This is a genomic window from Rhizobium sp. BK098, from assembly GCF_014193155.1.
In the GTDB taxonomy this organism is placed as follows: Bacteria; Pseudomonadota; Alphaproteobacteria; order Rhizobiales; family Rhizobiaceae; genus Rhizobium.
This window is the reverse complement of record NZ_JACHYY010000015.1, coordinates 1-57,671: the sequence shown is the minus strand read 5'-3', so window position 1 is coordinate 57,671 and position 57,671 is coordinate 1. Positions and strand designations below refer to the sequence as shown.

Sequence of the window (57,671 nt, the reverse complement as noted above, 5' to 3'; positions counted from 1 at the left end):
TTCTGACGATTGCCCATCGTGGGCTTTGGTCGGCAGCTCCCGAAAATTCATTGGCGGCAATCCGTGCGGCAGCCGAGCTTGGTGTGGAATTCGTCGAAATCGACACGCAGGCGACTGCCGACGGCCATCTCGTCGTCATTCACGACAAGACGCTGGACCGCACCACGTCGGCTAAAGGTGTGGTCGGAGCGAGCAGCTTTGCCACAATCCGCGAGGCCCGACTGCGTGCCGGCGCTGGCGGAGAGATGACGGCGCTGACGGACGAGCGTATTCCCACGCTCGAAGAGGCGCTGGAGGAGGCGCGCGGGCGCGTCTTCGTCAATATCGACACGAAATTTCCGCGTGAATTGCCGCAGGTCATTGCCGCGGTGCGCCGTCTGGGTGCCGAGGATCACGTCATCATCAAGTCGGATGTCGAGCCGCAAAGCGGCTCCTTTCCTGTACTCGATGCCGATTGGTTCGGCTCGATCCCGCATATGCCGATGTTTCGCGTCCGGCCCGGAAAATTTACCGAGGATCTTCGAATGATCGAGCCGCTCAACGCGCCGATGATCGAGGTGAAATTTACCGACATTGCCGATCTCGCAGCCGGGCGCGAGGAACTGGAGCGCCAAAATATCCGGCTCTGGATCAATACGCTTGATGTCTCCTACAATCTCGACTTCAACGATAGCCGGGCGCTTAGCGACCCGGAAGGCGTATGGGGAACACTCGTTGATGCCGGCGTCGGCGCCATTCAGACCGATATGAACGTCGAATTCAAGCGGTGGCTCGCGACCAGACGCAGCAAATAGAGCCCCTTCGGCTTAACGCACAGACAAGAAAGCCCGGGCGGCCTCCCATCGCCCGGGCTTTTGCGTCCTCCCGCGCTGGTAGCAATCTAAAGCGAAGCCTTCGCGCTTGCGAAGAGGGGCGTTTCTCAGGAACAGCCTTACCAATTTTGGTCATCTGAAAGGCAAATGCTGCACCGCAAAGGAAATGATGCGAAAATGAATTAAAACTGATGTGAAAATGAATTTTGAATGTTGACTTAAGGAATCGCTGAACTAGTTCCCGCTCATACGCCGGGGTCCGCCCCATCCATAGCGACCATATAATCCTGCATAATCCTGTGCAGCCGTTCCAGCAGCTAAGTCGCTGTTGCGGCAAGGAATATTCGTGCGGTTACGAGGTCGCGTCATAGCGCAGTGGGACTTCAGTATCGCATGAGCAGCATCACTGGACGGCTCGTCAAAGGAAGCATGTGGCTAAGCCTGTCGCGGACCATCGTGAACGGACTTGCAACGCTCAGCACCTTCGTATTGGCCCGCTATCTCGCGCCCGCCGATTTTGGCGTCGTCGCCCTTGGCATGACGATATTGATGATCGTCACGACCATTACCGAACTTTCCCTCTCGGAGGCGCTGATCCGTCACGCTGCACCGGACGAATCCCATTTCAGTGCCGCCTGGACCCTGAATGCCGCGCGCGGGCTGGCGATCTGCATCCTGTTTGCGATCTTTGCCTATCCGGCGGCGGCCCTTTTCAATGAGCCTAGACTGGCGGGCGTCATGTTCGCTCTCGGCATCAGCATGTTGCTTGGTGGTCTCACGAATCCGCGCCGCATCATGCTGCAGCGCGATCTGATCTTCTGGCAGGAGTTCGTGCTTGCGGTCTCGCAGAAATTCGCCGGCTTCGTCGCCTCCGTTGCAATCGCCATCATCTATCAAAGCTATTGGGCGCTGATCGTCGGCACGCTGATCAGCCAGGCGACGAATGTCATCGTCTCCTATCTCGTGCTGCCCTTCCGCCCCAGGATCACCTTCCAGCACATGCGGGAGTTCTTCTCCTTCTCCGCCTGGCTGACCGCCGGCCAGATCGTCAGCACGCTCAACTGGCGCTTCGACTATCTGCTTGTCGGCAAGATGCTCGGCGGCATCCAGCTCGGCTATTATTCGGTCGGCAGCAACCTCGCCATGATGCCGACGCGGGAGGCGACCGCTCCACTCACGCAGACGATCTATCCGGCTTTTGCCGGTATTCACAACGATCCAGGCAGGCTCGCCGCCGCCTATCAACGCGTGCAGGCACTGGTTGCCGCTGTCGCCCTTCCAGCCGGCATCGGCGTTGCCGTGACCGCCGATCCGTTGGTGAGGCTCGCGCTCGGCGACAAATGGGCGCCTGTCATTTTCATCATCCAGTCGCTGGCCTCTGTCTTTGCGCTGCAGACGCTGGGCTCGCTCGTACAGCCGCTCGGCATGGCAAAGGGCGAGACGCGCGTGCTCTTCGTCCGGGACACGCAGATGTTCTTCCTGCGTGTCCCGATCATGATTGGCGGCCTGATGCTCTATGGCCTTCCGGGGGTCATTGCCGGCCGCGTCTTCACCGGCCTTTTCAGCACGGCCGTCAATATGATGCTCGTGCGACGCTTCACCGGCATCACCGTCGCAAAGCAATTGTCGGTGAACCTTCGGGCACTCGCGAGCGTCGCCATCATGGCGGCGGGCGTCTCTTTTGCCTCGAGCCATCTTGCCTACACGGACGACAAGTTCGTGCTCGTAACGCATCTCGCACTCCTGATCCTGCTTGGCGGCCTGCTCTATTGCGGTTCGACGCTCCTGCTGTGGACGCTGATGAAGCGGCCGGCCGGCCCGGAAACGGAGGTCCGAAACATACTCGGCAAGGTGCTGCCGAGACTTCGGCCTGCCTGAAGCGCGGCCGATACCGGCCGGACTGATTGTCATCTGAATGGGGGAATGGGGAAATGACATTACCAGCAAATCAACAGCTGATCGCCAAACTGGACAACATGATCCACGATTGCCTGAAGGATTACATTAGCAATGATGAACCTCTGGCGATCCTCGACTTTCCCGACATCCGCAACTGCGGCGACTCCGCCATTTGGCTCGGTGAAATGGCTTATCTCAACAGGCGATACGGCAAGCGCCCGGCCTATGTCTCGCGCATCGACGATTTCTCGCCCGAGCAACTCGAGCGCACCATGCCGACCGGCCCGATCTTCATTCATGGCGGCGGCAATTTCGGCGACATATGGGATGCGCATCAGGACTTCCGTGAACGGGTTCTGGAGCGATTTCCCAATCGGCAGGTAATCCAGTTCCCGCAATCCATCCATTACAAATCGCAGGCACGCATAGAGGAAAGCGCCCGCGTCATCGGACGTCACAAGCATTTCGTATTGCTGGTGCGCGACGAGGAATCGAAAGAGTTTGCCCATAAGCACTTCGATTGCGAGGTGCGTCTTTGCCCGGACATGGCCTTCAGCATCGGTCCAATCCGGCCGGAGGCCCCGGAATTTCCCGTGCTTGCCATGTTGAGATCCGATCTTGAGAAGGTGGGCGACGCCAATCTCTCCGCCTATCCCGATATCCCGAAAGAGGACTGGACGACCGAATCCGCCAAGCGTGTGCGCATCTCCAAGGCGATCGGCGCGGCAACGGCTCTCATGGCTCTCAAACCGGCTGAAATAAGACTGCGCAAGCTCGACGCAGCGGCACATAATCGTCTTAGACGCGGCATACGCCAGATTTCCCGCGGCCAGGCGATCGTCACGGACCGTCTGCATGTCCATATCTGCTCGATCCTGCTTGGACGGCCGCATGCGGTGCTGGACAATAGCTATGGCAAGATACGCCGGTTCATGGCGGCATTTTCCGGCGGTACCGATCTTGCATATCGAGCAACCTCGCTCGATGACGGTATCGCCTGGGCGCGCCATCAGGCGACACAGCCATTGGCCGCTGCCTGACAGGCCGTGTCGTAGGCTTACAAAAATAATAAGGCGAAAGCGCTTCAAGTGCCTTCGCCTGATATTGGCTCGATCCAGCCTGGGAGGCAGCCATCCGAGCAGCGCAGACAAACCGCCTGCCCTTTCCCAAAATCGCTCTTAACGGGCGTTGTACTTCGCATCGACCTCGTTGATGGCCTTGACGTTGCCGGCCGAGCGGCCATTCTCGTCAAACGTCTGCGCCAGGAAGGCGTCGGCAATCGCCTTGGCGAGCTCAGTGCCGATGACGCGGGCACCCATGGTGATGATCTGGGCATTGTTCGAGAGCGCCGCGCGTTCCGCCGAATAGGTGTCATGGGTCAGAGCAGCGCGAATACCCGGCACCTTGTTGGCCGAGATGCAGACGCCAATGCCGGTGCCGCAGACGAGGATCGCCTTGTCATAGGTGCCGTCGATGACGCCGGAGGCGACGCGGTCGGCGAGGTTGGCGTAAAACGCATCAGGCCCTTCGTCAGTGCGCGACACTTCGCTCACCTCGAAACGCTCCTTCAGATGATCGGCGAGAACCTTGGCGAGGCCTTCGCCGGCGCTGTCTCCAGCAATAGCAAGCTTCATGATATGTCTCCTCAGAGTTTGGCGGCGCACTTGGCCAAGATGTCGAGATAGCCCTCGACGTTCCAGGCCGAGCGGCCGATGAAGAGCCCGTCTACGTGCGGGCAGGATATGAGTTCTTCGCAGTTTTGCGGATTGACGGATCCCCCGTAGAGACAGGGGATCTTTCGACCGAGTACCTTTTGCGCGACCGCGACGATTTCAGCCTGGCGCGCATCAGCATAGGAAGGCTCTGCAGGGATTCCCTTCTCGCCGATCGCCCAGACCGGCTCATAGGCGAGCAGGATCTCAGCCTGCTTCTGCGCGTCCGGGAGCTTCGACAGAGCGCCAATGACCTGCTCGCTCAGGATCTCCGTTGCACGACCGCTCTCACGATCGGCCAGCGTTTCGCCGATACAAATCAACGGGATCAAGCCATGACGAACGGCCGCCTCCGTTTTGAGGCCGACGGTTTCGTTGGTCTCGCCAAAATACTCGCGACGCTCCGAATGGCCGAGCTCGACGATATCGAGATTGCAATCCTTCAACATCAACGGCGAGATTTCCCCCGTCCACGCACCCTGGTCGGCCCAATGCATGTTCTGGGCGCCCACCTTGACGGAGCTTTCCGAGAGGATCGATTTGACTTCCCGCACGGCCGTGAAGGGTGGAATGACAAAGCGCTGGATGCGAGGATCCCGAAAAGCATCGGCGGCACGCAAGGCCTCAGCGAAGGCGCGGGCCTCGGCAAGCGTCTTGTTCATCTTCCAGCTCGTGCCGATCCAATAGCGAGGCTTCTCTGTCATGTCATATCCTGGTTCGAGGCGATGGTAAGTGTGATGCCGTCGCGGCGAAATTGCTCGACAATGGCAGCGTCAGGCGCGTGATCGGTAATCACGGCGTCGAAATCGGACAGATCGGCCATGACGTGCAGCGCCGTATGGCCGATGCGCTGATGACTGACGAGCAGGCAGCTTTTAGCAGCCGATGCGATCATTGCCCGCTTGGTGCGCACGACGTTGTCGTCCATATGATAGGCAAGCTTACCGGAAACGGCCGGCGTCGACAGGAAGGCGATGTCGGCCCGCAGCCGTGACAATGCCTCCTCGGTAACGACGCCCAAAAACGCGTTGAACTTTGCGGAATAGATGCCGCCGAGCGCTATCAAGGTGATGCCGCTTTCGTTCTTCATCCGATCGATGATTGCGGCATTGTTGGTGATCAGCGTCAACGGCCGCTTCTGCAGCAGCATCTCACCCAAAACGGCTGCCATCGACCCATCGTTGATCATGACGGTCATGCCGGGCTCTACCAGTTCCACCGCCGTGCGCGCCATGGCGAGCTTCTCGTCATGACCCTGGCGCTCGCGGAACCGGAAATCACTTTCGAACTGGGTGCCGGCATCGATCGTCGCGCCGCCTCGGACCTTGCGCAGCACGCCAGCCTGTTCGAGATCATCGAGATCGCGGTGGATCGTCATCTTGGACACGACAAAGCGGTCAGCGAGATCGTCGAGATCGACGGTCTTGTGCTCGACGAGCAGATTGATGATCGATTGCTGGCGCTCTTCGCGTTTCACTTTGCACTCCGGCCTTTGGCCCGAAATGGATCTTAAAGGAGATATAACATCAAAATCTCACAAATCAACATTTCTGCTGTTATGTTGAGATGAATTCCTGTTTTATGGCGCAGCATCACACCTCATCCTTCAGGAGCGCCCGCGCCGTTTTCTCATCCGTTATCAGACCATAGAGACAGCGGCTCTTGAGGACGGCAAGGATGGCTTCGACCTTCGGCAATCCGCCCGAAAGCGCGACCAGCCGTTCGCCCTTCATGCGCGGCAGGGAGGCAGACAATGTGCGCGAGGTCAGCGTCGTCTCAAGAATATTGCCGTCGGCATCGAAGAAATGGCCGAGAATTTCGCCGACGCCGCCGGCCGCCGTGATCTCCTTGATCTCCTTCGGCTCGACCATGCCCGACAAGACGAGCTGCGCATCGGTATCGACCGTGCCGAGACCGACGAGCTTGAGATCGGCACCGTTTGCAAGATCGAAGACTTCCTTCACGCCGCGCTGCGCAAGCAGCACATCGCGGTCTTCCCGCGTATTGGCGAAGAAGGGCACTGGCATGACATGCGACTGCATGCCCGTCTTTTCGGCTATGCGGTGCATCACGTCATAGGGGTTGGCTGCATAGTTTCGCGTCAGGCCACCGAGCAGCGAGACGAAGCGTAAATCCTTGGCGCTGACGCGCGACAGGTGATGGACGGCGGAAGAGAGCGTTCGGCCATGGCCGAGGCCGATCACCTTATTGTGGCCGCTCTCGATCTCGCGCCGCAGGAAGCCGGCTCCCGCCTGACCGAGTGCGCGAAACTCGAAACCCTCCTCGCCCAGATCGGGTGCGACTTCGCAATATTGCAGCCCAAAGCGAGCCGAAAGTTTGGATTCCAACTCGACGCATTCGACGATATCGCCGTCGATCGTCACCTTGACGACGCCTTCGGCAACCGCGCGCGCAATCAGCCTGTGCGCCTTCACCGAGGGAACGCCGAGACGTTTCGCCACTTCGGACTGCGTCAGCCCGCCGGCATAGTGCAACCAGGCCGCCCGCACGGCGAGCGAAGCATCCGCATCCGTCATCGTCCGTTCCCTTTCATTTCTATACGCATAGTCCTCCGCCTGTTCTCTCCGGCCATAGTGTCCGATCCGGCCACCTCCTCGGTACCTGTTGAATCGGGACTCGGCCGCTCCACCGGCTAGATATGCAAGTCGCTGACGCCCGTGTCGATATGAGGCGCCCAGAAGGCAATGCTTTCGGCAATCTGCGGGATGACCTGGCGATCATTGGGCTCGCGCTCCTTGAACGACAATTCCAGGCAGATTTCATTGTCCTTGGCACCACCTTCAGCAAATGCCTTCAACAGCGGTTCCGGCTGGATGCGGCCCTTGGCATTGAATTCCGCTGTGAAGGGACGATGCCCTCCCTTGTCCATCAGGCTCTGCTTGATATGGATGATCGGCGAAACCTTCGGCACGGCGCGCGCCCAGGCGTAAGGGTCATAGTCATCGGTATTGGCCGAGGTGACATCGCCATGATCGATATCGGCCATCATCCACATGGGGATGGCGAACGGCGCCTTGGTCAGCCTGTCCTGCAGGGAAAGGCAGGCCTCGATCGTCTCGCCGAATTCGCGGCCGATGCTCATCGGCTCCCAAAAGATATAGGAGAGGCCGGCAGCCCGGGCATGTTCGGCCACCTCGCCCCAGCAGTCGATCGCGATCTCGATCAATTCCTCGCGGCGGACCGGATCGTCATAATCCTTGTAGGTGAAGATCGCGAACTGCGTGCCGACCGAATGACCGCCGAGATCGGCGGTGATATCGGCAAAAGTCTTGAACCAGTCGATATAGTAGCGGCGAACATCCCTGTCCGGATGACCGAAATGGTTAAGGCGGCCATACGGTCCGGTCATGCCTGAGGTCACGCGAACGCCGGTGCGCTTCAGTGCCGCCTGCATATCCCGCGTCAGCCGGCGAATGACCGGTGCCTGCCAGCTCGGATTGATGAATTCGTGCGTCAGCTGCAGATCGCGGATGCGCAGGTCACGCGCGACCGTTTCGATCAAATCGGCCGGCTCGGCAAAGCGATTGACAAGCGGGTTGGTGTTGAGTGAAAGCGTCAAGGGCATGCGTATTCTCCGGCAAGATCTGGTGGTTCAGGCGGCCAGCGCCAGTTCGGCATCGAACCAGGCGGCGAAGGCCGCCTTCTCCTCAGCTGTCATGTGCAGACCTTCCTTGGTACGCCGCATCAGCACGTCGTCGGCCGCCTGCGCCCATTCGCAAGCCACGAGATAGCGGACTTCGGCCTCGTAGAGATCGCCGCCGAAATGCCGGCCGAGGTCCGCCAGCGACGTGGCATTGCCGACGATCTGCTTCGTGCGGGCGCCATAAAGATGGCCGTAGTGATTGACGAGCGCACGCGGCATCCAGGGATAGGCCGCCCGCAGCGTATCGGCAAAGGCGACATAATCGGCATCGGGGATTTCGCCACCCGGCAAAACAGCCCCCCGCGTCCAGTCGCCACCCATCTTCGGGAAGAATTTCGCAAGCCGCTGCATCGCATGCTCGGAGAGCTTGCGGAAGGTGGTGATCTTGCCGCCGAAGACGCTCAGGAGCGGCGCGCCACCGGTCTCGTCGAGATCGAAGACATAGTCGCGCGTGACAGCCGACGGATTGCCCTTGCCATCGTCGAACAGCGGCCGCACACCGGAGAAGCTTTCAAGCACATCAGAGCGGCGCAGCTTCTCCTTGAAGTAGCGATTGACCGCCGTGATCAGGTAATCGATTTCCTTCTCGTCGGCCTTTACCTCTTCCGGCTTGCCTTCGTAGGGAATGTCGGTCGTGCCGATCAGCGCCTTGTCGCCTTCGTAAGGGTTGATGAAGATGACGCGCTTATCGTGGTTCTGCACGAGATAGGCCTGCTGGCCGGCCCAGAATTTCGGAACGATGATGTGGCTGCCCTTGACCAGCCGGACGCTACGCTGGCTGTTCGAGCCGACGACGCGGCCGATAATGTCGTTGACCCAGGGACCGGCGGCATTGACCAACACGCGAGCGCGCACCGTCCGCACCTCGCCGGAGCGCTCGCTGCGCATTTGAATGAGCCAGTTACCCTGCTCGCGACGCGCGCTGACGCAAGCCGTGCGCGTCAGGATCCGCGCGCCCTTGGCGGAAGCATCGAGAGCGTTGAGAACGACGAGCCGGGCGTCATCAACCCAACAGTCGGAATATTCAAAACCCTTGGAATATTGATCCAGGATCGGCGCCCCTTCCGGATCGCGGTGCAGATCGAGCGAGCGGGTGCCCGGCAGCTTCTTGCGGCCACCGAGATGATCGTAGAGAAACAGACCGAGACGAACCAGCCAGGCCGGACGATCCGTCGGACTATGGGGAAGAACGAAGCGCATCGGCCAGATGATGTGGCTGGCCGAGTTCAACAGCACCTCACGTTCGATCAGTGCCTCGCGCACTAGGCGGAATTCATAATATTCAAGGTAGCGCAGGCCGCCATGCACGAGCTTGCCGGAGCGCGAAGACGTCCCCTCGGCGAGATCGCCTTTCTCGCACATGATAACCGAAAGGCCGCGGCCGGCCGCATCGCGGGCAATGCCGGCGCCATTGATGCCTCCGCCAATCACGAAAAGATCAAAGATTTCCGGTTCCATCATGTCATGCTCCTAAGGATGCCTATGGCATCATCAATTCAATCTTTTAAGCCGCGCTCGCTCGCCGGCCTGATAACGGCTAGTGCTGGGCCAGTTTGTCCCAAGCCGGCGCAATCGCCTGGCGCACGTCCTTGTAGGCGTCGAACAAGCGGTCATAGCGCTCAACGTTTTCCTGATCCGGCGCTTCGGCTTCGCCGAGCAGCGGCGTCACCCAGTCAGCAATGCAGCTGTCCATGTCGCGATAGGCGCCGATCGCGACGGCGGCCATCATCGCGACGCCTGCGGCCCCCGCCTCCTCGCGATCGGAAATCCGCACCGGTGCCTTGACGGCGGCCGACAGCGAACCCCGCAGTGCGCGCGACCGGGCAGCTCCTCCCGTGATGCGCAGCTCCGAAGGCATGTCGCCCATGGCGGCATAGCAATCGCGCGTTGCCATGCCGAGCCCTTCGACGACAGCCCTCAGCATGTCGGCAAATCCATGCCGCGTCGAAAGGCCGGTAAAGCCGGCACGCGCATGGGCATTGACGAAGGGACCGCGCTCGCCGGCCTCGGAAATATAGGGATGATAGATAAGATTTGTCGGCCGCGCTTCGGCAAACCAGGCGTCGATGCGCGGAATGAGGTCGGAATAGGAAATCTCGCTCCCGCTTGCGGACATCAGATCTGCCGCGATCTTCAGAATCCAGTCGATATTGATGGTCGCACCCATGTTGGTCTGGACCTGCGTGACGATGCCAGGGATCGGCAGGGCGATCACATAGCCGGTCCCTTCGTCATTGAGCTGGACATCCGGCACGGCCTTTGCGCGCATATGCACGCCCGTCGATCCGATCGTTGAGCAGGCCGCGTTCTGGCCGCCGGTGCGAACTCCGGCGCCAAGTGCGGTCATCACCATGTCGACATAGCCGAGACATACCGGCGTTCCGGCCAGCAGACCGGCTGCCTTTGCCGCCGTTTCCGTCAAGGGATGGCTGATCTCCGTTCCATCGACGATCTCGGGAAGAAGCGAGCGCCGGCGGGCAAGGCCGAGCGCATCGATGACAACAGCATCATACTGACGATTGCGGAAATTACCGAAGGTGAAGCTCGCCTCGGATGGATCGGTCGCGCGAACGCCTGTCAGATTGAGATAGAGCCAGTCCTTGCAATGCAGCGCCGTCTCGGCCCGATCGAGAAGCTCAGGCATGAAGCGATCCATATGGGCGAGCTGCGCGCCCTGCTGGCAGGTATTGAGACCGGTTCCGGTCGCCTCGAAACGGGCGCGATTACCTTCCAGGGCGCCCAACCGTGTGACCGTCGATGCGGCTCGGGCATCAAGCCAAAGCCAGGCATCATCGACGGGCGCATTGCCAGGACCAACAAGCCAAGTGCCGTCGCCCTGCCCCGTAACCGCGATCGCAGCCGTCCGGCTGGCAAGATTTTCCACCTTCTCTCCAAGCCCGCGCAACGCGCTGACACAGTCCGCCCAGGTCTGGCCGAGCGACTGCGTGACCGATCCGTCTTCACCCGTCCGGTAGCGATTTCGCGCCGAAGCGGAAGCGATCTGCTTTCCGGTTAGGTCGAAGGCAACTGCCTTCAAAACAGAGGTCCCCGCATCGATTCCGATGATGATCCCGTTACCCTTAGGCATTGGACGCCGACCCCACCGTCCCGCGTCTTGCAACACGAGCGCAAGCAAACATCACAAACATTTTCATTCCTCCCCTTACAACCAAGGGCATAAGCTATGCTCGTCCGCATTCGTCGTCGCTATATTTGCCACTCCACAGACAGAATGACGAACGAAGCAGCACTTAACAGACAATGGATCCACGATTCATCCGAATGCCGCCCTCATAACACAAAGATATCGCGGCTGCAGTAATAATTTTCTGGTGTTGTAATTTTTTTCATATAAAATAGATGGAAATAAACGTCGCGTCACCGCAAGCAGGAGCGGCGACTGCAATCGAGGAAAATTGACGTAACGGACGGAGCTCCTCAGAAGGGGTTAGTAAGACGCTGCAAAATATGTGTGCAGCGTTTCCGTATTCACCAATTATTTTAATTACTTAAACAGTTGGCTTGTAGTTAAGGCGACTAAAGCGGCACCGATCGCAGGGCGTCCGTACAGCACCAATAGAGCAGCAAGCTTAAGCGCGAAAAAACGGGAAACACTGAAACTCATAGAGGCCCACCGAATACGAAGCGCACTAAATCACGGTTGACAGCCTTAAAGATTTATAACATATGAAGCGCAGTTATTAACATACTTATATCACAAATATCGCATAGATGCGGAAAATGTGAAGAGGGCGATTGGAGGAGACAGTCGCCTGTATGCTGAGGAGGCTCCTGATGTTGAATTTCCCTTTCGGTGACGGCGTAGCCCGAAGCCAAGCGGAACGCGCCGCGCACCAAATGCGCAGGCCCGACTGCCACTAAGCCGGATCGCGGCACTTTTCTCCCTTTCTCCATCAGGCAATCCGGCTGACATGCCCAAGGTCGTTTGAACATGAATACGCAAGCTCAATACGCAACTGCCAAGCCGACAGGCTCCAAGGTGAAGATCGTCGCCGGCATCGCCGCCTTTGTGATCGTGATCGGCGCCATCGCCGCCGATACCAAGGTGGTCAAGATTGGCTCCGAACACGACGTGCGCGAACAGGGTTTCCAACCGGATACCTATGGCACCGCCGAATTCCCGAAAGTGCAGGCCGATGTCGAAAAGCGCGCCGTCGATGCGGTGACGCTCGCCAGTGCGGTTCTCGCCGACAAGAAGGCGGTCGGCGAGAAATATGGCGTCGCGACTACAACCGGTCCCGTTCTTCCCGTCTCCTTGACGGGCGCCTTCGGTGAACGCAAGGCCAACCTCAACGAATTCAAGGTCGATGGCATGCCTGACGGCATCACCGTTCGCATCCAGACGGGTCCTGCCATCAACGGCACCGATCTTCGCGATGCGACTGGCAAGATTGAATTCGGGCAATTCACCAACCAGATCGAATATCAGGACGCGGGCTCCGCCATCAACAACGAGATGAAGAAGGCGACCCTTGGCGGCCTGGATCCTGAAAAGCTGACCGGCAAGACGGCAACGGTCGTCGGGGTCTTCAAGCTCATCAATCCGAAGAACTGGCTCGTCACCCCGGTAAAGGTCGACGTGAAATGAGCCAGGTCCAGCACAATGGCACGACCACGGGTGAAGTCGTTCTCGCCGCCCGCAACGTTGCCAAATCCTATGGCAGCGTCCATGCGCTGAAGGGTGTCAATTTCGATATTCGCCGCGGCGAGGTCACCACCCTCTTCGGTGAAAACGGCGCGGGCAAATCCACCCTAATGAAGATCCTCTCCGGCGTCATCCAGCCGACATCGGGGGAGATCATCCTCGATGACGCCCCCATTTCCTTCGCCTCCTCCACGCATGCGCGCGCCTGCGGCATTTCCATCATCCACCAGGAATTGAGCCTGGCGCCGAATCTCAGCGTCCGTGACAACATCTTCATGGGTCGTGAGATCATGAAGGGAGGCGTGGTCGATTTTGCCGAGGAAGAACGCCAAACCCGGGCACTGATGGAGGAGCTCGAAGAAAACATCGATCCGATGACACCGGTCGAGGATTTACGTCTCGGCCAGCAGCAGATCGTCGAGATCGCTCGCGCTCTATCGGTCAATTCCCGCATCCTGATCATGGACGAGCCGACTTCGGCGCTCAGCGCCAGCGAGGTCGAAGTTCTCTTCAAGGTCATTCGCGACCTGACGAACCGCGGGGTGTCGATCGTCTATATCTCGCACCACCTGGAAGAGGCGCTGCAGATCACCCATCACGCCGTCGTTCTGCGCGATGGCAACATGACCGCCTATGCCGAGCGCAAGGACATCGATCTCGAATGGATCGTGCGCAACATGGTCGGCGACAATTTTGACCTCGGCAGCCCGCCGACCGGCCACAGAATGGGCGACGTGGCGCTGACGATCGACAATCTCACGGTTCCAGGCCCTTCGGGCGCCGCCTATAACGCCGTCGATCGCCTATCGCTTGAAGTCCGCGCCGGCGAAATCGTCTGCATCTATGGTCTGATGGGCGCCGGCCGTACCGAACTGCTCGAATGCGTGGCAGGACGGCTGCGCTCGAGCGGGGGCCGCGTCCTCCTCGGCAACACGGATGTCGGTGGTCTCAGCATCGCCGGACGCATCGCGCAAGGGCTTGTACTGGTACCGGAAGATCGCCAGCGCGATGGTCTCGTTCAAACGATGACGGTCGGCTCGAACCTGTCGCTTGCCAGCATCGGCGCCTTCACCAAGGGTCTTTTCACCTCCGGCGGCCGCGAGCGGACGCTGGTGAACGACTCCATCCGCAAGGTTCATATCAAGACCGACGGCGGCGATGCGGCGATCGGCTCGCTATCGGGCGGCAACCAGCAGAAAGTCGTCATCGGCAAGATGTTGGCGACGGCACCTCGCGTGATCCTGCTCGACGAGCCGAGCCGCGGCATCGACATCGGCGCGAAGGCTGAGGTCTTCAAGCTGCTGGCCGAGCGCGCCAAGGAGGGGCTGGCGGTGATCTATTCGACGTCGGAAGTCGCCGAGTGCCTGAGCATCGCCCATCGCATCATCGTCATGCACCGCGGCAGGATTTCTGCCGAATTCGGTCCTGACGTCACCAAAGAAAAGATCATGGCCGCCTCTGGCGAAGCAGTGGTCGCGCACTAGCCGCATTCATGGAGCACTGATTATGTCAGTCACGAACATCACAGATAAAAAGCCAGTTTCCAACGGACAGCGGCGGAATTTCAGTCTCGTGCGGCTGATCCTGGAAGGACGCGCCTTCTTTGCGCTGATCGTCATCATCGCGGTCTTTTCCTTCCTATCGCCCTACTACTTCTCGCTCAGCAACTTCCTGACCATGGCCTCGCATGTAGCGATCTTTGGCATCCTTGCCATCGGCATGCTGCTGGTCATCCTCAATGGCGGAATCGATCTTTCCGTCGGCTCGACACTCGGCCTTGCCGGCTGTATCGCCGGCTTCCTTATGCAGGGCGTCACGCTTTCAAGCTTCGGCGTCATCCTGTATCCGCCGGTCTGGGCCGTCGTGGTGCTGACCTGCATTCTCGGTGGCATCGTCGGTGCGGTCAACGGCGTGCTTATCGCCTATCTGCGCGTCCCGGCCTTCGTCGCTTCGCTGGGCGTGCTCTATGTCGCGCGTGGTATCGCGTTGCTGATGACCAACGGGCTTACCTACAACAATCTCGGCGGCCGCCCCGAACTCGGCAATACCGGCTTCAACTGGCTGGGCTTCAACCGTCTCGCCGGCGTCCCGATCGGCGTCATCGTCCTTGCGGTGCTTGCGATCATTTGCGGTATCGTTCTCAGCCGCACCGCCTTTGGCCGCTGGCTTTATGCCTCAGGCGGCAACGAGCGCGCTGCCGATCTTTCCGGCGTTCCGGTCAAGCAGGTCAAGATCGCTGTCTATGTCCTGTCGGGCATTTGTGCCGCCATTGCCGGCCTCGTCCTGTCCTCGCAGCTGACCTCGGCCGGTCCGAACGCTGGCACCAGCTACGAGCTGACCGCAATTGCTGCCGTCGTCATTGGCGGTGCCGCATTGACCGGCGGCCGCGGCACGGTGCGCGGCACCATGCTTGGCGCATTCGTCATCGGCTTTCTGGCGGATGGCCTCGTCATCATCGGCGTCTCGGCCTACTGGCAGACGGTCTTTACCGGCGCAGTCATCGTGCTCGCCGTGCTCATGAACAGCATCCAGTACGGACGCAGGACCAAGTCCGGCTGACGTTGCACCGAAACTTGTCACTGGTCGGTGAAAGCACCGGCCGGAGAAAGGACCGCCGGTTCGCCGGCATCACCAGAGCTCATCAAAGGGAGAGAGACTAATGTTCAAAAAAGGCTTGCGCATCGTCATGGCAGCAGTTGCTGTGGCACCGCTTCTGACCGGGGCCGCCTGGGCCGCCGGCCAGATCACCGTCATCGTCAACGATCCGTCCAACCCCTATTGGCTGACGGAAGGCAATATCGCCAAGGCAACCGCTGAAAAGCTCGGCTACACGGCAACAGTCGGCGCACACAAGGGCGATACCAACACCGAAAGCAACCTGATCGATACGGCCATTACCAACAAGTCGGTCGCCATCATCCTCGATCCGGCCAATGCTGACGGCTCGGTCGGTGCAGTCAAGAAGGCCGTTGCGGCCGGCATCCCGGTCTTCCTCGTCAATGCCGAAATCAACCAGGAAGGCCTTGCCAAGGCTCAACTCGTCTCCAACAACGCTCAGGGTGCGGCGATCGGCGCTCAGCAGTGGGTCGAAGCCGTTGGCGACAAGGGCAATTATGCCGAACTCTTCGGCTCGCCCTCCGACAACAATGCCGCCACCCGCTCAAACGGCTATGAAACCGTTCTGACGCAATATCCCGACTTGAAGAAGGTTGCCAAGGAAGTTGCCAACTGGGACCGCACCCAGGGCCACAACAAGATGCAGTCCATGCTGCAGGCGCACCCCGACATCACCGGCGTGATTTCCGGCAATGACGAAATGGCGCTTGGTGCAATTGCTGCATTGAAAGAAGCCGGCAAGCTCGCCAACGTCAAAGTCGGCGGCTTCGACGGTTCGCCGGACGCTGTCGCCGCCATCAAGGCCGGTGAGCTTCAGTACACCGTCCTGCAGCCGGTCGCTATCTTCTCCGAAGAAGCCGTCAAGCAGGCCGACAGCTTCATCAAGACCGGCAAGACCGGTGCCAAGAGCGAAAAGCAGCTTTTCGATTGCATCCTGATCACCAAGGACAATGTCGACAAGTACACGGCACCCTTCGTTCTCGCCCAGTAATGACATTGGGGACGCCGCACACCGGCGTCCCCATCCCTTGGTCGCGATGAGCGGCATCCTGGCTGAACATCAGACAGAACTTGCAGAAATCCTGATAGCGAATTGTTCTTTCATATTTTTTCACGATATTCGCTGCAGTAAGCTGATCTCCGCAAGGCTCAGCGTCAGAGGCCAAAGTGACAGACAAGACAAGCCCCGTAGCATTCCTGCAGGACGAGCTGCCAAGCGACAGCCGCCATTCCCGTCAGATCGCCAGGCGCCAGATGATAGCCGAGGCCGTAATGGCGGAGGGTTCCATGCGCATCGAGGATCTGACCGAGCGTTTCGGCATCAGCCTGATGACGGCGCATCGCGATGTCGACGAACTGGTCAGCCGCGGCTTGTTCCGCAAGACACGTGGCATCGTATCGGCTGCTGCCACCAGCCTGATCGAATCGAGCGACGTCTATCGCGCCAACCGGCAGGCTGCCGAAAAGAAGACGATAGCCGCAGCCGCCATGCAATTCATCGAACCTGGCCAGGCAATCTTCCTCGACGATTCCACCACCGTCCTGCAGATGGCCTCGCAGCTGCCGGCCAAGGTTCCGCTGACGGCGATCACCAATTCGCTGACGCTGATGAATGCGCTGAAGGATATGCATGACGTGACGCTTCTGGCGCTCGGCGGGCAGTACTATAATTGGTGCAACGCCTTTATGGGGCGGATGACGATCAACGAGATCAACCGCTTGCGGGCCGATGCCGCCTTTATCTCGATGTCGGCCATCATCGACGACGTGGTTTTCCATCAGTCGCCCGAGATCGTCGATATCAAGCGCGCCATGTTCGAAAGCGCCGCCAAGCGCGTCCTGCTGATGGATCACACGAAGTTCGAACGCCGGGCTCTGCATAGTTTTGCGCATTTGAGCGAATTCGATGTCGTCATCGTCGACGGCAAGACGCCTGCCGACCATCTGGAGCGCATGCGCAGCAAGAATATCAATGTCGTCGTCGCCGGCGGCGACTGGAAATGATCCGGAGACTGAAGCCGTCAGGGCTTACCCTCTTCGTTTGCGATTAGGAGCAATGAGAATGCCGAGTCTGCTCGGAATTGACAGCGGCTTGACCGTCACCAAGGCCGTCATCTTCGACATCGACGGAACGCCGCTTGCCGTTGCCCGCCGTCGCGTGACGCAGTTTATGCCGAAGGCCCGCCATGTCGAGCGCGACATGAACGAACTCTGGAGCCAGACGGCCGACGCCATTGCCGAGGCAATCAAGCTCAGCAACCGCCCGACAAGCGACATCCAGGCGATTGCCGCAACCGCTCACGGTGATGGCATCTATCTGCTCGACAAGGCAAAGAAGCCGCTCGGACGCGCCATTCTCTCGCTCGACAGCCGCGCCGGCTCGATCGTCGAACAATGGCTGAAGAGCCCTGTTGCCGATGAATCCTTGAAGCTGACCGGGCAATTGCCGCATGTCTCGGCGCCATCGGCCTTGCTTGCCTGGATCAAAGCCAACGAAGCGGAGCGCTTTGTTGAGATCGGCCATATCCTGAGTTGCAAGGACTGGCTGCGCTTCTGCCTGACCGGCGTTGTCGGCACTGACCGCACCGAGGCGAGTACGTCCTTCACCAATGTCACGACGCAGGATTATGCGCCGGATGCACTGAGGCTTTTTGGTGTTGATGAAATCACCGACGCCTTACCGCCTGCCTCGCGATCGGATGAGATCGTCGGATATGTGACCGAGGCCGTCGCAAAGCGCACCGGCCTTGCCGAAGGCACGCCCGTCGTTGCCGGCCTGCATGACGTCACCGCATCGGCCCTCGGCGCCGGCGGCTATGCCCCCGGCGTCGTTGCCGTCATCGCCGGTACCTATTCGATCAACGAGACGCTGTCATCAAAACCGAGCGTTGATCGCCGCTGGTTCTGCCGCAACGCCATTGCGCCTGGCCAATGGAACAACATGTCGATTTCGCCGGCATCGTCAGCCAATTACGAATGGTTCCTGGATAAGCTCTGCGCCAGCGACATCGTCGGTGCCGAAGCTGCCGGCACGTCCATTCATACCATGCTCGGTCCCGAGATCGAGGCAGCGTTCAATCGACCGTCGAGCGCGCTATTCCATCCCTATCTGTTCGGTTCGCCCTATGGTGCCGAGGCCACTGCCAGCTTCTTCGGGCTTGGCGGCTGGCATGATCGCGGCGACATGCTGCGCGCGGTTCTGGAAGGCATCGCCTTCAACCACAAGATTCACGTCGATGCCCTAAGTGCCGGTTTTTCCTTCGATCAGGCAAGGTTGGCAGGCGGTGTCTCGCGCAATCCGATTGTCGTGCAGATGTTTGCAGACGTACTCGCCATGCCCGTTACCGTAACGGAAACCGATGAAGCCGCTGCCTGGGGGGCAGCCCTTTGCGCCGGTGCCGGCATTGGCGTCTATTCAAGCCCGCAGAGCGACCCGCGCGATGTCGGCAAGATCGCCAGAACCTACTCTCCGGATCCCGACCGCAGCGCAGACTACCGTATCCGCTATCAGCTCTTTCGCGACATTGCCGAAGCAATGACGCCGCTCTGGCCGCGGATCGGCAATCTCGCAACCCAGCACTCCCAAGGCTAGACCGCCACTTGCGTCGCGAAGACTGGGTCTATCGCGGCAATACACCAGGACGATGATGTTATGACCGATATGGCCGCCGATCTGAAACAACGCTTCTCGCAACTTCAAGACGGAGATGTCGATGTCGTCATTCTCGGCGCCGGCGTTAATGGTGCCGGCCTCTTCCGCGATCTCTCGCTGCAGGGCGTCAATTGCCTGATCATCGATAAATCCGATTTCGGCTCGGGAACGAGTGCTGCGCCATCGCGGCTGATCCATGGCGGACTCAAATATCTCGAAACCGGCGAGTTCCGGCTCGTCGCGCAGTCGGCGCTCGAGCGGAATCTACTGCTCAAGAATGCGCCGCATTGCGTCGAAGCTTTGCCGACCTTCGTGCCGATCTTCTCCTGGACGCGCGGGATTTGGGCCGCCCTTCGCACGCTGATGGGCTCGACCACCGCCCCGCGCAGCCGCGGCGCCTTGCTTATCAAGATCGGGCTCGCGCTCTATGACTTCTTCGGCTCGCGCAACCGCGTCATGCCGCGCCACCGGTTCCTTTTGAAGCGCCGGGCGCTGAAGGAAATGCCACATGTGACGCCAGAGATCGTCGCCGGCGGCATCTATTACGATGCCAAGATCAGCCGGCCGGAACGGCTGGTCTATGAACTGGTCAAGGACGGGCTGGAGACGAACAAGGCTTCATTGGCGGCAAATTCGACCCGGCTGGTTTCGTCAGCCGACGGCCTGCTGACCTTCCAGCGCGCGGATGGCTATGCCTTTTCGGTCAAGCCGAAGCTCGTCATCAATGCCGCCGGCCCATGGATCGATCATGTCAACGCCGCTCTTGGAGCACCCGCCCATCTGATCGGCGGTACCAAGGGATCGCATATCCTGCTCGATCATCCGGAACTAGTGCGCAGCCTGAATGGCCATATGATCTATTTCGAAGCCGATGACGGCCGCATCTGCCTTGTCTATGGCTATCTCGGCCAGGCACTCGTCGGATCAACCGATATCCCTTGCGACGATCCGGACAATGTTCGCTGCGAAGAACCGGAGATCGACTATTTCCTCGACAGCGTCAGGTCGCTACTGCCGAGCCTGCGCTTCGACCGCGATCAGGTAACCTATAGCTATAGCGGCATTCGGCCTCTGCCCGCCTCGGATGCCTCCTCGCCCGGCCTGATCAGCCGCGATCACTCCGCACCCGCCTTTGAACCCCAGGCCGGACGGCCGTTCCCGATCATCTCGCTCGTTGGCGGCAAGTGGACCACGTTCCGCGGCTTTGCCGAGGAAGTCTCCGATACCGTGCTCGCACGCCTCCAACGCAGACGCAGAACATCGACCGAGCGCCTTGCGATCGGCGGCGGACGGGATTTCCCGATCACCTCCAATGAGCGGGCGAATTGGATTAGATCCGTTGCCGCAAAGACTGGTGTCGAGGCAGATAGAGTGGATGAACTGCTTGGCCGATACGGCACGACCGCCGCGGAAATTCTTGCCCACCGTTGCGACTATAGTGACAGTCGACGCATAAGCGGCGCCCCACGTCATAGCGCGCTGGAGATTGACTGGATCGCACGCCAGGAGATGGTCGTGCATCTCTCCGACATCGTCTTCCGCCGCACGACCATGGCGATCGAAGGCCTGCTGACGATCCAAGGCCTGCGCGAAATCGGCGCCATCGCCGCAGCGGCCCTGCAATGGGACGCCCAGCGGCTTAACCAAGAAATCGATGACGTCGTCATGGCGCTGTCGAAATTCCACGGCCAGACGCTGACCGAAGAAAACATGCGTCGGGCGGCAGGTCCTGCGGCGCGCTGATCAACCTCGGCCCTAAGAAAATAACGGATCAGGCAAACCGGCCTTGTGGCGCGCGAGTTCTATAGCTGAATGCGTGAAACACAGCCCGCCACGCGAACCGCCCGAGCATTCTTTCAGAGCTCCGAGTGCAGCCACACTGGCCTCGATCAGGCCGCTACAGCAAATCCGCTGAGGGAAATGCTCTGTTATTGCCATAGAAAACATTTGACGGCCGGCGGCTTCAATGTTTTCTATAGATAAAAAACAATCACTGATAAATACGTGGATCTCCACATCCCCACACATGGTCTACCAACAGCATTCATATATGAGGATATCGGCTTGAGCTCACGGATCATCCAATTTGGCACCAGCCGGTTCCTGCAGGCGCACGCGGCGTTGTTTGTGCACGAAGCACAGCAATCCGGCCAGGATGTCGGTCCGATCGCCGTCGTTCAGGTCTCAGGCGCCAGCAGCCGCAGCGGACGTGTCGCCGCCTTCGGCAATCCGCAGGGCTATCCGGTCATCATCCGCGGCATGTCGGATGGCCAGCCACTCAATCGCACCATTCAGGTCACCAGCGTCGATCGCGGCCTTTCCGCAACGGAGCATTGGAGGGAGCTGTCTAAACTCTTTGTCGAGGAGGCCGAATTCGTCGTCTCCAACACCGGCGACACCGGTTACCAGACCTGGCCGGAGGATGATCGTTTCGGTTCAGATGGCGATGTTCCTCGATCTTTCCCCGCAAAACTTGCCGCCCTCCTCGTCCAACGCTGGCAGGCCTCCGCCCGCCCCCTGATCATCCTTCCCTGCGAACTGATAACGGGCAATGGCCATGTTCTGAAGCAGGCGGTCGTCGATTGTGCCAGGCTCAACAATGTGGCGGCTGGTTTTTATGACTGGCTCGACGGCCACGTCGCCTTCGCCGAAACCTTGGTCGATCGTATTGTTTCCGAGCCGATTGAACCGATCGGCGCTGTTGCCGAACCTTATGCCCTATGGGCGATCAAGCGCGCGCCCGGCGTGCGAGCGCCATGCCAACATCCAAGCATCGTATTGACGGACGATCTCGAACCCTATGAACGCCTGAAACTGCATATCCTCAATCTCGGCCACACGTTTCTTGCCGAAATCTGGCAGCGCGAAGGCCGGCCGGCGGATGAAACCGTGCGTGCCATCCTGGCCGACAAAGATATACGGACCAGGCTAGACACCCTCTATGAAAGCGAAGTGCTGCCCGGCTTTGCCGCAAACGGTATGGGCGACGAGGCAAAAGCCTATGTCGCAACGACACTCGATCGCTTCCTCAATCCCTTCCTCGATCACCGAATCGCGGACATCAGCCAGCATCACCCCGAAAAGGTCGCCCGCCGCATCCGCGCCTTTCTGGATTGGGCGGACAAGGCGCGCAGCACCTCGGACATGGCCACGCTGCAACAGATTGCGGCGCGCTATATTTGAACCGAATGTGAGGCCTGCCGCCTTGCTGGCCGAATAGGGGGCGTTCAGTTCATAGCGATTGAGCTCATTGAACGGCGCATCATCCCTCGACAACGTGCTGTAGATTGCCATCACGCCTGGTAAAAACCGGAGGTGGCGGCTAAAAGATCTTAGCTCAAGGGCGATTTGAGCCCTGAGAAATCGCATCCATGCCTGGCCTTATAGCTGATAGGCTTCTATCTCCTAAAATCAAATCACGCAACCTGAGGTCACAGATAATGCGTAAGATTCGCAAGGTGACGAAAGAGGTGCGATATCCAAATTACGAAATACTCAAATTCAATCTCGATTGTCACTGCAGTCGATTATCGACAAAATACCATTGCTCCGGATGCAAGCGCACTACCGGTTCTATCACGACATTCAATTGCGCGACGTCCTGAACAAGGTGTTCCTCAACGCCGAATTTTTCGGGCAGCATGAAAGGCTTCAAGGCCGTCAGCGCAAATCGCGCCCCCTCTTCCCGAACAATATAAATCGGATAGATCAGCGCATTTGTCTTCCTCGCCATTCGCGCAATGAGCGCATAATTGCCCTCAAGGTGCACAGGCCTGCCCAGGATTGGCGCTCGGATACGTCCGTTAAATCCCTCATCACAGAACATCAGCAGATTGCCGCCGTTTTCCAGGATTCTCAGAGCCGGGCGGACGAAGCTTCGGCCAGGTTTCAAGATTCCAAGCCCAGCTCCCTTGCGCAGCCGGTTGACGATATAATGGCGTGAGCGGCGTTTGGGCGGGTCGTAATTCATAGTAACGTCCAGCCCCATGTCGAGAAGACAATGCCAGAGCACTTCCCAGTTGCTGATATGCGGCGCAATGAAGATCACCGGGCCCTGGCTGCAACGCTCAACCAACCCTTCGGTACCAATCATGCGGACGTGCCGCCGTGCCAGTCTCGGCGCGACAGAATATTCCGCCATCTGCCGCCCTTGAGAATCGGCATAGGCATCGAGAAGCCGCTGGAGCTCGATATCCGTAAGTTCGGGCCTTATCGTCTTGAGATTGGCTGCCGCTCGCGCGTAAGCCGCTTTATGAAAGCGGGGAGCAAGCAGACGCCCAAGCCAGCCGCCGAGATCCGAGCAGACGCTGGCCGGCAAGAGCATGAAGGAAAAATAGAAGAAGAGATCGACGGCATTGTCGATGTTCTCGAAGATCCAGTAGCGCAGAAATGCCTTGCGACGGTTACCGCCAGCTGCGAAATCGGCCAAGGGCGGGGCCTTGGCAGGCTCATAGGTCCACGCCTTGCGCTTTGACGCGACAACTCTTTCGTCGCCCTCGTCCCCAGCCGTCATCCCTGACGCCGATGCAATGTCACGGGCATGCCCTCGCGCGGACGCAGCGTCAGACGGCATTGTGGCTGAACCTTGTGTCCATCCCTGATCCGGACACGAAAACGCTGGGCCAGGATCGCCAGGCAAAGGATCGCCTCGGTAAGGCCGAATTGCAGACCGGGGCATACGCGCGGGCCGGCGGCGAAGGGAATATAGCTGTAGGGCGTCGGCCGTGTCTCGCCGAGGAAGCGCTCGGGGTGAAAGCGATGCGGCTCGGGAAAGAGCGAATCCGTGCGATGCAAGATCCAGGGCACGATCAGCACCAATGCGGCCTTGCGTACCTTCACGTCGCCGATCTGGTCGGCCTCAGCCGCCTGGCGTGCCAGGATCGGCACGGGAGGATAGAGGCGCAGCGTCTCTTCGATGACCGCACGGCACCAGTCTAGCTTCGCAACATCATCGATCGAGGGAACCCGATCGCCGCAGACGGCGTCGATTTCCGCATGAACTGCCTCTTCCACCCAGGGCGCGCCTGCGAGCAGATACCAGGCCCAGGTCAGCGTTGCCGCGGTCGTTTCGTGGCCGGCCATGAAGATGGTGGCAGCCTCGTTGCGAAGCGCCACCACATCGAGTTTCAGCTCGGGGTTGCGCTGCTGACGACGGATCAGCAGTTCGACCATGGAACTGTTATCACCCTTGCCGCCCAGATGATCTTCGATCACCTGATCGATAATCCGGTGAATGCGCCTCACCGACCGGCTCAAGCTTGGCGTCTTGATGATGGGCAAACCTTCATCGAAGCCGAGAAAATAGCCGAAATTGACGGAATCGACCAGCGACTGGTAGCTCGCAAACCCTTCGGTCACCGCATTGGCGCTTTCTTCGCCGAGGTCATTGCCGAAGACACTGCGGGAAATGATCTCCGCCGTCAGTCCAGCCATCTCGAACAGGGCGTTGACTTCCGCCCCTTCACCGAGGCTCTGCCAGCGGTCGGCAAGCTCGCTTGCCGTGCTCTGCATGATCGCGCCGAAGGCCGGCACGCGGTTTTTATGCACGATATCGGAGACCAGCGGCCGGCGCTGTTTCCAGGTTTCCTTATCGGATATGAATAAACCATCGCCCAAAAGATATTCCAGCGCGCGACGCATCTGCGGTGTCTTGCGCTCGAAATTCTCATGGCGTTTGGCCACCACATAGCGGATGGCTTCAGGCGAATTGACAATGATGAGCTGGCGGCCCAGAAGCTTGAACTCCGCCACATGCTCTCGATAATCGGCGCGGCGCCAGATCGACAGGAAATCGCTGCGCGCCTGCAGCATCAGCTTCAACGGCTGGCCGGGCTTCCCGCTATAATAAGCTGCGTGAGCCGGCTCGAAATATCGCGAGGATTGGTCGGCGTGTTCGACGATTTCGGTTTTCTGATCAAGCCAGGCCAGCATAGCGGTGCAGAACTTTCACGCCTTGCGGCCAGAGATGATAAGAGAGCAGTCGGACACGACACACGGACGTGGCCACTATATTCATTTCGCAACCGCGGAAAAGCCCCTGCTTGGCCGAAGTTAGGGCCTGTCTTTCGCCTGGAAATCGGCGGCGCTTAAATGCCTTCCAGCATAAGCAATTCATCCAGCGTTTGCCGCCTGCGGATCAATCGAGGCGTCTCGCCGTCGATCAGCACTTCTGGCGCATAGAGACGGCTATTGTAGTTCGATGACATCGTCGCGCCGTAAGCGCCGGCACCATGAAACACGAGATAGTCGCCGACATGGGCTTCGGGCAGATCGCGGGTTTCCACCGTGCCGTTGTCGGTCTGCGTGAAGACATCGCCCGATTCGCAGAGCGGACCTGCGACAACGGTGGGGAAGATCGTTCCGGCAGCACTGCGAGGCGCCGTGCCCGGAATGACCGTGATGTGATGGTAGCTGCCATACATCGCCGGCCGGGCGAGATCGCTGAAGCCGGCATCGACAAGCACGAAGCGGTTGCGGCCCATCATCTTGACCGCCCTCACTTCTGCCAGCAATACGCCGGCATCCGCTGTCAGGAAGCGGCCCGGCTCGATCTCGAGCCGGATCGGATGGCCGACATGCGTCTCGATCTCGCGCCGGGCCTTGTCCCAGAGCGAAAAGTAATGGGAAGGATCGATCTCCTCCTCACCTTCCCTGTACGGCACAGACAGGCCGCCGCCGGCGGAGATGGCCTCGATATCGACATCCAGCGTGCGGCAGAATCCGATCATTGCACCGCAGACACGCTGCAGATGTCCATAATCGACACCGGAGCCGATATGCATGTGCAACCCGACGAGCTTCAGCGAATATTGCCGCGTCAGCGCCACCGCCTCCTGCAATTGCTCGAACCAGATGCCGTGCTTGCTGGTTTCGCCGCCGGTGTTGGTCTTCTTGCTATGGCCGTGCCCGAAGCCGGGATTGATGCGCAGCCAAACCCTATGGCCCGGTGAGCGCTCACCCAGTTGATGCAGCATGTCGATGGAGCCGATATTTACCTCGATCTTGTCGGCAATGACGCGTTCCAGCGTCGGCCGATCGAAGACGTCGGCGGTGAAGACGACCTCCGCTTCTCCCGACGCATTGCCGGCGGAAAAACTCGCCCGCATCGCCCGCTCGATCTCGCCGAGCGAGACAGCATCGACCCGCACGCCCGCTTTGCGCATTTCTTTCAGAATATGAATGTTCGAACAGGCCTTCTGCGCATAGCGGATAACGTCGAAGGCGGAGAGTTGGGCGATGCGGCGGCGGATCGCGGCAGCATCATAGATCCAGAGCGGCGTTCCATATTCGGCGGCAAGCGCGCTCAGCGTTTCGTTGGAATGGAGGGTCATTTTGTCTCGATCGGGTCGGGGCGGGAATGGATCAACAATGAATAATAATATGGGCGGAGCGACCGTGTCACTCCACCCCTTTCTGAATACAAGAGTGCTGCAGCTGGCTAGCGCCTCGCGGCGACAAGGGCCTGCTCGAGATCGGCAATGATCTCCTTGGCCGAGTGCAGTCCGACGTTCAGGCGGATCGTTCGGTCGCTGACACCGAAGCGCGCGAAGACATTTGTCTCCGGCGAAATGCTGAGAGCTGCCTTTGCCGGCACCACGAGGCTTTCCGGTCCACCCCAGCTGACGCCAATACGAATGAGGCGCACCGCATCGACGAAATCGGCCACATCGATGCGGTCCGAAACCTCGAAGGAAAACAGCCCACCGAAGCCGCTGAAAGTACGTTTTCCCGGATGATCGCCGAGTGCCGGATGCATGACATTGGTCACGTCCGCATGGGCATCGAGCCAGGACGCCACTTCGAGCCCGGCTTCATGATGATGCCGCATGCGGAATGGCAGTGTCTCGAGATTACGCAGTACGAGCCATGCCTCGAATGGCGCCAGCTTCGCTCCGGTGTATGGGTAGATTTCGCTGTTGATCCGGTCGATATGCGCCTTCGAGCCAGTGACCAGACCTGCCACCGTGTCGCTCTGTCCGCCGAGATATTTCGAGGCGGCGTGGATGACGATATCGATACCGACGGAGAGAGGCCTCTGAAAGAGCGGTGTTGCCCAGGAATTGTCGACCATTGTCACGACGCCGTGGCGGCGAGCGGCCTCGGCGATCGCAGTCAGATCCTGCAATTCGAAGACCATCGAGGTCGGGTTTTCGAGATAGGCGAGCTTGGCACCCGGAAGTGCAGCAAGCATAGCCCCCGTATCGGTGCCATCGATATAGTCGACGACGACGCCGAAGCGCTTCAGGACTTTTTCGAAGAAGCGGAAGGCATCGCTATAGACGTGCCGCACGGTGACGATACGGTCGCCGGGTCCGACGAAGGCGAGAACCGCAGCAGCAATCGCGCCCATGCCGCTCGAAAAGGCGCGTGCCTCTTCCGCGCCTTCCATCTCGGCGATCTTGCGCTCCAGAAGCCGCACGGTCGGATTGTCGCCGCGCGAATAGATCGGCTTCTTCGAACGGCCGGCGAAGACGTCCTCCAGCTCCTTGTAGCTATCGAACAGGAAGAGGGATGTCTGATAGATCGGCGGCACGGCTGCATCGAACGGATCGTCGCGCGGCGTCATCAGCGTATCGGGAATGGCGTGGCGGTAGGCATCGAATCTCGGCGTCTCGTTCATGGCGTTCCTCTTGGGTCAGGAGTGAAGTGTCGATTGGCCAACAAGGCGGCTCGGTGCGTCGGCCGGCAGAATGGCGAGCCATTCCCGCCACCCGACAAAGCCGCCGAGGATGGCAGCAAGAATGGCAGCGACAACGGCAGCAGCAGAGATCCCGGCAAAGCCCATCCAAAGCGGTAGCACGAGCAGAAGCGGGATCAGCAAATAGCCCTGCGGCGCAAGCCCGACGACGGCGGACAGACCCGCCCTGCCCCGCGATTGCAGCATGACGAGCAGCACGGATTGAAAAGCCGCAAGCGGAAAGATCGGAAAGAGGGACCGCAGCCAGGCGACTGCCTCATCCACGACGTCCTGGCTATCCGTGAACAGGCGTGCGATCGGCTCGGCAGCCAAGAACAGCAAGATGGAATAGAGTAATGCGACCGGTATCGTCACAGCCAGCATGAACCGGATGACGGCTTTGAGCCGCTCAGCATCGCCCGCGCCAAAGGCGTGACTGACGACACTCTGGGCACCGAGGCAAAAGCCGAACAGCGGAAGCTGTCCCAGAGTCATCAGCCGGATCGCAATCGCCGTTGCCGCGACACCTTTATCGCCGCCATGGACAGCGGCCTCCCGTATCAGGACCAGAAAGCCGAGGCCCGTGACGATGCTTGTTGCGGCAGCGGGAAGGCCGATCCGCGCGATCGGCCAAAGCAGTTGCCAGCAAATCGCCCCGCCGGTCACGCTCACCGTTCCCCATCGGCGCAGGAAGTAGACGGCATAGCATGCAAGGGCCGCAATGGATGAAACAATGGTCGCCAGTGCCGCGCCGGACGCGCCGAGCTTGAAGACAAAGATGAAGACGGGGTCGAGAACCGCGTTCAAGGCGAAGCTCGCGATCAGCACGATCATCGAGAAGCGTGAATTGCCCTCGGCGATCGCTATGAAATCGCAGATAGCCTGCAAAAGCCCGAGTGTCATACCGAAAGCAAGCAGCCGCCCATAATCGAGCCCAGGAGCGAGGAGATTGTCGCTGGCGCCGAGTGCGCCGACAAAATCCGGCAGGCCGAGATAGATCAGGATCGACAAGAAAATACCGAGCGGGATCGTCGCCGCGAGCGCTGTCGTGGCGACCGACGCCGCGGCTTTGAGATCCCCTTCGCCAAGGTGGCGCGCAAGCAGCGTCGCAAGCCCGATACCCAGCCCCTGACCGGCGGCCGCGACGAGCAGAAACAGCGGCATGACCAGACTGATGCCTGCCAGCACGTCCGGGCCGAGCGCTCCAAGGAAGATCGCGTTGATCGCATGATGGCCGGCACTGGCGGCAAGTCCTGCCACGGCCGGAAGCGCGACAGCCAGAACGAGCCGCTTGACGCGCGGATCGTTCATATCGACGGCTGTCGTCATCAGGCGCTCCGCGCCAGCGAGCCAAGGACAGGCTGCCCATCCTCTGTGGACAAGCCGGTGAGATCCGGCAACAGCAGCCGATCCATGAAGAAGCGCTCACGCAGGAGCATGACCAGCAGCGCCTTCTTGTGCGGGAACTGAATATGCTTGACCTTGGCGAAGCCGGAACGGTCGAGATTGCGGATCTGCTGGGTGTGATGATGGATCGGCTCACCGACGATACGTCGCGTGCGCGGATCGGCCAGGAACATGTAGTGCATAAGCGACGGCAGCCAGGCGCTGACGAAGGCTTTCCCGCGGAAATCATCCTCGCCGATCGCCACATGCCAACCTCGGTCATAGCCGTCGGCCTCGTAATGCGGTCCGATCCTGTCTTCCTTCGCCCAATAGAGTTCGAAGTAACCGAAGGGCACGCCGCCAAAGGTGCCGATCAGCGGCAATGTGCGCGGATCGGCAAGGCGGCCTGCGATGAAATCGCGGTGATAGGAAAGATCGCCGCTATCTTCCCATATGGCGGCAACCCTCGGATCGTTCATCCAGCGATGGAAATGGGGAAGATCGGCCTCGATATCGGCGACATGGAAGCCAAGCTGGGTATTCAGCCAGGGAATGAAGCGGCTGTAGACACGGCCGGCGGGCTTCGGCGGCCGCTGCGGGTGAACGGCGCCATTCGTCAGTGTCGACACTTCCGGATAGCTGCTTGGCACGCTTCCAAGCCAGGATCTTGGCTGCTGGAAGAAGGATTCCGGGCGCACGATCAGGCGATTGCCGCGCTGCTCGATGGCACCCGCTTCCATCAGGCGCCTTATGAGGTCGCCATCTGCGAGCTCGATCTGGAAGCAGTCCAGCTGTGGATTGCATGCCAGAACGACTTCCGACACGGCGTTGACGATATCCTCGCCAGAAAGCGGAGGGACCGCGGTGGAAATTGTATCGAAGACCACGAGATTGGTGGCCGGCCCCGATAGATGGCCTGAGGCCACCTTCACTCCGTGATGCTCGACGCGAAAACTCCCCGGTGCATGCCCTGCCGATATGATGAGCGGTTGGCCGCAGGCAAGCGCGCTGCTCTCAAAGCCCGACGCCGGCAGGCGCAGATCAAAGGATTTCTCCGCCGTCCTATCGCTCCTGATCGCCAGCGAAGCATCCATCTTTCATCTCCATATCTTCAGAACCACGCCGGTTGATATCTGCAGGCTAAACACAGCGCTAATTCTGCGGTGACGAACGACGTCAGCAAAAATTCAAAATATTTTCCAAAAAATATTTTTCGAAAATCATCTGAATTTTCCAAAACCTCATTCGTTATGGAGCTACGTCGACGTAATTTTCGGAACCTCCGATTTTATCGGCGCCATAAGACATAGATATCGATCGATTTAACTTAATATCTTTCACAGATATTGAGATGTATACATTATTGTATTTCGATCTATTTGATATGTATTTCAATACAATTAAGGAGAGCGGCGAAGAAATGACTGTCCACGATCGCAACGCCAATGCAGCAAACGATACGGATTATCTCGCCAAATGCTCCCTATCGCCGACACAGTCACGTATCTGGCTCCTGTCTGAGACTGGTAACGAAGTCGTCTACGGGCGACAAATACTCGCGATCGTCTTCCCCCCGATCTCTTCTGACCTTGCGCGCGAGGGCCTATCAAAACTTTCTCGGCAACATCCCCTCATCACCTCGGAATTCGAGGCGAGGGCGGGCGGCGCCGTCCAGCAGATCCTGGGGAACGACCGCTTCGTCGAGATCATCGAGACGAAGTTGACTGCAAGCGAAAACCTGGAAAACGCGCTGACTACGGCTGCCGCGGCGGAACAGGCCCGCCAGATCGACCTTACCGATGGCAATCCGGCCCGCTTCATCCTCCTGACGCAAGAAGCGCGGGCGGTGGGCGTCCTATTCTCCCTCCACGCCATCCTTGCCGACGCTGCGGCGCTCGATCTGCTTGCGGTGGATTTCCTTCATAACATCGACGGTCATGACCCGGCGGATATCGCAGAGACCGTACTGCCCGACGCCGCTTCGTGGATGATTGCCAATGGCGCACCGCGCCATGCGGCGCCGGAACTGGTCGACTTCTGGTTCCAGCGGCTGACGGCTCAGGAGAACATTGCGTCACTCCCGCCGCAAACATCGGCGGGAAAAAACATGGTCGACGAGGTCTGGTTCGAGCATATGCTTGAAGTGCCGGTACAATCGTCCGCCGACACCTCCGGCGACATGCTTGCCGCCCTCGGGATCGCCCTGCGACGCCATACCGGATACGGCACTCAAAGGATCGGCCTGGTCACGCGTCCGGAAAGGCACAAAGTCGCCGCCCGCTGCGAGGACGTGTTGATCCTGACGCCGGAACTCGATGGCACCATGATGCTCAAAGACGTCCGCAATGCGTTCGTCAAGGAAATCGACATGGCTATCAGGCAATCCCTGCCCTTCGAGGCCCTTGCCGATGCGTTGATAAGACGGGACGAATCCTTCGACACCACCGGCCTCGTCAAGACGCTCCTCGATGTGCGTCCACCCCTGCGTCTCCTGCAAGCAACCTCGAACGAAGTCGCGCTGCGCAGCCCCATCGAACCGCCGGCACGTCGCGATACCGATCTGGTCGTTACCGTTTCCCGGGCATCCGTCGGCAAATTGCGTATCGGCATCGGCTTCGACCCGCAGAAGCATGATCGAAAACAAATCATACGCTTCGCCGACGATCTTACCTTGGCACTTGCGCAGTTACAGGCCAGCCCCGGCCTTCAGGTCAAACATATTCCCTTCGTGTCACCGGAAGAGCTGGACAGGCTTTCGGCACCGTATCCGGACGCACCGGAGCCGGACGACGGCACGCCGATCCACGAGGTCATCTCCGCACAGGCGAAACGGCGACCGAATGCGTTTGCCGTCGCACAGGGTGAGAAATCCGTGACACATGGCGAACTCGAAGCTGCCGCCAACCGGCTGGCTCATCGGTTGAACGCGATGGGGATCGGCCCGGAAAAGCGCGTTGCCATCGCCCTTGAAAAATCGATCGACGCGATCATCGCCATTCTTGCCGTGCTGAAGGCCGGCGGCGCATTCACGCCGGTAGAGCCGGATCACCCTGAGGCCCGCAATCGTCACATCCTGACCGCCCCGGGCCTCTCGCTCGTCATCTCCCGCGCAAAGCACATCGCCAACCTGCCGAGCAATATCGCGACACCCTATCTCAATCTCGATGCCATCGACCTGTCCGCCGAGAGCGTCGGCGCGCCGGCAACGACCATTGCCCCGCAGCACCTTGCCTATGTGATCTACACGTCAGGCTCGACAGGCGTCCCGAAGGGAGTGGCGGTCGAGCACGGACCACTCGCGCACCATTGCAAGGCTACTTTGCGTATCTATGAGATGAGCGAGGAATCCTGCGAATATCCTGTGCTTCCCTTCACCTCGGACGGCGGCCATGAGCGCTGGATGGTGCCGCTGATGGCAGGCGGCGGCGTGGTGCTGACGCAGGACAAGCTGGCCACACCGGAAGATGCCTTCGCGGCCATGAAGCGACACGGCGTCAACAATGCCAGCCTGCCCACCAGCTATGTCCGGGGGCTGGCCGAATATGCCGGGGAGAACAGCGAAATTCCGCGGCTGCGGCTCTATTCCTTCGGCGGCGAGGCACTGTCGCAGGCGGTGTTCGACATGATCACCGAGAACCTGAAGGCGCAGCTGCTGATCAACGGCTACGGCCCGACCGAAACGATCATGACGCCGATGATCTGGAAGATTCCGGCTGGCACCCGCTTCGAGGGAACGGTCGCGCCGATCGGGCGCGGCGTGGGCGATCGGCGCATCTATGTGCTTGATGCCGACCTTGCGCCGGTTCCGGTCGGCGTGATTGGCGAAATCTATATCGGCGGCAGCGGCCTGGCACGCGGCTATCTCGGCCAGCCGGAGCTGACGGCGGATCGTTTCATTCCGGATCCCTTCACACCTGGCGGACGACTGTACAAGTCCGGCGATCTCGGCCGGTGGCGCGAAGACGGCATCGTCGAATTCGCCGGTCGCGTCGATCACCAGATCAAATTACGCGGCTTCCGCATCGAGCCGGGCGAAATCGAAGCCGTGCTGCGCTCTGATCAGCGTGTCGCCGAGGCTGTCATCCTGCTGCACAATGACGGCGGCCGCAGTTCTCTGGTCGCCTATGTTGTGCCGCGCGAGGGCGAGAGCTTGAGCGTGACAGGACTGCGCCGGACCGCCATGACCGCCCTGCCCGATTACATGGTGCCGCAGACCATCATGCTGATCGACAAGTTGCCGATGGGGCCGAACAGCAAGCTTGATCGCACGGCCCTGCCCGCACCGCGCATCGAACGCGAAATGGCGTTACCTGCCAACGACAAGGAAAAAGCGATCCTGGATGTCTGGAAGGATATCCTCGACATCGGCGATATCGGTGTCACGGAGAATTTTTTCGATATTGGCGGACAGTCTCTAATGGCCGTGCGCATCGTCTCGCGCCTGAAGATGCGCCATCCCGAATGGCCGCTGACGATTGCCGATATGTTCAATCACCCTACCGTGCGCGATCTGGCACTAGCGGTCGACGGCAGCCGCGATGAAACTGGCGTCGACGTCGTCTACCTTCGCCGCAATGGTGACCGGCCGGTGCTCTATTGCTTCCCGGGCCTGCTCGTCAGCACGCGCGAATATATGCGGCTTGTCGACTATCTCGGCCCGGAACAGCCAGCAACCGGCTTCATCTGCTATTCGCTGACGGAAACCAAGACGCTGAGTACCCGCGTCGAAGACATTACCGCGCGTTACGCCGAAGCCGTGCGCAGACAAGCCAAGGGTCGGCCCTGCGCCTTCCTCGGCTGGTCGTGGGGCGGACTGCTCGCCTATGAGGCCGCCCGGCAGCTCGGCAACGACATCGATCTGCGTATGATCGGCATGGTCGATGTCTGCGATATGGACGAGGAGTTCACCGTCGGCATCATGCCGCGCTTCGAAGCTGGCGTCCGCGATCGCACCCATGCTGCCGTGCAGAGCTGGCTTGCGACCACACCGATGCGCGAGGACTGGAAGAGACTTTTCGCCGCCATGAACGAGGAGGTTTACGAACAGTTCCTCCACCATGTCGTCAAGCATAATGTCAAGCTGCCGACGGATGGTCCCGATATCGGCTCGGAAGAGCATACGTTCTGGATCCTCATCGACAATGCGATGATCTTCCGCAACTACCGCCTGGAGCAATCTGATTTCCGCATCCATGCCTTCGCGGCCGAGGATTCTCTCACGCGTGCCCTCAACGTCATCGACTGGCGGCGCTATTCGGCGAATGCCACGGCATCGGAGATCGTCACCGGCACCAACCATCTGACGATCATCGGCAAGACGCCATTCCATCAGCGTTTCGCCCGGCGGCTCGACCATGCTTTTGCGCCGGCGCCGCTGTCCAAAGACGCCGTCAAGTAACCCCCTCTTCGACATCATTCTGGAGCTGCATCATGACATCGCACGTGCTCGACCTCGCCGGGGCCGGAATCGGTCCCTTCAACCTCAGCCTTGCCGCTCAGCTCGATTCTATACCGCAACTTTCCGTCCGCTTCTTCGAACGGCGTCCATCCTTCGCATGGCATCCGGGAATGATGCTGCCGGGTGCGGAAATGCAGACATCCATCCTCAAGGATCTGGTGACGGCCACCAACCCGACAAGTCCGTGGAGCTTCCTCTCATATCTCGTTGCGCATAAACGTTTTTATCAGTTTCTCAATGCGGAATATGAAGCCGTTCCGCGCAAGGAATTCGCCGATTATCTCGGATGGGTCGCACGCGGGCTAACGTCGCTCCGCTTCGGCGCGAGCGTCCGGGAGGTCCATGCCAATGACGGCTTTTTCTCCATCGCCACCGACGATGGTGCGATCAGCGCTCGCAATCTCTCCGTCGGCGTCGGCAAGATAGCGTCTCGTCCGGCTTGGGCCGAACAGCTGCCGAAGTCCATGACCTTCCATAGCAGCGAAGCGACGCAACGTATCGGTGATGTCAAAGCGCCCCGCGTTGCCGTCATCGGCGGCGGCCAGAGCGGCGCCGAGATCGTCGATGCGCTCCTGGATCTGAACAGGGTTTCATCTATCCACTGGATTAGCCGCCGACCGAATTTCGAGCCGCTCGATGCGACGCCATTCACCAATGAGCTCTTCACACCAAGCTACATGGAGCGCTTCCACGGACTTCCCGAAGAGCTGCGGCTCACTCACACACGCAGGCAAGTGCTGGCGAGCGACGGCGTTTCCGCCTCCACCTTGAAGAAGCTCTATCGCCGGCTCTACGAGCGAAAGCTCGATGCTGCCAAGCACCCCGACCACAGCATATCGCTGCGCCCCTTCCGCAACGTCATCGCAGCCGAGCAGGATGGTCCCGAAATCACGCTGACCATGCGCAACGGCTTCGATGACAGCATCGAAACACTGACGGTCGACATGGTCGTTTTTGCAACCGGCTATCGCTTTGTGCTTCCGGAATTCCTGCATTCGCTCGAAAACCGCATCGAGCTCAGCTCCATCGGCGAACCGGTGCTGGAAAGCGACTTCTCGCTGACATGGGACGGGCCACGGGAGAACCGTATCTTCGTTCTCAATGCCGGACGCCATAGCCATGGCATTGCCGAGCCGCAGCTCAGCCTTGCCGCATGGCGCAGCGCGGTCATCGCCAACGCGTTGCTCGGCCGCCAGCATTTTGATCTCGATCAGCTCGATCCCATCGTACAGTGGGAAACGCACGGACAGCCGTCGAACCTTCCCTCTCACATGGGACAGGCAGCGGAATAGGTGAAGACGGGCCAACCGGGGGAAGAGACGGTGCAGGTGGAACTTCATAGCCTGCACCTATCTGACGGGCTTCCCGTACCGGACTCGATTTTGAGCGAGGCAGAAAAAAGCCGTGCCGCAGCGTTCAGATCATGCTCGGCGCGGCGCCTTTTCGTTGCCGGCCGGGTCCTGTGTCGAAGCGTCATCGCCAATCTGCTTGGCTGCGCCCCGCAAGCACTTTGTCTTGCGATTACCCCTTCCGGCAGACCCTATCTGCGCGATTACCCCGACATCGACTTCAATCTGTCGCACACGAAAGACCGCATAGCGCTTGCGATCTGCCGCGGCGCCCGCATCGGCATCGATATCGAGCGTCTCGATGCATTTTCGGAGAAGGAAGCCTCCGAGATCATGCCGATGATCCTTTCCGAACAAGAGCTCAATCAGGTGCATCAATTGGATGAACGACATCGCCGCGATGTTTTTCTCACCCGCTGGGTTCAGAAAGAGGCTGCGTTGAAATGCTTCGGCCGGGGTTTTCTGGTCGACCCGCACAGCGTGATGCTGACGCCGGGAAATACAACTTTAGAAGGCAGATGCCAGGTATCCGGCGAAGCGATATTCACCCATTCCGGCCGTATCAGCGACGAAGAAAGCGGGGATTTTCAGTGGGCTATCGCAACATCAAGGGCTGCGGCAAGGCCGCAATGGCGGCATCACAAAAGCGGGATTTTCTTCTAGATCTCATGAAAAATTGAAATAAAATCAGGTGGATAAACCTTGATTTAGGAGATGCTTCACTTTTCGACACCGCTATCTTGACTATCATTGTCATGTTTTATAGGTTCCTCTCAAAAAGAGGGGCACACAGAAATGCAACTTTGGATTTCAGCGAGAGCCCGACATGATTGCCAACCATTCGCAGTCGACTTCCAATGCGCAACTCCAAACAGCACTTCGCGCCTATCCGAAGCTCCTCTCCGTCGCACGCAGGATCACAGGCTGCATGAGCTTGGCCGAGGATGTCGTGCAGGAAGTTCTCCTGCAGCTGGTCTCCAAGCCGCTGAAGGAGGATATAGCGGCTACAACGCCTTATGTGATGCGCATGGTGCGCAATCTGGCGACCGATCATATGCGACGCCGGCAATATGAGCGCGGCCTGTTCGTCGAAGAGGAAGTCGGCGGCAATACGTCGGCCTACGGAAGCCCGGAGGAGCGCCTTCACGAGGCCGAGGCCTACAAGGCCTTCCGCTGCACGGTCGAATCCATGCCCGCCAGAACTCGGAAGTTCTACGAGGAGCACTATTTCGACGATATCCCCCAGAACATCATTGCCAGGGAGGCGGGCGTATCCTGCGCCCTTGTTTGCGGCCTTCTGCGAGAAGCACATTCGCGGTGCCTCGCCGCTATCTCGCTTGAGGCCGACCATGCTTGCGCTGCCGGCAGCAGCCACAGACGAAACCGAACAACACGGGTGCGGGAGATACAGGCCTGATGGCGGGTCACCGCCATCGCACGCAAACTGCACTCCATCGCCAGGAAAGGGAAAAATAGATGCAGGAAACCATCGAGATAACCGAATCCAAAGGCGTTATCTGTCGTGACATCATGTCGGAATTGACCGATTGGTTTACCGACCCCGATGTCATCGATGCCTGCGCGGGAGCCGTGGAGGCCTTGCCGATGTTCGGCTGCGTCGAGGCGGATACTGTGGCCGGCTTCGTTGCCCTGCGCGCCCATCCGCCGGCCGCCATGGAGATTCTCGTGATAGCAACCAGGCGCCGGCACCATCGCAGCGGTGTCGGAAAGCGATTGCTGGCCGCAGCCGAGACCTTCGCCCGCTCTTCCGATTGCAAGCTTTTGACGGTCAAGACGCTTGCGCCGCGCGGCAGGGATGAACCGCAATATGAAAAGACCCGTGCCTTCTACGACAGGAACGGTTTCATACGTGCCGAGATATTCCCAACCCTCTGGCGCGAAAGCGATCCGTGTCTCTTCTTCGTCAAGCCATTGACCTCGATCAACTAACGCATCGCTCACCGGCGACCGGAATTTTAGGAAGCCGGTGGGCTTCAGCAGGAATGATAATGAAAAACGATAGGATCACCGGAAACGATCAAAGTCACGCAACGGTCTTCGCGACGGAAGGCCTGCGTTTCGAGGTCGACGGCAAAACCATTCTTCATCCGCTCGACATCAGCTTCAAGGCGGGCGAGATTTCCGGCCTGATCGGCCATAACGGCTCCGGCAAATCCACGCTGATCAAACTGCTGGCCCGGCAGATCCAGCCGACCGGCGGACGCATCCTGTTCGATGCCGCCGCCGCCGGCTCCTACGATATGCGGGCCTTTGCGCGCGCTGTCGCCTATCTGCCGCAGGACACCTCATCGGCCGCCGGCATGACCGTCGAGGAGCTTGTCGCCTGCGGGCGCTACCCCTGGCATGGGGCGCTCGGGCGCTTCACCGATCTCGACCGGGAAAAGGTGGAGATCGCGATGAAGTTGACGCATGTCGATACCTTGGCGGGCCGCATCGTGGATACGCTCTCCGGGGGCGAGCGTCAGCGCGTCTGGATCGCTATGCTGGTCGCGCAGGACAGCCGCTGCCTGCTGCTCGACGAGCCGACATCGGCGCTCGACATTGCCCACCAGATGGAAATCCTCGGCCTGGTGCGCGAGCTTTGCCGGACGAAGGATCTGAGCGTCATTCTCGTCCTGCATGATATCAATGTCGCGGCACATTTCTGCGATCATCTGCATGCGCTGAAGCAAGGGCGCCTCATTGCGGCAGGCCCGTCGCCGACCCTCATGAATGCCGAAACGCTCAATACGATCTACGGCACCAACATGGGCGTCACCGCCCATCCCGTGCACGGAACGCCGCTTGCCTATGTCATCTGAAAGCAGCCTCGAGAACCTGATGCTTTCGCGACGCACGCTGCTTGCCGCCGCGGCGTTTTTTGCCGTTCCGCAAGCGGGAGTGGCTTCAGGAACCATATCCGGCCCGATCGTCTCCCTCGATTATGGCCTGGCATCAACACTGCTGGCGCTCGGCGTCACGCCCGCCGCCATCGCCTCGCTTGCCGATTGGGACACATGGGTCGTCGAACCGAAAATGCCCAATGGCGTCGTCGATCTCGGTACCACCAGCGAGATCAATCTTGAGATCCTGGCAAGCGTCAAGCCGGCACTGATCCTGACCACGCCCTTTCTTGCGCCTTTGAAGCCGCAACTGGAGGCGATTTCGCCGGTCCTGGAACTGACGATCTTTGCCGAAGGCGGCGAAGCTTTGCCACGTTCCATCGAGGCGACGCGCCGACTGGCCGACGCTATCGGCCGGCGGCAACAGGCGGAAGAATTCCTTGCCCGGTCGGAACAATTCTTCGATGACTGCGCAAACCGCGTCAAAAAGCTCCACCCTCCGCCGTTGGCGCTCATCAATTTTGTCGACCCGCGCCATGCTCGCATTTATTGCGGCGCGGGCCTCTACCAGAACGTCATGACCAGGATCGGGCTAAAAAACGCCTGGACCAAGCCGGGCGACTACTGGGGCTTCGAGACGATCGGGCTGGAGCAATTGGCGACGCTCGATCAAAGCTTGCGTCTGATCGCATTCGAACCCCTGCTTCCGCCAAATGTGCTCGACAATCTCCAGGATAGTCCGTTGTGGACCAGCCTTCCCTTTGTCCGAGCCGGGCGGGTATCCGTGCTGCCGGGCACCTTGATGTTCGGCATGGTGCAGGAGGCTCAGCGTTTCGCGCGCATATTGCTTGACCATCTGGAAACATTCGCATGATCCGCACCGAAGCAAATAACGGCCTCGGTGCTCCAGCCGTGGCTCTGACGCTGTTTGTGCTCGCCAGCCTGCTTGCCTGGCATCAATTGGCGCCTGACCTTTCACGCTTGTTCGAGCAGAAAGCAGGCTACGACCCTCAACGCCTGCTACTCATCTATTCGACGCTGCCGAGGATCGTCACCGCCTTGCTGGCGGGTGCCGCGCTCTCGCTGTCGGGAAGCCTGCTGCAGCAGGTACTGCGCAATCCGCTCGCCTCGCCCTCCACGCTCGGCATTTCGGCCGGCGCCAATCTTGCGCTTGTTGCCGTCATGCTTGCCTTTCCCGCTCTTCAGGGTCTCAGCCGCGATGCCGTTGCCCTGTTCGGGAGTGCCGCGGCGGCGGCAGTCGTCTTCCTGATCGGCGCAAGGCGCGGCTTCTCGCCCTTGGCGCTGGTGCTTGCCGGCTTGATCGTCGGCGTCTGGAGTGGAGCGCTTGCCGCCATTCTCGTTCTAATGAACGATCGCTATCTCTCCGGCCTCTTCATCTGGGGCGCCGGATCGCTGGCGCAGCAAAGCTGGACCATTCCGCTTTCCCTTCTCCCGAAAATCGCCACACTTTCCATCGCGGCCTTGTTGATGGCACGGCCTTTGGGGCTCATGGACTTAGGCGATAGCGGCGCGAGCGGACTTGGCCTGTCGGTCAAGCGCACGCGCGTTGTTGCCGTTTGCATCGCAATTGCGCTTGCCGCGATCGTCACCAGCGCCGTCGGCGTTATCGGCTTCATCGGTCTCATCGCGCCGCGCATCGCCCAGCTTGCCGGCGCTAGACAGATGAAGAGCCAGCTCATCTGGTCACCCCTCATCGGCGCGGGCTTGTTGCTGCTGACCGATGAAGCCCTCGTGCTGCTCTCCGGGGCTTCTTCGACCTTCTTGCCGACGGGCGCTATTACTGCACTGCTAGGCGCACCGTTGCTGCTCCTGATGCTGCCGCGTTTGAAGGCCGCGCAGCGCAGCGCGCCCTCCCCCTCTCAGAATGCGAGCCGCGCCTTACATACGCCGCGCGTACTCTTGCTTGCATCAGTTCCGGCGCTCGTCCTTCTCCTGGCGGGCGCAGTCTTCTTCGGGCGTGCACCGGATGGCACATGGACGCTGCTTGCCTATCTCCATTGGCCTGACGTACTGCCCTATCGTCTGCCGCGCATCGCCGGTGCCTTTGCCGCAGGTGCCATGCTTGGCGTCGTCGGCGCGATCCTGCAACGCCTCAGCGGCAATGAGATGGCAAGTCCGGAGGTTCTGGGTATTTCGGCAGGCGCTACCCTCGGCGTCACCGCCGCTCTCTTCCTTCTGCCTGCTCCCGACATGGCCGCCCAACTGGGCTTCGGCGGTATCGGTGCCTTCGCCGTGCTCATCGCCATCTTCCTATTCGGCATCCGATCCGGTTTCGCGCCAGAACGAGTACTTCTGACGGGCATCGCGCTGGGCGCCATGCTGGATGCCTTCATCAGCGTGCTGGCCGCGAGCGGCGATCCGCGCGCTATGATCGTCATGCAATGGATGAGCGGATCGACCTATCTCGTTGATACACCAAAGGCAATCTCTGCGATGATGGCAGCAATAGCAGGCCTTGCGCTTGCCTTTCTGGCTCATCGCTGGCTCGATCTGCTGCCGCTTGGGGCTCAGGCGGCCCAGGCAATCGGCATTCGTGTCAACTTTGCCCGCGCCTGCCTCTTTGCCCTTGCCGCAGCCATGACCGCGGCCGCAACCTTGGTCGTCGGCCCCCTGAGCTTCATCGGCCTCATGGGGCCGCATCTGGCGGGAGAGCTTGGCTTGCGACGCGCGGCTCCCCAGCTTATGGGTGCAGCACTCGCCGGCGGCAGTCTCATGGTGCTTGCGGATTGGTTCGGCCGCATGATCGCCTTTCCCTACCAGATGCCAGCCGGCTTGGTTTCCGCGCTCGTCGGCGCCCCGCTGCTGCTGATATTGCTGATGAAGCGGCGACGGGCGGCATAGTCTCACGTAGCGGGCGATCCCGAGCGTGGCATATATGCAAACGGGATGTTTGCCGGCCGAAGGCGGGCAGATTGCTTGCGTCGCTGCACGACCACTTTTGGGAACCAAGTTCAAACCAAAACACTGGCTTCGATCAGACGCGATCCAGGAACTCAAGTACTCGGCTCGTCAGCAGCGCAGTTGCACCCGCATCATAAGACGGAAGCGAATTGTCGGCGAAATAGTGCTGATCGCCGGGATAAAGGAAAAGCTTCGCGTCCTCGACCTTCGCCACAATCTCCCGGGCGGCATCGATATCACCCTCGCCTACGAAGATCGGGTCGTTTTCCATCCCGTGAATCTGGACAGGCACGCCATCTGGCCAAGGTCCGAAGGCCCATTCGCCACTGATCGGCAGGCAGGAATGGAAGAAGAGAGCTCCTCGCGCTCCGGGCCGCGTCTGGGCCAGCTTCTGCGCAGGCAGCACGCCGAACGAGAACCCGGCATAGACGAGCGCAGGAGGCAGATCGTCAGCGACGCGGATGCCGCGCTCCCGCATATCGTCGAATCCAACATCGCCGATGTAGGCGAGCCCCTCTTCGATGCTTTGAAAAGTGCGCCCATCGAATAGGTCAGCCGTGTGCACGATGTGACCGGCACCCCGCAACTCATCAGCGAATGCTCGCACACCCGGGGTCAATCCCTGTGCGTGGTGGAACAAAAGAACCTCAGCCATACGGAACCTCGCGATGGGATGGTCGGGTACATTTTCTGCTAGCTACAGCCTCATCGCCGCATCGGCAAGAATGCGGGTATCTTGCAACAGGCTTAGGCTGCAAAGTAGCCTTGCTGACAGTAAGGTCGAGTTCAGCCGACGAAAGGAAGCTATCGGGGGTGGAGCGGGCGCCGCACAGAATACGGTGCCCCGATAAGCTTACCAGCGATACTTCAACGAGGCCGTGATGTTACGGCCCTGTCCGAGGTAGCAATAGCCTTCGTTGCAGACCGTCAGGCGGCGGTTGGCGATGTTGCGGACATCGACGCTTGCAATCAGGCCCTTATATTTCTGATCGACCGCGCCGAAGTCGTAAGACACGGCCGCATCCAGGTAGACGCTTGCATCATTCTTGTCGGTGTTGGCCGTGCTGGTGTAGGTCTCGCCGGTATAGCGAATGCCGGCGCCGACGGTCAGGCCCTTTGCGGCAGAATCATCCTGGAACGTGTAGTTCGACCACAGGCTGGCAATGTTTTGGGGCGTTACGGCCGGTGCGTTTCCGGCATTGTCACCACGCGTGATTTCGGAGTGGTTATAGGCATAGGCGGCAACCACATCCCAGCCATCGGTGATGTTTGCCCTGGCTTCCAGTTCGATCCCCTTATTGGTCACTTCACCGAGCGAGGCATAAATGCCCATCAGCGGATCGACGAGAACCGGCTTGTTCTTCTCCACCAGATGATAGGCAACGGCCGAAAGCAGAATGTCGGTGCCTGGCGGCTGGTATTTTACGCCGAGCTCGTACTGTTCGCCCTTGGTCGGATCGAGAATACTGCCGGATGCAGACCGCTGTGTGACCGGATTAAACGAGGTGGAATAGCTGGTGAAGGGTGCAATGCCGTTGTCGAAGAGATAGAGCGCACCAGCCTGGTAGGAAAATGCATTCTTGTTGAAGCTGTCTTTGGTTGTCGTATCAGTGGAGACAATGGTGGTGTCGGTCGACTGCTTCACCCAGGTCTGGCGCCCGCCGAGCGTGAAGCGCCACTTGTCGAGTTCGATCTGATCCATGGCATAGGCGCCGAACTGCTGCAGGCTGGCGTCAACCCGGCTGAAATTATAGGCCGGTGTCGGGCCGGATACGCCATATCTCGGATTGCTGATATCGAAGTCATAGGCGGGGCTGGTCGTCGCATCCATCCCATAGGCGAAGGAATCGCTCATGCGGGTATAATCGAGACCGAACAAGACGGTATGAGCAGCCGGACCGGTTTCGAATTTGGATTCAAGCTGGTTGTCGACTTGGAAGACATTCATCCTATCGCCGATCGCCGTCGCACCACGCTGGGCGACGTCTCCGACCCAGCCGAGGGTACTGAGATAGCGTGACTTCAAATCCAGATGAGAGAAACGAAGATTCTGGCGGAAGGTAAAGCCCCCGTCGAACTCGTGTTCGAACTGATAGCCGACCTGCTGCTGCTTGGTTCTCTGATAATCGTAATCCGGGTCGCTGTCGCGATAGTCGAGAACATTGCCATCGGGGCCGATCATGGCGCCGACATTGGCATCCGTTTCCGTCGATTGCGCCGAGCCATAGATGGTGATTTTCGTCGTGTCGTCCGGCTTCCAGGTGAAGGACGGCTGGATCAGATAACGATCGTCGGCGATATCGAAATTGGTGTCGCCCTTTCGCGCCAGGCCGACGATGCGATACAGCTTGCTGTCATCGTCCTGATTGACCCTGCCTCCAAAATCGAACATCGTCTGGGCACGATCCGACGTTCCATAGAGAACGCCGACTTCCCTGATCGTCTCTTCGGTCGGCAGCTTCGATATTTTATTGACGATCCCGCCCGGCGAACCGGCGCCATAGAGCACGGATACCGGTCCCTTGATGATCTCGACGCGGTCGAGCGCATAGGGATCCGTCCGGAACATCGCATAATTCATGTAGGGCTGACGCAGCCCGTCGCGATAATCGCCGTTGGTTGTAACATCATTGCCGCGAATATAGACCTGATCGAAGCGCGGATCGAAGCCATAGGAGCCGGTCTGGACGCCAGCCGAATAACGCACCGCCTCGACGATATCCTGAGCGCCGCGCTGTTCGAGCTCCTCTTTGGTCACCACCGATACGGAACGAGGCGTCTCGAGGATCGGCGTATTGATCTTGGTGGCGCCCCTGCTCTTCTTTGCCGCCACGGTCGTGTTATCGCTTGCGTCACTCGACTGGCCGCTGACGATGATCGGCGCGAGCTGGGTGGCATTTCCATTGTTCGCATCGGCCGCAGCATCTTGCGCGAAGCCATTTCCACTTAAGGCAAACACTGTCGCAAGTGCGGTGGCGCCGCTTGCAAGATAGAATCTCTTTCGTGTCAAATTACTGATATAGCTATGGGATTTCTGCTTCATAAGCCCTTTACGCCTGCCCGTTTCGGAAAAAGATGGCGCAAATTAGTTCGCAGGCGCAGCCGGCGTCAAGAATACATGAGTACAACAGTCATATTTTTTATTCGTTTCCACTCTCATGTTGCAGAATGGCCCCGATGGCCGAACACCGAATTGCGGAGGGCACCTGAAAATTACGCTTAGCAAAGCATTCGGCCCGCTTGCCAGATCGCACCACCAATAATATGAGACTTTTCATCATCTTTCTGCAAATATCGGCGCTGTTATTCCGGCGCCCCACATGATCGGTCAGCCGGAGAGGCCATGTCTCATACATCATCACACAATGCCGCTTCCATTCTGGCGCCGGCCACCCTTCCCGGCTGCACATTCATTGACCTGAAGTTTGACAACGCCGATCATCCGCACAGGATCTTTCTCTATCGCCCGGACAAACCGGCACCGGCGGAGGGTTGGCCGATCCTATACCTGACCGACGGCAACGCCTGCTTTGCGACCGCCGTCGACGCGCTGAAGGTGCAGGCGAGCTATCCGAACGGAACCAATGTCGCGGAAGGCGTCATCGTTGCCATCGGCTATCCCACGGACGAGCCATATGACCCGCTCCGCCGCTCCTGGGATTTGAGCCCACCGCCCGGACGCGTCTATCCGCCGTTCTTTCCCGATACGCCGGATGTAAAGACCGGGGGTGCTGAACGCTTTCTGGCGCTCATCGAGGACGAGCTCAAACCTTGGATAGAGCGGCAAGCTCGGATCGACCGCTCAGGCCAGACGCTTTTCGGCCATTCGTTTGGTGGCCTGTTCACGCTCTACGCGCTGTTTTGCAAACCCGATGCCTTCAGCCGCTGGATTTGCGCAAGCCCGGCGATCTACTGGGAAGATGCCGCTATTCTTTCGATGGAGAGAGAATTCCTCGACAGTTACAAAGAGCCGCTCGATACGGAACTGCATCTTTCCGCCGGACAGTATGAAGGCGAGAACCTCGCGCCCTTCCACAAAGGCACCGCCGACGAGCTAAAACGACAGGAACGTGCGAAGGAAACACGCACGATAGAACTTGCCCGCGAGATGGCTGAGAGATGGGGCAAACTGGTGTCATCCACAGGAACGATCACCTTTGAAGAATATACCGGAGAGAACCACATGTCAGTCCTTCCGGTCGCGCTGAACCGGGCCGTCCAGATCGCTTTTCGAAGAAAGAAATCATTCTGAACTTCATAGGCTTACCGCCTGAAGTTTCAGCCTCTTCTTAGGAAAAATATCGTGCTTCGCGCATTCGGCACGATGGAGCGCGTTGGCTGCACATTTCTGGCTTCTTCCAGCACTCCAATGAGCGAAATTAACCATCGGTTAACCATAATCACCTTTATTTGCTATAGTGAATACAAGGACTTGATTCCAACGATCGTCGCGCAATTTGCCGATGAATGTGACGACACAGGATTGTCGCGATCTAAGAGATGCATTTTTCAAAGACGATAGCATTGATGATACTGGCCTGCATCGGCGCTGGTTGCTCCACAACCGGCCAGGTTCGCCAATCGATCGGCGTGGAAACGGTCACAAGCGACAAGGCGCTGGCATTTCCGCCACCCGGTGGACCAGCGATTATAAACGTGGTCGAGCGCAGGCATGGCAAGGATGTCGAGCAGACGATCGCACTTTCCACCTCGTCTTCCGTCTCAGGGCAGAACTTCCTCAAGGTCCAATTTCAAGGCATAACAGGCCCCAATCCGGGATTTGGGAGCCGGCCGTTCGATACGATCAGTGACCGGGTGATTGTTCGCGAAATGGCGGCCGCAATACCTGGCGTTCGGCTCGCGCGCTCGGCAACCTTCGTCCAGAACAGCTACGGGCCGTTCGGCTATGCTTCCGGCCAGAGCCGGGCCGGCGATACATGTCTTTACGCCTGGCAGCAAGTGAAGGCCGGCTTTGCGCCACAGCAGGAGCAGCGCAATTTCGGCATGGTGCAGGTCCGCATCCGGCTCTGCGACGCCCATGCGAGCGAACGCGAGCTATTGAGCACGGTCTACGGTTATACGATCGCTGGCCATTTTGCCGGCGCCGCGCTCAATCCTTTCGGTGCACCGCGCGGTGCTGATGCTGCTCTCGGCAAGCCCGGCGAACCGGTCTATCCCGACGCGGTACCCTACCGCACTGCGCCGATCAGCATCGGCTACCAGCCAACCCCCGTCACAATGCGCCCGACAATCAGGCACCGGCCGGTCGTGATCCAACCTCAGCCGCAAGCGGCACCAGCGTTGCCGCCGATGATCGGACCGCGCGTACCGCTGCCGGATGGTGGAAACGAGCCCTCCCAAATCAATGGCGGAAGCGGCGCGAGTTCGTCAGCCGCACCACTGCCGGCAAATACTGCAAGCAATATCGTCGTGCCTTTACCGGACTGTAACGGGGCAACTGGCATATCTCAGGGGTGCCGCTAGCAGCGGTTCCGCTTGGGGACGCCAGGATGGCGTCTGGCAATACCTTTGAAGGGACACCAATGCAGACTGCACGCAGCATCTTGATATGGGCCGTGATAGCGCTCTGCGGGATCATTCTGATCACGTTACCGGTCAACCTTCAAACGCAGTTGATTGCCAGCACCGTCGTGGTCACTCTGATGGCGATCATCAAGATCCTCAAGCGGCAGGGAACCTGGCGGCTGGTGGCCCTCGCCTTCGGCACCGCCATCGTGCTGCGTTATGTCTATTGGCGCACATCCTATACGCTGCCGCCCGTCAATCAGCCGGAAAACTTCATTCCCGGCCTACTGCTCTACCTCGCCGAAATGTACAACGTGGCGATGCTGATGCTCAGCCTCTTCATCGTCGCCACTCCACTGCCGCCGCGCGCCAACCGCGCTTCCGAAACCAAGAACTTCCCGAGCGTCGATGTCTTCGTGCCGTCCTACAATGAAGACACCAATCTTCTGGCCAACACGCTTGCCTCCGCCAAGGCGATGGACTATCCGGCCGACAAGCTGAGGGTGTGGCTGCTTGACGATGGCGGCACCTTGCAGAAGCGCAATTCGACGAAGATTTTGGAATCGCAAGCGGCAATCGCCCGCCATGACGAACTCAAGCGGCTCTGCGTCGATCTCGATGTCGAATATCTGACGCGCGACCGCAACGAACATGCCAAGGCGGGCAACCTTAATAACGGACTGGAGCATTCGAACGGCGACCTGATTGCCGTTTTCGATGCGGACCATGCGCCCGCGCGTGATTTCCTGCGCGAGACCGTCGGCTACTTCGAGGATGACCCGAAGCTCTTTCTGGTTCAGACCCCGCATTTCTTCATCAATCCGGATCCGCTGGAGCGCAATCTGCGTACGTTCGACAGCATGCCGAGCGAGAACGAAATGTTCTACGGCATCATCCAGCGCGGTCTCGACAAGTGGAATGCCGCCTTCTTCTGCGGTTCGGCCGCCGTGCTCAGCCGCAAGGCGCTACAATCGCAAAATGGCTTTAGCGGCGTCAGCATCACAGAAGACTGCGAAACCGCCCTTGCACTGCATGGCGCCGGCTGGAATAGCATCTATGTCGACAAGCCGCTGATTGCCGGCCTGCAGCCGGCGACTTTCGCAAGCTTCATCGGCCAGCGCAGCCGCTGGGCGCAAGGCATGATGCAGATCCTGCGCTTCCGCTTCCCGCTCTTGAAGCGCGGTCTGACGCTGCCGCAGCGGCTCTGCTACATGTCCTCGACGCTGTTCTGGCTCTTTCCGTTTCCGCGCGCCATCTTCCTGTTTGCACCACTCTGCTATCTCTTCTTCGATCTCGAGATCTTCACGGCATCGGGCAGCGAGTTTCTCGCCTATACGCTTGCCTATATGCTCGTGAACTTGATGATGCAGAACTATCTCTATGGGTCGTTCCGCTGGCCCTGGATTTCCGAGCTCTACGAATATGTTCAGACGGTACATCTGTTGCCGGCGGTGATCTCGGTCATGCTCAATCCCCGCAAGCCAACCTTCAAGGTCACCGCCAAGGATGAGTCCATCGCCGTCAGCCGACTTTCGGAAATCAGCCGTCCGTTCTTCGTCATCTTCGCCGTTCAGGTCATCGCGCTGGCGGTCACCATATACCGCATCTATGCTGAGCCCTATAAAGCGGACGTCACGCTTGTCGTCGGCGGCTGGAACATCATCAACCTCATCCTTTCCGGCTGTGCGCTCGGCGTTGTCTCCGAACGCGGGGAGCGCGCCTCTTCACGGCGCGTGCGGGTCGATCGCCGCAGCGAATTCGGGATCGACGGACGGTGGAATTCTGCTTCCATCGAGGACGTCTCCGTCCACGGCGCCAGGTTGAACGTCTTCAACAAGGATCTGGAGCCGGTCAAGGTCGGCTCGGAAGCGACCATACGCTTTCAGCCCTATAGCGGCGCCGAAATGGTGACCTTGTCGATTGTCGTCCGCAATATCGAACAGATGGGAGATATCACGGCCATCGGCTGCCAATATATTCCGAAGGGCGCTGCCGACCACCGCCTGATTGCCGATCTCGTCTTTGCCAATTCCGATCAATGGACGAAGTTCCAGCAGGCGCGGCGGCGCAATCCCGGCATCATCCGCGGGACCTTCTGGTTCCTCAGCATGTCGCTTTATCAGACCAGCCGCGGCCTGCTCTATCTGTTCAAAGGTGTGGGCTCCGATCGCACGCAGCAACGGCAGGATGCGAAGGCGAGAAGCTGATGAACCGCACCTTCCCCATCCTCCTGCTTCTCCTTGGCGCCGTTACGGCACAGGCGCAGACGGCGCCGTTTGACATGTCCGGCGAGCGGCCGAAGGGCGAAGCGCCGACAGTACCTCAGATCATTATCCCGCAAACTGCCGCGCCGCAGACGGAGTCCCCGAAAACGGTAGCGCCTCCGGCTACCGCTTCTCAAGCCGTCCCACCACAGGTCGCGCCGCCTCTGGTCATGACACCGCCGGCCACTACGCCGCAAACACCGGCGCCAAAGGCCGCCGCGCCTGTTGCTCCCATGCAGACAACGCCACAAGCAGCATCGAAGACGAAGCAGGCGACCGCTAGCAACGACGTATCGGCCTTCCGGCGCTATGTCGTTCCCTTCGCAAAGCTGCGATTGGAGGGCGAGGCCGATCGCAAGTCCTGGTCGATCTATCTGACGCCTGAGCAGGCGGCAGCCCCGGCAAAACTCACATTTGCCTATCAGAATGCAGTTGTCGTCGCCCCGGAGGCGTCCCAGATCACCGTTCTGGTGAATGACCGCGCCGTTCATCAGCAGCAGATCGGCTCCTCGGACAACGAGTCCGATATCAGCTTCGACATTCCGCGCGGGCTCCTGCAGCCCGGCGCCAATCTATTGACCTTCGAGGCGACGCAGCGCCACCGCGTCGACTGTGATATTGCGTCGACCTACGAACTCTGGTCCGACATCGATCCCGCCAGAACCTATCTCAGCTTCGCCGGCCGCGACGCAGAAAAACTGTCGACGACCGATGCCATCCGTGCAATCGGTGTCGACGGCACCGGCAAGACGCAATTCAATCTCGTCGTACCGGCCCTGGCTCAACCAGAGACGACCAAGCCGATCCTGCATCTGGCACAGGGACTGGCACTTCTGAGCGGAATGCCGAACCAGGCCTTTTCATTCGGCGCAGATGCCATCCCCATGCCCGGCCCGGGCAAAATGACCGTGGTCGTCGGCACGCCGACAGAGCTGCAGCCTATCTTTGCTGTTCCGGCCGCAGCACAAAATGGCGCGCTCGCGACCTTTGCAACGGACCCTCGCAGCGGTCAGCAGCTTCTCCTTATCAGTGGTCCATCCTGGCAGGCAATCGCGTCTGCGGTCGACATGGTAGTGTCGCCGACCGAACGCGCGCCGGGCACCCGTCGGGATCTGTTGGTAACACAACGATGGTCCGCACCCGACGCGCCATTGATCTATTCCGGCACCAGCCTTTCCTTCGAACAGCTGGGCGTCAAGACCACAGAATTCTCCGGCCGGCGTTTCCATACCAGCTTCAACGTGGCGATCCCCTCCGATTTCTATGCGAATGCCTATGGCGAGGCGACCATCCTGCTGGATGCGGCCTATGCCAAGGATGTGCGGCCGGGCAGCCACATCGACGTCTATGTCAATGGCAGCATCGCCACGACCAAGCCGATCACGGCGACCGGAGGCGGCATCTTCAGGCAATTGCCCATCCGCATCACGATGCAGCATTTCAAGCCGGGACTGAACAACATCACGCTTGAAGCCATGTTACTGGCCGATGAGGATACCGCCTGCGCGCCTGCCGCGACATCGAGCATGACGCCGCGATTTGCACTCTTCGACACGAGCCAGTTTACGGTGCCGGATTTCGCGAGGATCGCACAGCGCCCGAATCTGGCGGCTCTCACCGGCACAGGCTACCCCTACAGCCGCGAGACCGAGCCCGCCGCGCTCTTCATCGACCGCCCGGATGCTGACACCTTGTCCGCGACCGCAACGCTCCTAGGCCAGATGGCACTCACCGCCGGTCACCCTATCCCTTTCGAACCGACCGCCTCGCCGAATACCGTCGGCACCCGTAGTGCGCTGTTCATAGGATCCGTTTCGCAGCTGCCGTCGACAATCCTTGCGCAAATGAACATCTCCGCTGCGAGCCAGGTCGCCTGGCGTCCGCCCGCCCCTGGCCAGGGCAATATACCGGAGGCTTCAGTGACGATTGCCGATTGGCGCACGCGCATCAATGGCGGGATATTGCAGGGACAGATGCAGAACTTCCAGCAATGGATGCATCGCAATTTCGATATTACTCTGAGCTCGCTGCGCTTCATTCCCAGCTCCGAACAGATGTTCACACCATCGAACGCAAATAGCTTCCTGATCGCCCAGGAGGCAAATCCGACCAATGACGCAACCTGGACCGTCGTCACCGCGCCCAGCGCCGGAGACCTGCGGGCAGGCGCCGAGGCGATGAGCGCGCAACATGCCTGGTCGCAGATCGGCGGTCGCATAACGGTCTATTCCGGCAAGACGGGGAAAATCGATACGGTGCCCGTAAGCCGATTCAGCTTTGTCGTCTCCCAGCCCTGGTCGCTGACAAACTATCGGCTGATCGCCGCAAACTGGCTTTCCAGCAACATTTTGTCCTACGCCTTGCTGTTCGTGATCGGCTCCTTCCTGCTGGGCGTGAGCACGGCAAGTGTTCTTTCCAAGATCGGCAGGCGCGAATGAAGCTTTGGCGCCTTGTTCTTGCTATCTGCAGCGCGGCCATTATGACGGCAGCGCAACCGGCTGCCGCTCAACGAGCTGCAATCGATCCGCAGGCCTGGGCCGCCTACAAGGCGAAATTCCTGGATGTGAATGGTCGCATCATCGACAACGGCAATGGCGGCATTAGCCATAGCGAGGGGCAAGGATACGGCATGCTGCTTGCCTACCTGGCCAACAATCCGGCCGATTTCGAACAGATCTGGTATTTTACCCGCACGGAGCTGTTGCTGCGCGATGACGGTCTTGCCGTCTGGAAATGGGATCCGGCCGTCATCCCGCATGTAGCGGACACGAACAATGCTTCGGATGGCGATCTGCTGATTGCTTACGCACTAGCCCTGGCGGGATCGGCCTGGAACAATAGAGATTATCTACAGACGGCCGCAAGCATGGCGAGATCCATCCTTGCTCATCTTGTCATCACGTCCGCAGGGACGACGCTGCTTATTCCAGGCGCCGAAGGTTACCGGCAACCGGGGCGTAAGGATGGGCCGGTCATCAATCCATCTTATTGGGTCTTCGAAGCGATCCCCGTCATGGCGCTGCTGGTGCCTTCCGATCGCTGGCAGAAGCTCAGCAACGACGGCCTTGCCCTGCTGCGCTCCCTGCAATTTGGCCCGCGCAAGCTTCCCGCCGACTGGGTAAGCCTCAAGGCGAAACCGGAACCCGCGGACGGCTTCGAAGCGGAATTCGGCTATAATAGCGTCAGGATCCCGCTTTACCTGGCTCGCGCCGGGATCGACGACAAGGCGCTGCTTTCACGCCTCCAGCAGGGAATGACCGTCGCGGAGGATGAGCCTGCCACGATCGATCTGGCGACCGGCAAGCCGAAGGACCTGCTTCCCGACGTGGGTTATAGAATTGTTAACGATGTTGTGGCGTGTGTGGTGAGGGGTACGAAACTGCCTGCTTCGGTCCGGCAGTTCACCCCATCGCTTTACTATCCGGCCACCTTGCAGCTGTTAAGCTTGGCTTTCGTCACGGAGAAGCATCCGGAGTGTTTATAAAGTCCACCTTGATCATGGCTTTCATGGCCGTCGCCGTGGCGGGGTTCACGCTCGCGACGAAGGATCACGATTCGCCGGAAGACAAGATCAAGCTGGCAAAGTCGGCACGTCTCGAGCCGCAGGCGATGCTTGCCGCCGATAACAGCTCGGCCGGCGGCAGCTCCGGACAGCCCGCCGACTTGCAGGCGCTTGCCGATCATATACAGGCGGCTGCGCCGTCGGCGGTTCTCTCCGACACTCCCGCGAAGTCGGCAAATACAACCGCCGCGGATTCTGTGGCGCAAGCCTCGCCGGAACAGGCACAGCCGCAAGCAACGAAGCCAACATCACCTCAGCAGTCCAACCCGGCACAAGCTGGCGATAATCAGCCGAAGGTCGACGAAAGTGCATTGCGCTATTTTGCAAGCCGGGGCGACAAGGCGCGACTGCAGGCCGAAATCTCCCGACTGCAGGCGCTCTACCCCAATTGGAAGCCACCTGCCGATCCGCTGGCCATACCGCAAAATAGCGACAAGCAGCTCGAGGCCATGTGGCAGCTCTATTCGGAGGGCCGCTACGCCGAAGTGCGCAAGGCCGTCGCCGACCGACAGACTAGCGAACCCGGCTGGCAGCCGCCTGCCGATCTGCTGGAGCGTCTCGATATCGCGGAAGCCCGCACCCGGCTCGTCAACGCGTCCGATCTGAAGCAATATCAGACCGTGATCGACATCGGCGCGAGAACGCCGAGCCTGCTGACCTGCAGCGATATCGATGTTCTCTGGCGGGTCGCCGAAGCCTTCATTAGCACGGATCGTGCCACCCGTGGCCTGGATGCCTATAAATATATCCTGAAGATCTGCACCAATCCGCAGGAAAGGCTTGCGACCATCCAAAAGGCGGCGGCTCTGCTGCCCTATCAGCCGATGCAGGATCTTTTGGCTCTCGAAAGGCCTGATGGCAATGGCGGGCGTGAATTCGACAGCATCAGGACCGATCTGGCTCGCCGTTTCGTCGCGCAGGGCAATGACGATCCGAAGCTGACGGTATCGCAGGATTATCTATCTCAGGTCGAGCGTGTCGCCCGCAGCCAGGGCCTTGCATCCGATGACGCACTCCTCGGCTGGTATTATCTGCGTCGCGGCAACTACCCCGATGCCGAGCAATGGTTCAAAGCAGCGCACGAGAAGGAAGATTCGGCAACGATCTCACAGGGGTTGGCACTGGTGCTGATCGCCGATCGCAAGCCGCAGGAAGCCGAAGACGCCATGTATAAGTGGCGCAATGAATCCAAGGATGCGATGGCAACCTACCTTGCGGCGACCGCCAATCTGATCGCGCTGCAACCGCCGGCCAACCTCAGTGAAGATGTCCTAGGCCGCATCGCCGCGGAGGTCGTGAAGCAGAAATACGTCCCGACAGCCCAGCAGTTCGGGTGGTTTGCGCGCTCGATGAACCAGCAGCAGGCAGCTGCTCGCTGGTTCGAGACCGCTTTGCGCTGGAAGCCGGACGACGAACCCTCCGCCTATGGCCTTGCCATTACCCGCAATCAGCTGAACGACCGGCAGGGTGTTGCCGAAGTTCAAAGACTATGGGCCGGTCGCTCCCAACGCATCGCCGTGCTCGGCGAGCCGGCGCCTCGAACACCGACGTCAGAACCGCTGCCATCACCCAACCAAGCCGGACAGTCCGCACCGCAGGCACTGCCTCAAACATCGATGCAGCAAGGCGCAGCGCAGAATGTGCCCCCCGCAATCTCCCAGGCGGCACCTCACCCTTCGATGACACGGCCCTATGTCAATGCGCAGATGCCCGACCAGCCGATCGCGCCCGCCCGCAGTGCACCATCCCAGATTTATGCTGAACCACAGGCCCGCGCCCGGGTCGCCACCCGCTCGCCACGCAAAACGGCAGGATGCAAAACCACCGTGAACGCGCAAGTGCTGACGCCTGGTAACGCTCTTTCCCGAGGCTGGTGCCTGATGAACCTGAATCGGCCCATGGAAGCAGTGGAAGCCTTTGGCGTCGCCTTGAACAGTGCAGATCCGAAGTCGCGCGAAGAGGCAGCCTATGGGCAGAGCTTGGCCTATTTGAGAGCTGGCCTTGCCAACGATGCGTCCGTTGCCGCCACCAAGGCGCCGATGAACCACCAGCGCGCGGCCGAATTACAGGTCGCCATCCTGGCCGACCGTGCTCTCTCGGCCTTTGAGGGCAAGCGCTATCACGAGGCTTTGCTCTATCTCGATCAGCGAGCCCAACTGCAGCAGGAACGCGTCGACCTGATGGTCCTGCGCGGATACTGCTATCTCAATCTGAAAATGTACGACGACGCCGAACGCATCTTCACTGCCGTCGCCGCAACCGGCAGCCGCGACGGCAGCCGTGGCTTGCGGGATCTGCAGCTTACTCTACATCCGCCGCGAGGGGAGTATTGAGTTCGTCAAAAGGCTGAGCGGCCGTCAGCCAAACTTCTGTTACTGGCTGCCAATCGTAGAAATTGCTTTCTTGATGTCGTAAAGGTCGACGGATCGGCCGACACCAAGTTGTCATTATTGCTGAGGCTGACCCAGGAAAGGCATCTTGCGATTTCCGTTCAGAATGGATGGAAAAGATTACCTAGTGTGGAGAATCCGTCGAGCCGAGCTGTGAACGTGCCCCGTCAAATTAGAGCGTTTCATGTTTTGTTTGAAGCGTATCCGGCGTTGACAAGATAGTTGTTGCACTCGTCTGGACCGATTGTCTGGACGAGCGAGCCGAGATATTGCCAGGTTTCATCGATGGTACGCATTTGCGCTTTTCGCATCCAATGCTTGATCTTGGCGAAGGCCTGCTCGATAGGATTGAGGTCCGGTGAATAGGGCGGCAGAAACCAGAGCCTCGCACCGGCTGCCTTGATCAACTGGCGTATCTGCGCGGATTTGTGGCTGCCCAGATTGTCCATGACGACGATGTCGCCTGGTCGCAGCGTCGGGACGAGTTGTTGCTCGACATAGGCCTTGAAGCATTGGCCATTGATCGGGCCGTCGAAGACGCAGGGTGCGGTGAGACAGTCGGCCCGGAGCGCGCCGACGAAGGTCAATGTGCGCCAATGACCATGCGGAGCAAAGCCACGCAGGCGCCTACCCTTGACACCCCAGCCGCAGAGCGGCGCCATATTGGTCTTGATCCAGGTTTTGTCGATGAACACGAGCCTTCGGGGATCAAGTCGCGTCTGCCATGACTGCCAGCGCTTGCGCCGACGGACAATGTCAGTGCGCGCCTGCTCAAGGGCAAACATCGTTTTTTTTGAAGCGCAGCCCCTCGCGGCGCAGGAAACGCCAAACGGCGTCATGCGAGACAATGACGCCTCTGACCGCCAGTTCGTCCTTGAGACCATGCAGGCTCATTTGCGGGCTCTGCGCAATCCGCTCGGCTATGAAAGCGCGATGTGGTTCCAAAAGACGTTTGCGATGCCCTCCCATCTGCGGGCGCGACCGAACCGCTGCGGCGATACCGCTGCGACCACTTCACCACAGATGAGACCGAGACACCAAACCGAACCGCCACCGAGCGGCAGCTCTCTCCCGCCGCTACAGCGCCCACGACACGTTCACGCAGATCATTCGAAAGAGGTGCGACCATCGATGCTGACCTCCTCTCAGCCAGCATCTTGAATCACATTCGACAGCAAAAGGGAATCTGCGATTCTAACAAAATCAGAAGCGCTCTAGAGCGGTTTAGTTTTTCACGGAATCTCTAAGCCGCTCTATCTCTTTGTTTTAATGCAATTCCGGACGGAAAACCGCTGCGCACTTTTCCTGGAAACGCTCTAGGCTGTGGTGACGATTTAACTATGTGAGCCAGATTGTAATTGCAGCGATGATGACGAAACCTCTGAAGTTGACGAGGAGTTTGTCGTATCGGGTAGCCACGCGACGGAATTGCTTGAGCTTTGCAAAGAAGCGCTCCACGAGGTTGCGTTCCTTGTAGAGGCGCCAATTGCAGGCATGCGGGCGTCGTCGCTGGGGTCGTGGTGGAATGACCGGAACAGCGCCAGCGTCCAGAATGGTGTCGTGGAAGTGTTCGGCATCATAGGCTCTGTCGGCGATGACGTGGCCGGGATTGAGGCCATGGAGCAATTCCTTGCCATAAATCACATCGCCACGGTGTCCCGGTGCAAGTACGAAGCGCACCGGTAGCCCCAAAGCATCGACGACGGCGTGGATCTTGGTGCCTAGCCCGCCGCGTGAGCGGCCAAGGCCCTGGGCGTCCGCTCCCCCCTTTTTCGCCGGGCGCCAGCGGCTTGAGGCTGGGCACGGATGGAGGTGGAATCGATCGAGACCCAGTCAAGGTCCGCTTCTCGCGCTAACGCCTCGAACAAACTTTCGAGGACACCCATCTCGATCCAGCGGTAATAGCGGCGCTTGACGGTCTGGTAGTCGCCATAGCGTTCGGGTAAATCACGCCAACGTCCACCAGAGCGGGCCATCCAGACCAGTGCCTCGACGAACCGCCTGTTGTTGGAGCGCGGACCACGACGCCCCTTGCGCCCTCCTGGCACAAACGGCTCGATGCGAGACCACTGCTCCGCACTGAGCCTATCGATATCCATGACCGACCTCCAAAAGTCAGTCTTGAATCTGATTTGCTCCCAATGGGGAATCCCAAACCCTTAAATCGTCACCACAGCCTAGGCCATTCAGACTTGGAATTTTCCACTTATGATCCCTAAAGGGAAGAAGAGGAGAATTCGATGAAGGCCTCGAAGTTTTCGGAAGCGCAGATC

41 protein-coding genes and 1 pseudogene (1 of these 42 running past the window's edge) are annotated in these 57,671 nt (G+C 59.5%); 25 read left to right on the top strand and 17 right to left on the bottom strand.

Annotated elements, in window-relative coordinates; genetic code table 11:
* The 3 genes from FHT73_RS26635 to FHT73_RS26625 form a co-directional block, all read left to right on the top strand.
* Positions 1–794: the 3' portion of a glycerophosphodiester phosphodiesterase family protein gene (locus FHT73_RS26635; protein ID WP_183715986.1), read on the top strand. Its footprint begins 79 nt before the window's first position; only the last 794 of its 873 coding nucleotides appear in the window; the start codon falls outside the window, past its left edge; it ends in the stop codon at positions 792–794.
* Between the two features lie 411 nt (positions 795–1,205).
* Positions 1,206–2,690: a lipopolysaccharide biosynthesis protein gene (locus tag FHT73_RS26630; protein WP_183715984.1), complete on the top strand. Its 1,485-nt coding sequence runs from the start codon at positions 1,206–1,208 to the stop codon at positions 2,688–2,690.
* Between the two features lie 53 nt (positions 2,691–2,743).
* The gene (locus tag FHT73_RS26625) at positions 2,744–3,751 is read left to right on the top strand and encodes a polysaccharide pyruvyl transferase family protein (RefSeq protein ID WP_112400038.1); all 1,008 of its coding nucleotides are present in this window, start codon (positions 2,744–2,746) and stop codon (positions 3,749–3,751) included.
* Positions 3,752–3,889: 138 nt separating this feature from the next.
* Here the strand turns inward: FHT73_RS26625 and FHT73_RS26620 are convergent, their stop codons facing one another.
* The 7 genes from FHT73_RS26620 to FHT73_RS26590 all read right to left on the bottom strand — a co-directional run bounded on the left by FHT73_RS26620 (position 3,890) and on the right by FHT73_RS26590 (position 11,175).
* Complete coding sequence (locus tag FHT73_RS26620; RefSeq protein ID WP_112400037.1) at positions 3,890–4,345, bottom strand: RpiB/LacA/LacB family sugar-phosphate isomerase; 456 nt, start codon at positions 4,343–4,345, stop codon at positions 3,890–3,892.
* 11 nt (positions 4,346–4,356) lie between these two features.
* Entirely contained in the window at positions 4,357–5,127 is a 771-nt protein-coding gene (locus FHT73_RS26615; RefSeq protein WP_112610590.1) for a triose-phosphate isomerase, read from the bottom strand.
* A complete protein-coding gene (locus FHT73_RS26610) occupies positions 5,124–5,900 on the bottom strand; it encodes a DeoR/GlpR family DNA-binding transcription regulator (protein WP_183715983.1) in 777 nt (258 codons plus the stop codon). The genes FHT73_RS26615 and FHT73_RS26610 overlap by 4 nt, the downstream gene beginning before the upstream one ends.
* Positions 5,901–6,015: 115 nt before the next feature.
* Positions 6,016–6,960 (bottom strand): sugar-binding transcriptional regulator, encoded by a 945-nt coding sequence (locus tag FHT73_RS26605; protein ID WP_112337644.1) that lies wholly within the window; start codon positions 6,958–6,960, stop codon positions 6,016–6,018.
* Positions 6,961–7,076: 116 nt separating this feature from the next.
* Positions 7,077–8,009, bottom strand: coding sequence for a TIM barrel protein (locus FHT73_RS26600; RefSeq protein ID WP_112610584.1), 933 nt, complete (start codon positions 8,007–8,009; stop codon positions 7,077–7,079).
* 27 nt (positions 8,010–8,036) lie between these two features.
* Positions 8,037–9,548 (bottom strand): glycerol-3-phosphate dehydrogenase, encoded by a 1,512-nt coding sequence (locus FHT73_RS26595; RefSeq protein ID WP_112610582.1) that lies wholly within the window; start codon positions 9,546–9,548, stop codon positions 8,037–8,039.
* Between the two features lie 76 nt (positions 9,549–9,624).
* On the bottom strand, positions 9,625–11,175 hold the full coding sequence (locus FHT73_RS26590) for an FGGY-family carbohydrate kinase (protein ID WP_183715981.1): 1,551 nt from the start codon (positions 11,173–11,175) through the stop codon (positions 9,625–9,627).
* Positions 11,176–12,039: 864 nt separating this feature from the next.
* Between FHT73_RS26590 and FHT73_RS26585 the strand changes: the two genes are divergently transcribed.
* The 8 genes from FHT73_RS26585 to FHT73_RS26550 all read left to right on the top strand — a co-directional run bounded on the left by FHT73_RS26585 (position 12,040) and on the right by FHT73_RS26550 (position 22,204).
* On the top strand, positions 12,040–12,696 hold the full coding sequence (locus tag FHT73_RS26585; protein ID WP_183715979.1) for a DUF2291 domain-containing protein: 657 nt from the start codon (positions 12,040–12,042) through the stop codon (positions 12,694–12,696).
* Complete coding sequence (locus tag FHT73_RS26580) at positions 12,693–14,237, top strand: sugar ABC transporter ATP-binding protein (protein ID WP_183715977.1); 1,545 nt, start codon at positions 12,693–12,695, stop codon at positions 14,235–14,237. The genes FHT73_RS26585 and FHT73_RS26580 overlap by 4 nt, the downstream gene beginning before the upstream one ends.
* A 22-nt stretch (positions 14,238–14,259) precedes the next feature.
* Complete coding sequence (locus FHT73_RS26575) at positions 14,260–15,312, top strand: ABC transporter permease (RefSeq protein WP_069615620.1); 1,053 nt, start codon at positions 14,260–14,262, stop codon at positions 15,310–15,312.
* A gap of 100 nt (positions 15,313–15,412) precedes the next feature.
* Complete coding sequence (locus FHT73_RS26570; RefSeq protein WP_015343135.1) at positions 15,413–16,360, top strand: D-ribose ABC transporter substrate-binding protein; 948 nt, start codon at positions 15,413–15,415, stop codon at positions 16,358–16,360.
* Between the two features lie 176 nt (positions 16,361–16,536).
* On the top strand, positions 16,537–17,373 hold the full coding sequence (locus FHT73_RS26565; RefSeq protein WP_112610574.1) for a DeoR/GlpR family DNA-binding transcription regulator: 837 nt from the start codon (positions 16,537–16,539) through the stop codon (positions 17,371–17,373).
* A gap of 58 nt (positions 17,374–17,431) precedes the next feature.
* The gene (locus tag FHT73_RS26560) at positions 17,432–18,961 is read left to right on the top strand and encodes an FGGY-family carbohydrate kinase (protein ID WP_112413277.1); all 1,530 of its coding nucleotides are present in this window, start codon (positions 17,432–17,434) and stop codon (positions 18,959–18,961) included.
* A 60-nt stretch (positions 18,962–19,021) separates the two neighbouring features.
* On the top strand, positions 19,022–20,764 hold the full coding sequence (locus FHT73_RS26555; RefSeq protein ID WP_183715975.1) for a glycerol-3-phosphate dehydrogenase/oxidase: 1,743 nt from the start codon (positions 19,022–19,024) through the stop codon (positions 20,762–20,764).
* Positions 20,765–21,085: 321 nt separating this feature from the next.
* On the top strand, positions 21,086–22,204 hold the full coding sequence (locus FHT73_RS26550) for a mannitol dehydrogenase family protein (RefSeq protein ID WP_112610568.1): 1,119 nt from the start codon (positions 21,086–21,088) through the stop codon (positions 22,202–22,204).
* A gap of 331 nt (positions 22,205–22,535) precedes the next feature.
* Here the strand turns inward: FHT73_RS26550 and FHT73_RS26545 are convergent, their stop codons facing one another.
* From FHT73_RS26545 to FHT73_RS26520, 6 genes are all read right to left on the bottom strand, one after another.
* Positions 22,536–23,534, bottom strand: a complete 999-nt coding sequence (locus FHT73_RS26545; RefSeq protein WP_246712245.1) for a lipid A biosynthesis lauroyl acyltransferase — start codon at positions 23,532–23,534, stop codon at positions 22,536–22,538.
* Positions 23,531–24,952: a cytochrome P450 gene (locus FHT73_RS26540; RefSeq protein ID WP_112610566.1), complete on the bottom strand. Its 1,422-nt coding sequence runs from the start codon at positions 24,950–24,952 to the stop codon at positions 23,531–23,533. The genes FHT73_RS26545 and FHT73_RS26540 overlap by 4 nt, the downstream gene beginning before the upstream one ends.
* A gap of 155 nt (positions 24,953–25,107) precedes the next feature.
* Positions 25,108–26,352, bottom strand: a complete 1,245-nt coding sequence (gene lysA, locus FHT73_RS26535; RefSeq protein WP_183715973.1) for a diaminopimelate decarboxylase — start codon at positions 26,350–26,352, stop codon at positions 25,108–25,110.
* Between the two features lie 107 nt (positions 26,353–26,459).
* Complete coding sequence (locus tag FHT73_RS26530) at positions 26,460–27,641, bottom strand: PLP-dependent transferase (RefSeq protein WP_183715971.1); 1,182 nt, start codon at positions 27,639–27,641, stop codon at positions 26,460–26,462.
* A 15-nt stretch (positions 27,642–27,656) separates the two neighbouring features.
* The gene (locus tag FHT73_RS26525) at positions 27,657–29,027 is read right to left on the bottom strand and encodes an MATE family efflux transporter (protein WP_246712244.1); all 1,371 of its coding nucleotides are present in this window, start codon (positions 29,025–29,027) and stop codon (positions 27,657–27,659) included.
* Complete coding sequence (locus FHT73_RS26520; RefSeq protein ID WP_183715969.1) at positions 29,027–30,178, bottom strand: GNAT family N-acetyltransferase; 1,152 nt, start codon at positions 30,176–30,178, stop codon at positions 29,027–29,029. Before FHT73_RS26520 ends, FHT73_RS26525 begins: the two co-directional genes overlap by 1 nt.
* Before the next feature lie 326 nt (positions 30,179–30,504).
* Between FHT73_RS26520 and FHT73_RS26515 the strand changes: the two genes are divergently transcribed.
* The 8 genes from FHT73_RS26515 to fhuB all read left to right on the top strand — a co-directional run bounded on the left by FHT73_RS26515 (position 30,505) and on the right by fhuB (position 41,596).
* Entirely contained in the window at positions 30,505–34,482 is a 3,978-nt protein-coding gene (locus FHT73_RS26515; protein WP_183715967.1) for a non-ribosomal peptide synthetase, read from the top strand.
* 32 nt (positions 34,483–34,514) lie between these two features.
* Positions 34,515–35,834, top strand: coding sequence for a lysine N(6)-hydroxylase/L-ornithine N(5)-oxygenase family protein (locus FHT73_RS26510; RefSeq protein ID WP_112610556.1), 1,320 nt, complete (start codon positions 34,515–34,517; stop codon positions 35,832–35,834).
* Positions 35,835–36,554 carry a 4'-phosphopantetheinyl transferase superfamily protein gene (locus tag FHT73_RS29765; protein ID WP_112610554.1) on the top strand — a complete coding sequence of 240 codons (720 nt, stop codon included), beginning with the start codon at positions 35,835–35,837 and terminating at the stop codon, positions 36,552–36,554.
* Positions 36,555–36,717: 163 nt separating this feature from the next.
* Positions 36,718–37,308 (top strand): sigma-70 family RNA polymerase sigma factor, encoded by a 591-nt coding sequence (locus FHT73_RS26500; RefSeq protein ID WP_183715966.1) that lies wholly within the window; start codon positions 36,718–36,720, stop codon positions 37,306–37,308.
* Positions 37,309–37,367: 59 nt separating this feature from the next.
* On the top strand, positions 37,368–37,841 hold the full coding sequence (locus FHT73_RS26495; protein WP_183715964.1) for a GNAT family N-acetyltransferase: 474 nt from the start codon (positions 37,368–37,370) through the stop codon (positions 37,839–37,841).
* Between the two features lie 59 nt (positions 37,842–37,900).
* Positions 37,901–38,713, top strand: a complete 813-nt coding sequence (locus FHT73_RS26490; protein ID WP_183715962.1) for an ATP-binding cassette domain-containing protein — start codon at positions 37,901–37,903, stop codon at positions 38,711–38,713.
* Between the two features lie 19 nt (positions 38,714–38,732).
* On the top strand, positions 38,733–39,608 hold the full coding sequence (locus FHT73_RS26485) for an iron-siderophore ABC transporter substrate-binding protein (RefSeq protein ID WP_246712242.1): 876 nt from the start codon (positions 38,733–38,735) through the stop codon (positions 39,606–39,608).
* A complete protein-coding gene (gene fhuB, locus FHT73_RS26480) occupies positions 39,605–41,596 on the top strand; it encodes a Fe(3+)-hydroxamate ABC transporter permease FhuB (RefSeq protein WP_183715958.1) in 1,992 nt (663 codons plus the stop codon). Before FHT73_RS26485 ends, fhuB begins: the two co-directional genes overlap by 4 nt.
* A 133-nt stretch (positions 41,597–41,729) precedes the next feature.
* On the opposite strand, the gene FHT73_RS26475 is transcribed toward fhuB, so the two are convergent.
* On the bottom strand, positions 41,730–42,311 hold the full coding sequence (locus FHT73_RS26475) for a dienelactone hydrolase family protein (protein WP_183715956.1): 582 nt from the start codon (positions 42,309–42,311) through the stop codon (positions 41,730–41,732).
* 198 nt (positions 42,312–42,509) lie between these two features.
* Positions 42,510–44,699, bottom strand: a complete 2,190-nt coding sequence (locus FHT73_RS26470; protein WP_183715954.1) for a TonB-dependent siderophore receptor — start codon at positions 44,697–44,699, stop codon at positions 42,510–42,512.
* Positions 44,700–44,999: 300 nt separating this feature from the next.
* Here FHT73_RS26470 and FHT73_RS26465 point away from each other — a divergent pair, with 300 nt between their 5' ends.
* The 6 genes from FHT73_RS26465 to FHT73_RS26440 all read left to right on the top strand — a co-directional run bounded on the left by FHT73_RS26465 (position 45,000) and on the right by FHT73_RS26440 (position 55,341).
* A complete protein-coding gene (locus tag FHT73_RS26465; RefSeq protein ID WP_183715952.1) occupies positions 45,000–45,908 on the top strand; it encodes an alpha/beta hydrolase-fold protein in 909 nt (302 codons plus the stop codon).
* A 275-nt stretch (positions 45,909–46,183) separates the two neighbouring features.
* The gene (gene bcsN / locus FHT73_RS26460) at positions 46,184–47,140 is read left to right on the top strand and encodes a cellulose biosynthesis protein BcsN (RefSeq protein WP_246712241.1); all 957 of its coding nucleotides are present in this window, start codon (positions 46,184–46,186) and stop codon (positions 47,138–47,140) included.
* Positions 47,141–47,199: 59 nt separating this feature from the next.
* A complete protein-coding gene (gene bcsA / locus FHT73_RS26455; RefSeq protein WP_183715948.1) occupies positions 47,200–49,389 on the top strand; it encodes a UDP-forming cellulose synthase catalytic subunit in 2,190 nt (729 codons plus the stop codon).
* The gene (locus tag FHT73_RS26450; protein WP_183715946.1) at positions 49,389–51,884 is read left to right on the top strand and encodes a cellulose biosynthesis cyclic di-GMP-binding regulatory protein BcsB; all 2,496 of its coding nucleotides are present in this window, start codon (positions 49,389–49,391) and stop codon (positions 51,882–51,884) included. Before bcsA ends, FHT73_RS26450 begins: the two co-directional genes overlap by 1 nt.
* Positions 51,881–52,930, top strand: a complete 1,050-nt coding sequence (locus FHT73_RS26445; RefSeq protein ID WP_183715944.1) for a glycosyl hydrolase family 8 — start codon at positions 51,881–51,883, stop codon at positions 52,928–52,930. Before FHT73_RS26450 ends, FHT73_RS26445 begins: the two co-directional genes overlap by 4 nt.
* Positions 52,921–55,341 carry a cellulose synthase gene (locus tag FHT73_RS26440; RefSeq protein WP_348648167.1) on the top strand — a complete coding sequence of 807 codons (2,421 nt, stop codon included), beginning with the start codon at positions 52,921–52,923 and terminating at the stop codon, positions 55,339–55,341. The genes FHT73_RS26445 and FHT73_RS26440 overlap by 10 nt, the downstream gene beginning before the upstream one ends.
* 239 nt (positions 55,342–55,580) lie before the next feature.
* On the opposite strand, the pseudogene FHT73_RS26435 reads toward FHT73_RS26440, so the two are convergent.
* Both FHT73_RS26435 and FHT73_RS26430 read right to left on the bottom strand, forming a co-directional pair.
* Positions 55,581–56,527, bottom strand: a pseudogene (locus FHT73_RS26435) (IS630 family transposase).
* Between the two features lie 209 nt (positions 56,528–56,736).
* Positions 56,737–57,497, bottom strand: a protein-coding gene (locus tag FHT73_RS26430; protein ID WP_246712240.1) for an IS5 family transposase whose coding sequence is annotated in 2 segments (ribosomal slippage) — positions 56,737–57,170 and positions 57,170–57,497 — 762 coding nt in all. Because the reading frame shifts where the segments join, the coding sequence is not laid out codon by codon here.
* Positions 57,498–57,671 lie beyond the last annotated feature (174 nt).

What these genes read in the sequence shown, in the direction of transcription:
- FHT73_RS26630 (WP_183715984.1), top strand. Translation starts at nt 1,206, where the DNA reads ATGAGCAGCATCACTGGACGGCTCGTCAAAGGAAGCATGTGGCTAAGC.
- FHT73_RS26625 (WP_112400038.1), top strand. Translation starts at nt 2,744, where the DNA reads ATGACATTACCAGCAAATCAACAGCTGATCGCCAAACTGGACAACATG.
- FHT73_RS26620 (WP_112400037.1), bottom strand. Translation starts at nt 4,345, where the DNA reads ATGAAGCTTGCTATTGCTGGAGACAGCGCCGGCGAAGGCCTCGCCAAG.
- FHT73_RS26615 (WP_112610590.1), bottom strand. Translation starts at nt 5,127, where the DNA reads ATGACAGAGAAGCCTCGCTATTGGATCGGCACGAGCTGGAAGATGAAC.
- FHT73_RS26605 (WP_112337644.1), bottom strand. Translation starts at nt 6,960, where the DNA reads ATGACGGATGCGGATGCTTCGCTCGCCGTGCGGGCGGCCTGGTTGCAC.
- FHT73_RS26600 (WP_112610584.1), bottom strand. Translation starts at nt 8,009, where the DNA reads ATGCCCTTGACGCTTTCACTCAACACCAACCCGCTTGTCAATCGCTTT.
- FHT73_RS26595 (WP_112610582.1), bottom strand. Translation starts at nt 9,548, where the DNA reads ATGATGGAACCGGAAATCTTTGATCTTTTCGTGATTGGCGGAGGCATC.
- FHT73_RS26590 (WP_183715981.1), bottom strand. Translation starts at nt 11,175, where the DNA reads ATGCCTAAGGGTAACGGGATCATCATCGGAATCGATGCGGGGACCTCT.
- FHT73_RS26585 (WP_183715979.1), top strand. Translation starts at nt 12,040, where the DNA reads ATGAATACGCAAGCTCAATACGCAACTGCCAAGCCGACAGGCTCCAAG.
- FHT73_RS26580 (WP_183715977.1), top strand. Translation starts at nt 12,693, where the DNA reads ATGAGCCAGGTCCAGCACAATGGCACGACCACGGGTGAAGTCGTTCTC.
- FHT73_RS26575 (WP_069615620.1), top strand. Translation starts at nt 14,260, where the DNA reads ATGTCAGTCACGAACATCACAGATAAAAAGCCAGTTTCCAACGGACAG.
- FHT73_RS26570 (WP_015343135.1), top strand. Translation starts at nt 15,413, where the DNA reads ATGTTCAAAAAAGGCTTGCGCATCGTCATGGCAGCAGTTGCTGTGGCA.
- FHT73_RS26560 (WP_112413277.1), top strand. Translation starts at nt 17,432, where the DNA reads ATGCCGAGTCTGCTCGGAATTGACAGCGGCTTGACCGTCACCAAGGCC.
- FHT73_RS26555 (WP_183715975.1), top strand. Translation starts at nt 19,022, where the DNA reads ATGACCGATATGGCCGCCGATCTGAAACAACGCTTCTCGCAACTTCAA.
- FHT73_RS26545 (WP_246712245.1), bottom strand. Translation starts at nt 23,534, where the DNA reads ATGACGGCTGGGGACGAGGGCGACGAAAGAGTTGTCGCGTCAAAGCGC.
- FHT73_RS26540 (WP_112610566.1), bottom strand. Translation starts at nt 24,952, where the DNA reads ATGCTGGCCTGGCTTGATCAGAAAACCGAAATCGTCGAACACGCCGAC.
- lysA (WP_183715973.1), bottom strand. Translation starts at nt 26,352, where the DNA reads ATGACCCTCCATTCCAACGAAACGCTGAGCGCGCTTGCCGCCGAATAT.
- FHT73_RS26530 (WP_183715971.1), bottom strand. Translation starts at nt 27,641, where the DNA reads ATGAACGAGACGCCGAGATTCGATGCCTACCGCCACGCCATTCCCGAT.
- FHT73_RS26525 (WP_246712244.1), bottom strand. Translation starts at nt 29,027, where the DNA reads ATGACGACAGCCGTCGATATGAACGATCCGCGCGTCAAGCGGCTCGTT.
- FHT73_RS26520 (WP_183715969.1), bottom strand. Translation starts at nt 30,178, where the DNA reads ATGGATGCTTCGCTGGCGATCAGGAGCGATAGGACGGCGGAGAAATCC.
- FHT73_RS26515 (WP_183715967.1), top strand. Translation starts at nt 30,505, where the DNA reads ATGACTGTCCACGATCGCAACGCCAATGCAGCAAACGATACGGATTAT.
- FHT73_RS26510 (WP_112610556.1), top strand. Translation starts at nt 34,515, where the DNA reads ATGACATCGCACGTGCTCGACCTCGCCGGGGCCGGAATCGGTCCCTTC.
- FHT73_RS26500 (WP_183715966.1), top strand. Translation starts at nt 36,718, where the DNA reads ATGATTGCCAACCATTCGCAGTCGACTTCCAATGCGCAACTCCAAACA.
- FHT73_RS26495 (WP_183715964.1), top strand. Translation starts at nt 37,368, where the DNA reads ATGCAGGAAACCATCGAGATAACCGAATCCAAAGGCGTTATCTGTCGT.
- FHT73_RS26490 (WP_183715962.1), top strand. Translation starts at nt 37,901, where the DNA reads ATGAAAAACGATAGGATCACCGGAAACGATCAAAGTCACGCAACGGTC.
- FHT73_RS26485 (WP_246712242.1), top strand. Translation starts at nt 38,733, where the DNA reads ATGCTTTCGCGACGCACGCTGCTTGCCGCCGCGGCGTTTTTTGCCGTT.
- fhuB (WP_183715958.1), top strand. Translation starts at nt 39,605, where the DNA reads ATGATCCGCACCGAAGCAAATAACGGCCTCGGTGCTCCAGCCGTGGCT.
- FHT73_RS26475 (WP_183715956.1), bottom strand. Translation starts at nt 42,311, where the DNA reads ATGGCTGAGGTTCTTTTGTTCCACCACGCACAGGGATTGACCCCGGGT.
- FHT73_RS26470 (WP_183715954.1), bottom strand. Translation starts at nt 44,699, where the DNA reads ATGAAGCAGAAATCCCATAGCTATATCAGTAATTTGACACGAAAGAGA.
- FHT73_RS26465 (WP_183715952.1), top strand. Translation starts at nt 45,000, where the DNA reads ATGTCTCATACATCATCACACAATGCCGCTTCCATTCTGGCGCCGGCC.
- bcsN (WP_246712241.1), top strand. Translation starts at nt 46,184, where the DNA reads ATGATACTGGCCTGCATCGGCGCTGGTTGCTCCACAACCGGCCAGGTT.
- bcsA (WP_183715948.1), top strand. Translation starts at nt 47,200, where the DNA reads ATGCAGACTGCACGCAGCATCTTGATATGGGCCGTGATAGCGCTCTGC.
- FHT73_RS26450 (WP_183715946.1), top strand. Translation starts at nt 49,389, where the DNA reads ATGAACCGCACCTTCCCCATCCTCCTGCTTCTCCTTGGCGCCGTTACG.
- FHT73_RS26445 (WP_183715944.1), top strand. Translation starts at nt 51,881, where the DNA reads ATGAAGCTTTGGCGCCTTGTTCTTGCTATCTGCAGCGCGGCCATTATG.